The organism is Kluyvera genomosp. 2, assembly GCF_036759865.1.
GTDB classification, from domain to species: Bacteria; Pseudomonadota; Gammaproteobacteria; order Enterobacterales; family Enterobacteriaceae; genus Kluyvera; species Kluyvera ascorbata_B.
The window spans coordinates 1-57,671 of the sequence record NZ_JAPKIA010000005.1 but is presented as its reverse complement, the minus strand read 5'-3'; the positions used below and the strand labels follow the sequence as shown (position 1 = coordinate 57,671).

Here is a 57,671-nt window from a genome sequence, read left to right as displayed (position 1 = left end):
TTGATGTCGGTCAGCCAGCGCTTGAACCTCAGGTAGCGCATGCCGCCGCCCTCAAAGCGGTCAGGCTTGAATCGGGCAAACCCATGCGCGATGCGACCGTCGTTGGAGCGCAATGCCCAGCCGGTGATGGTTCCCAGATCGATAGCCAATACGCGTGCTTTAGCCATGGCGAGGACCTCGCTGAAACTGAGCCTTCTGGGCAGCAACAGGGCAGCCCCGCATTGCGCCAACCGCCACTTGGACCACCCCCATGCAGACCACCGGACGACGTCCGAGAACGAGGTGGACACCCCGACCGTAGTCGGGGGTGTCCACCTCTCCCGTAGGGAGAGGGGAGTTTTCGCCAACTGAAAAACCCGGAGAAACCCAGTAACCATGCGGGTTTGCGTCAGTTGGCAAGTTGGCAGCGTTGCCAACTTGCCAACTTGCCAACTTGAGCTCAAGTGGTTGATTTACAAAGGAATGAAGTTGGCAAGGGTCTGCCAACTGAATCCAGTTGGCAAAAAGTGGGTTCCAGTTGGCAGAAATTTTGCCAACTTGACGATGCGTATTCATGCAGGCTCCTGGGTATCGTTGAGATCGTCTTGGTACACCCACACCTCGGGGTTCTCGACCGGCATGGCGGCCCCCGATTGCGGGCATTTGTAGTGGGTGGGCAGGACGAGATGTGTCTGCATCACGACCTCCCCGGTGTCCGGATCAGGCGGTCCGATGGCCATCTGCAACGCCATGCCTTCCACACACAGGTAGCCGAACTTGGTGCGCCCGCAGGACGGCAAACCGTAGTCAGCGGCGTTGCGGAAATACTTGATGTAGCCCTGGGTCGCCAGGGCCGATAGCCGCTCGCGGATGGTGCGCTCGCCACCCAGCCCAGCCTTGCCTTCAAAGCCTTCGGCAAACTGATTGGCGGTGTAGCAGCGTCCATTGGCAGCTTCCTGAAACAGAATCTCCAGGATCGCGTCGCGCTTACGCCGTCGCTCCGCATCCAGCCGCTCGCCGTATTCCTTCATCACCAGCCGCTCGTTGGCGTCGACCTCGCGCCACTCACCCTGAACCTTGTCGATGTGCTTGAGCGGAATGCCGGCACCGTTGCGCAACTCATAGATCAGCTGACGGGTCGTGCGCGTCTCATCCGGCCGGAACAGCAACATCCCGGTCGAGTAGTAGCCACGCAGGCTTCCCGCGCCGGCCAGAGCCTGAAACGGGTCCTCCTCAAACTGCTTCTTGCCGAGCTTTTTGGTGTGGTGTGCGAGGATGACGCCAGCGTCCGGATTGACCGCCTGGCGAATCCGCTCTACCCGTTGCGACAGGAAGAACAGCATGGCGCCGTTGTCGTTCTCGCCACCGGCATCGCCGCCGTCGAACACATTGCGGATCGGATCAATGGCGATGATGTCGGGAGGCTCACCGCCAAAGGCGTTCATGATCGCCGGGATCACCTGCGCCATTCCCGCGTCATCGAGCACCAGCCGCAACTGCGGTGTGGCCACGAAGTTGGCGCGGGCGTCCAGCAGCCGATGCGACGGCAGGCGGACATCCTTCACGCGCTCGCGCAGGTAGTGGTACTGGACCTCGGCCTGCAGGTAAAACACACGCAGTGGTCTGGGTGGCTGCATGCCCAGAAACGCAGCGCCAGCGGCCATGTGCGCCAGCCACGACAAAAGGAAGTCACTCTTACCGACCTTGGGCGCGCCACCGAACACCAACATGCCTGCCGGCGTCAACACGCGCGGAGAGATCAGATCGGGTGGCACAGGTGAGTTGTCGTCGAGCAGTTCGCCGAGCGTGAAGGTGGGCAGAGAAGGAGCCGCCACTTTGACCACGCGGCGTTCGCCCTGGGCGATGAATGTCGCGCAGTCGAAACCTTCGTCGACAGCGTCTGCGGCATCCCACTTGGCTGGCTTGTCGGTGGGCGGCACCAGGATGGCCACGGAGGTGCTGCCCGCAGCCACGCAAGCACGCGCGGCACTTTCGGCATAGTCCCAGCCAGGTGCGTCCCGGTCCGGCCAGATGACCACCGATTTCCCCGCCAACGGATGCCAGTCGGTTTTGTCGACAGGGGCCTTGGCGCCGTTCATGGCGGTGGTGGCCGCAATGCCGCAAGCGATCAATGCAGCCGCACACTTCTCGCCTTCGACTAGGACGACCTCTCGCGTCTTAAAGATGACCGGGAGGTTGTAGAGCGGCCTGGGGTCGGGTGCGCGCCACATGCGGGCGCGAACATCCCAGGGGCGGTATTCCTTGCCGGTCGGCGGGTCGTAGCGGTAAACGCAGGCGATAAGTTCGCCCTCGGGTGACAGATAGTCCCACTTGGCGGTGTAAGCGCCGAGGTCGTCCATCGGCACGCTGCGAACATCGCGGCGCATCGGCGTGATGTTCGGCGTAGGAAGACCCAGCCACTGCCGGATCTCGCCAGCAATGCGGGGAAAGTCGCTGCGGGCGGAGCGACCCTGCGAGCGCGCCCACAGATCGATGACATCGCCGCCTTCGTCGGTGGAGAAGTCCTTCCACAGGCCGCGCCGTGGAGCGTCCAGCTCAACCACCAGACTTCTGCCGGGGTTGCCATCCACATCGCCTACATAGAATTTGCCGGCCCGGATGCGCCCCTGCGGAAACAGGTAGTGGAGAACGGCCTCGAGCCGGTCCAGCAACCCCGCACGCAGCGCATCGGTGTCCGTGGCCAGTTCGTCGCGCTGCTCGGGGGCGTCATTGAAGTCGAGCCAGATGATGTTGTCGGCCATCATGTCGAACCCCAACAGCGGTCCTGCCAGGGGCAGAACTTGCACTCGACATGCGTCGGTGTAGTCGCATGGCGCGGCAACAGTTCCTGGCTGTCGGTCGCCGTGATGACCCGAACCGCGCGATCGGACATCCGCTGCGCCAGGCCGCCGTCGAACGGTACCAGCTCGAACCAGATCTCCTCGGAGTCCTTGTTGATCGCGGTAAACAACGCCGGGTTCGCGGAAATGCCCGGGATGCTAGCTTCCATGTAGGCCTGATAGATGGCCATCTGCGCGGCATAGACCGGTTTGGATTTGCTGACACCGTGCTTGACCGTATCCCGCCAGGACTTGTCGTTCATGGTCTTGCACTCCCACAGGGCCGGATAGCTCATTTCAAGCTCTGCAGGGCCGCCGTTCAGCACGCCATCGACATGCCCTTGAATCCGACCGCCCACGACGGAGAAGCCGAACTGGCCGCCGCCGGCCTTTTGGGTGTACAGATCGAATCCGGCCATGCGCAGCCAACGGATGGCCAACGCTTCGAGGACGTGGCCTACCTCGAAGACGCGCAGAACGCGACCCGGTATGTCTCGGCCAGGATCGACCGGTGTTTGCAGATACTCGTATTGCAGCGCGCGCTCGCAAGCAACGCCCAACCTCGACGCACCGAGATAGTTGCGCCGGGGTTGTTTGTAGCGTTCAGTGCTCAGCGAGGTATCGATGAGCACGCCGATCTGCTCATGGATCTTGGGGCGGTGATTGAAATCCAGCATCAGAAAGGCACCCCCGTCGAAGCCGGTTTGCCTTGGCGGACAAGTCGCTCTTCAAGAAAAGCGCGATCCTTCTCTGCCATCCGCTCGTGCTCGACGAGCATGTGTTCCTGGTAGGCGGTCACCACCACGTCGATCAGCATCAGCACTTCGTCTTTGCTGTAGTCCACCAGCGGGCGCTGCATGCCGATAGAGCCGACATACTCGCCAAGCGGCGCCAGGCAGGACGCCATGGCAGCCAGCTCCATCTCACTGGGATCGATCATTTGTCCCTCCGTTTTTGTCATGAGCTTGCAGAACGCGTTCTGGCAGCGCATGGAGCAGAACATCCAGCCTTCCGAGTAGCGCCCAGGGTCGCTGCGCGGCAGGCGTGGATTGAAGTAGCCGAAGCCCTTGGCCTTTCGTGAGCAGACTGCACATTTCACGCGGCCTCCCGGTGGGCATCGTTGGCGGCCACCACAAGGCGCTGAATCGACGACTTGTTGAACTGGAAGGACAGCAGCGCCGAGGCCTGATAGCGCGTCATGCCAAAGTCGGCGCGCAGCGCCTGCGGCAGATACTGGAGTTGCTTCGCCGTCGGCGGCTCGTTCAGCCAACGACGGGTCTTGTGCGCGGAGTCAGCCGACTCGCGGTCGTTTAGCCAGTCATCGGCTTTGGCCATGCAAACCGTGCGGTCGCCAACCGCCAGCAAGCGCGGCTGCAGATCCTTACCGCCGCCCACGGCGTGCCAGCGGCCGTTCAGGAAGAAGACGCCACCCCAGGCGTTGAAGCCAGTCGCCATCAGTGCGTCGTCGCAGCCGAACAGGTCGCACCAGCGGAAGTTGGAGCGCTTGAGCAGATCGATCTCGGTCATCACGAAATCGGCCAGCGCATCACCTTCCTCGGCGGTCTCGTTCTCCCAGACGAAGCCGCACAGCGGGCATTCGCGGCAGCCCAGCGGGACGGTGGCTTCACAGGAAGGGCAGTCCTTGGTGGGCGCTTCGCCGTGATGCTGGTGCCCGTCGAGATTGACCTCCTGTTCCAGAGATCCGTGCATCAAGGTCGCGGTGCCGAAGTCCAGGACCACGCAATCGGTCTTGATGACGCCCGGATGCTCCGCTGGGTCGATGGTGCGCAGGCCACGCCCGATCATCTGGGTCAGTGTTGATTTGTGCGAGCTGGGTCGCAACAGCACCACGCAGGAGGTGGGTGTGAAGTCGTACCCTTCAGTCAGCACAGCCACATTGACCACGACTTGCGCGCTGCCGGATTCGTACTCGGCCAGGCGTGCCTTTCGCTCAGCATCAGACAGCTCGCCGTGCACGATCACGGCAGACACCCCGGCATCCTGAAAGGCCTGGCGCACACATTCGGCATGGGCGACGGTCGAGCAGAACACGATCGTCTTGCGCTCGCCGGCCTTCTCCCGCCAATGACGGATCACGGCATCGGTGATCGGCGTCTTGTTGAGAATCGCCTCGACTTGCGTCATGTCGAAGTCGGTTGCGGTGCGCCGCACCCGCGTCAACTGCTCCTGGGCGCCGACATCGATGACAAAGGTGCGTGGCGGCACGAGGTGGCCGGAGGCGATCAATTCGCCAAGGGTGATTTGATCCGCGACGTTGCTGAAGACTTCCCGCAGTCCCTTCCCGTCACTGCGGGCAGGCGTTGCCGTCACCCCGAAGATCTGGGCGCGCGGGTTCTTGTCCAACACGCGGTCGATCACGCGGCGGTACGACGCCGACGCTGCGTGATGCGCTTCATCGATCACCAGCAGATCGAGGATTGGGATGGCAGTGAGATGGTTGTCACGCGACAGCGTTTGCACCATCGCGAACGTGGCGCGCCCGGACCAGGATTTGTCCTTGGCATCGAACACGGAGGTGCTGACGCCCGGATTCACCCGTGCAAACTTGGATAGGTTCTGGCCGGTCAGTTCATCGCGATGAGCGAGGATGCATGCCTTGGCATCTGGCTCGGCCAACAAGCTGCCGGCGACCGCCGAGAGCATGATGGTCTTGCCCGAGTTATGTGTGACCGTGAAGTCACCCAGCAGGTAGCGGTGATCACCGTCGACGGTGAAACCAACATAGTTGCCCTGACCGACCGGGTGCACGGTAAAGCCGGTGCGAAGCACGTTCTTGATCTGCCGACGCGGCGGCGCCTGTTTGTGCAGTACGCGGGTGGGGATCTGGTCGCATTCACCGCTCAGATGGACACGCCAGTAATCCACGCCGTTCACTACTTTCTTGCGCAACGTCGCCAGGAACCCCAGGCTGCGTGCGAGATAACAGACGTCCTGCGCGAGTTGCCGCGATCGGCTGGAGAACTCGAACATTGCGCCTCTCGACAGATGCCCATCGGTGTCGATTAAACCCGCCAGAATCGCCAAGCGCGAAGAACGGTCAGCACACTTGTAGCGGTCGGGTACGAACTTGTCTTGGGCACACCGATCACGCAGTCCCAGGGCCTTGATCTGCTCGATCAGCGGATTGCGCTCCGTGCGTGTGCTCACCAAGTAGTAGCTGTTGGCCTGGTTATTGGGGAGCTGTTCGATACGTACCGTCAGGCCCCAATGCCGAGCCTGGGCATGAACCGTTTCGACAATCTCAACATCTGGCGTGGTGATGTTGATGCTGTTCTTGAGGCTGCCGTCGCCCAGCAACACGCCGAGGAAATACGGATCGATGGGCAGATCCTGGCGCCCCGGGAGATCCACTGCCACGCGAAAGAGCTTGTGCAGGTGCCGGTACGTGGCGGACTGACTCAGATAGTCGAACAAGGCAATGTCGACGACCTCATGGGCACGGCCAAAATTCCCGTCGTTGGTGCGTACCAGCGTCAGGATGTGGCCTGCATTGACGATGAACGGATCACCCTTCATAGGGCGGATCTCGAACATCTCATCCTGACCACGGTGAAGTTCCAGCACACGGCGTGGCCTACTGTCAGGGCCCATCAACAGTTCGCCCACCGAAATGGTTTCGACTGCCTTGATGGAGCCGTCGAACATCAAAATGGGGGTGCCGGGCGCGTGGCATCCGGTGGGGCCGACAGACAGGGTGTTACCGTGCTGGGCAAGCGCCGCCAAAGAGCGCTCGACCAACAGGGCTTGGCGGGGACGAAGCATCATGGCGGCGTCCCCCCTTACTGTGCCCAGCTTGGACGACCCGGCACGGAGGCACGGCCAGTGGCCTGGGCATACGCGTTCGACCCGTTTGCGGGTGCAGGCGCCTTCGCTGCTCCCTGCGCGCCACCCATGAGGGCGGCGTAGTCCTTGTGGTCGGGCGTGATCGCGGCCTTGATGACGCTCTTGTCCTGGCCGTTCTGGTCTTTGTCCCAGTCGACCTTGCCGAGAAACTCGATGCCATCGAGATCGGCAAACCCGCTGATGCGGCGCGCGTTCTGCGCGGCAGGACTGTTGTCGCCAGGATGAACGCTGCGCGCTGAGTTGAGGATCGCCTTGACGAAAGTGCGGCCCATGTTGGCCCACTCAGGGCCTTTCGGGCTGTGCAGGCCGATCAGCGACCACATCTTGCGACGGGCGAACTCACCCTCCATCACGACGAACTCGCAGTTCAGGTACACCGAACCGGTGTTGTCGTTGCGGGTGGCGTAGCCGCCGGTCCATCCCTGCGACGGATCATCGAAGCCGCCCGGGCGGATCGTCATGCGCACACGCACCAGCGTGCCCTTGGGGATCAGGTCGAAAGAGGTCTGTTCGGAAGCGGAATTGAAATCGAAGTAGGTCATGATCAGGACTCCTGAGTCGAGGTGGATTCGGTGTTAGGGACAGTTGCGACAGCGGGCGCGGGGCGCGCGAAATCGAGCCGTTCGTTAGCGGGCCGGGCCGGGCCGGCGATCTTTTCCATGAGGCGGCCGAGGTGCGGCTCCTCGATCGGATCAAGGCGTCCGGAGCGGTCTTTGGCGGGGTAACCCCATGCGTTCAGCGTGTGGCAGACGAAGGCGCGGTAACTGGCACCGTCGTCGGCCTTCAGCTCGGCCAAGGTGATGACCTCATCGACGATGCCCGGCAGCTCAAGTCCGGTTTTGGTGCCGTCGATCTGCAGGGAGAACACGCGGCGATTGAAGTCATCCAGCCGCTCGTCGAGGATGCCGACGAACCACACGTTCTTGCCGCGTGTGTGCTGCAGGTGGGTCAGCCAGCCAATCATTTCCTGGCCCATCAGCCCGTATGCACCCCGGCTGTCTGGCTTGCCGGTCTTCTCGGAGTAGGCTTGAGGCTGGCCTTTGCACCATTGCAGACACAGGCGTCCGGCCACGGTGATGGAGTCGACGAACACGGTGTCGTACTTGTCCAGCACGGCCGGATCGCCGAAGCGCGCACACACGGCATCGAAGTGGGCCTGGCTGAACGGCTGGTCGTCGCGCAGCGCCGGGTTCGGTCCGCCGATGTACACCGCGAAGTCACGGCACTCCTGCCAGGTGCGCGGACGGATCGTGTCGCCGGCCCAGCCCTCGACCGCGAGATCACCAGCCTCAAGATCAAAGAACAGCGTGGCCGTGGGTTTCAGCGTCCAGAGTTGTGAGGTTTTTCCGATGCCGCTTTTGCCGACGAGCACACCCTTTACGCCACGGCGCTCGGCCAGGCGCTGGTCTGCAGTAATGATGGGGAGGCTCATTTCTCGGCCTCCTCGGTGCTGATGTTGGCGAACGCGTCCGCGACGGAGGTCACGCCGAGTGCGCCACGCTTGCGGGCCATTTCGTACAGGTCGCGCAGACCACCCAGGCGCCGATGGATGACGCGGGTTTCGGACTCGAGGGCCTGGATTGCGAATGCCACGTCATCGAGGGTGGCATCCTCCAGCCGACGCACGACTTCGTCTGGGCGGCTGCCGTCCAGCGCCGGGATGCGGATGGTTTCCGGCAGATCGCGAAGGTACATTTCCGGCTTCTTGCGCAGCAGTTCGAGCAGCGTAGGTTTGGTTTTCATGGCGATTACTCCTGAAGCAGAGCGAGACGAAAGCCCGGCTTGCCGGTCTTGAGGGTGCGTGCCGGGGCGAAGGCGCTCTTGAGCGACTCGGGCCACGCGTTGAACTTGGTTTCCGAGATCCGGTAGCTGATCTCCACGTACTCGGACGGGTCGTCGCCGTTGACTGCAATGCGACGAGTGATATCGGCGAGCCGCGTCTGATCCCAGTCGACTTTTTTGGGCAGATCGGCGGTGATGCGGACGTGCCCGTCGTCGAAATGGACGACGCCGGTGTCCTTGCCGGCTGCCAGGCGGAGCTGGTGCGCGCGGTCGGCGTACTTGAGATCCAGTGCGCGATCGACGTGCTCGACGATCGCCTTGGCTGCAGCCAGAAGATCAGCGGCGTCGTTCTTGAGCTGGAACAGCGATTCGCTGGCAAGCTCAGCGAGCTCGCCGGCCGGGGTGGCCAATGCCTGATCGGGAGAGAGACGGTTCATACCCCACCTCCTTCGCGATAGGCTTGGTCGGTGCTCTGGCGCAGCGAACTGCGCTCGAACGCCTCGACGTCCTCGATGCGATAGACGACCTTGCCGGGCAGGCGGATGTAGACAGGGCCGATGCCCAGTACACGCCAGCGCTCAAGGGTTTTCGGTGAAAGCCCCCAGCGTTCGGCAAGTGCCTGCTGGCAGAGCCGGGTTTTGGTGGCAGGATCGGTGCCGGAGGGAATGGCCGGCAGGGTTTCACCCGTTCTCGGGTGGGTGGCCGTTGGATTTGGCATTGCAGCGCTCCATGGGGTTGTTGAGGAACACTGCGCATCCTCCGGATATGACTTCAGACGCTCATCCGGTAAAACTTAGACGCTCATTAGACCGTGAGGCCGGCCCAGAAATGCAAACGGGCTGCACAAGGCAGCCCGCATGGGTGGTGGAGAAAACGAGTTAGACGAGCAGCTTCCAGGCGCCTCGCTTGCCCTCAGCCTGGCCGATGTAGATGTCGGCGATCTGTTCCTTCCAGTTGCGGAAAGCCTGGCTTGGGCTGGCGGCACCCAGGCCATCCATCAGATCTTTGGTCACCACCGCCGGATTGCCCGAGCGGTAAGCATCCACCAGTCGCTGAACCAACTTGATCTGCTTTTCCCCCACCACGGTCAGAACAGGCTTGCCGGGAATGAACAGCGACCCTGACCGGTTGTGCTCGACAATGAAGTCCACCGTCTGGCCACCCCGGGCCAGTACCTTGCCCTGACCGTAGACGCTCTTGAGACGCATGAGATCAACGATGGGCTCAACAGCATTGGCCACCAGCAGCGTGGCCAATGGCACCACGACATGGCACCCCAGGAAAGCAGGTGCCGTTTCGGAGCATGACAGCACCACCCCGATACCGGCATTCTGGTGCGCACGCAACTGGATATCGTAGTCTCGAATGACACGCTGGTCGGACAGCTGACGTGCCAGGTAGGCAGGGATGGATTCGCCATCAAGATCGAGCACGCCGAGGAAGATCAGGCCTTGCTCCTGCAGCATCTGCCCGACGGGCTTGAGTGACGATTTGAGACCCTTGATGATGCGCTCCTCGATCCACTCCCGTTTGATCTCGAAGAAATCCAGCGATTGGGCAGGCAGCTCCACCCACTGGCGCGAAATCGGGCATTCGTAGCGGACATGCCCGAGGGTCGGCGAGGACTGGACGGTGACCAGTTGGGTCTCGCCGTTTTCCAGCTCGACTTCGATGCTGCTCTGACGCCCACGGCGCACGAGAAAGCCGCCCTCGAGCAAGGGGTCGAGTGCGATACCGCGCGTATCCAGATGACGTCGCGTCACGGTTTCGGCGTGTTCATCGAACAGGCGCAACAACGCAGGAAACACCGCACATTCTTCTGCCGCGTCCAGCGGCCGAACCTGTTGCATGAGCCCCCAGTGTTCCAGCAGCTTGAAGCCGAAATCGCGCTGCTTGGGATCGCGGTTACTGCGCAGGTTGCAGCGATTGGGATCGCTCAGGGTGATGTTCAGCGTCTTGCTCTTGGCTTCGCCATCGGCGGCGTAGCGCACAGCAATCACGATACGGCTGACCAACGCCGCGCGTTTGAAGATGTTGTTCGGCCCGAACAAGTCGGTCGCCACGGTCTCGATGTCATCGCCGATGGCTACGCGCAGGGACGCACGATGTTTGAAATTCTGTGGCCGCACCTCAGCCTCAACCACGGTGACCGATTCGATGTCGAAACCGGCAACGGTGGGCGCATCCAGCCGCAGCGATGTCAAAAACCGGCTCAGGTTGTATTGGCGCAGCGTCAGTGGCCGATCCGACAGATTGTGTTTCAAGCCCACCTCGGCAAAGGCTGAGGCCACGACCGGTCGCACCCCGGGACTGGCCGCAAAGACCTCAACCACGGCGTCTTCAGGAGAAAACAGCAGCGTGGCCTCAATGGCAGGCCGGTAGTACATCGGCTTCTTGCGACCATCTTTCATAGCCGCCACGCTGGACAGCGGACCGGCATGGCGGATGATCAACAGATGGGATGCCACCTCGGTGCCATCGTCGCGCTTGGTGGCCACCCGAATGTGATCGATCTTGCAGTTCTCCGGTAATTCCAGTGCCTGCTGCAGCTTGGCCTCCAAGGCTGCCTTGACGGTATCGTCCCACTGGAAATCCAGTCCGCCATTGGCGTCGACCTCAAAAGCTTCGTACATCCGGCCGAGGTTGCGATAGTGGTCGGCATAGAACAGGTTCTCAGCATCATCGAACAGTTCGCCTTCGCGCACGTAAAGGTAGATAGCTCGACCGTAGTCATCCCGCTGCTGCGCAAATGCACCGGTGTTGGCCGAATCAAAGATCCGGTCAGCCACCTTGGCAACTGCCTCCACGCCACGCCCCTCGGCCAGATTGAGGATGCGAGACGCATGCTGCTCAAGGGGAACAGCCGCATCAGGCTGCAAGGAGGCCGCCACTTCCAGTACGGCCTGCCGGCAGGCTTCGACGACGTCGTCAGTCGCGTCCGCCTCTGGCCACTCCACGTCACCAAAACAGGCGGCGTAGTCTTGTTCGTCAACCTGGAGCAGCAGATCACGGACCGACTCGAGGGGCGCCGACTCCAGCAAGCGATGCAGAGACGGAATGTTCTTGAATGTTTTGGCCATCGGCTCCCCTTTTCGGTTGTTTTTGTCAGGGAAGCAGATTCGGGAGCCGGCCGACCGTGCTGCCAATCTCTCCTGGGCTTCGCTGAGCGGCGGTTAGGAAAAATGCAAAACTCGTCCCATAGATGAGGACATTTGCGCAATTTTCAAGCGGTTGCCACTCATTTGGCGTAAGCCGGAAATTTCATCGCTGACGCACGTTGTTGCGCAGGCTTACCCATCTGCCAGCAATTTCGGGATGCCAGCCGCAGGGCTAATTTTCATAATCCGGCATAGATAAACCGTTGGAAATGATGAGAGAGCCTACCAATGCTGCAGATCAACACCCTCCCACCCGAACGAATGACGGCAGAGCAGCGCTGTGCTGAGCTCGCCGGCCTCCTGGCTGTCGGGCTTTGCCGCCTGCGCCAGCCCGATTTCGCGAAGTCCGCAAATTCGCCACAAGAGACGCCGTTTGTACTTGGCTTTCCGGTCGAACAGAGCGTTCATTCAGACATCGACAACAACCCATCGATGGAGCCCTGAATGAAACCTCGAATCACCATTGCCCCCACGCCCGACACGGTCGTGGCGCAAATCTCCAACCTGCCCAAGCTGGGCATGGCGGAGATCAAGTCGCTCTGGCGGCGCCTGTTCGGCGGCGACACCCCAACGCACAACCGGCAGTTTCTCGAGCGCCGGATCGCCTACAAACTGCAGATCATCGAATGCCGCAAGACCGACCGCAACCTGCTTGAGCGCAATCAGCGTCGTATCGATAACCTGCTGGAGCTCGGCCAGCAGAAATCACAGACCCGGTCGGCCGATTACGCACTGACCCCGGGCACGGTGCTCTGCCGCCATTACCAGGGCGTTGACCACGAAGTGGTAGTCCAGGCCGACGGGACTTTCCTGCACGCTGGCCAACCCTACACCAGCCTGTCGCAACTGGCGCGTGAGATCACCGGCACCCGGTGGTCGGGGCCGGTGTTCTTTGGCCTGAAGACCAACGTCCGGCCCAAGAAATCAGCACGCAAGGGAGGTCATCGATGAGCGAGGTTCTCAAGCGCCGGATGCGCTGCGCGGTCTACACACGCAAATCCACTGACGAGGGACTCGATCAGGAATACAACTCCATCGACGCGCAGCGTGACGCCGGCCATGCCTATATTGCCAGCCAGCGGGCTGAGGGCTGGATTCCGGTGGCCGATGACTATGACGATCCGGCGTTTTCCGGCGGGAACATGGAGCGGCCAGCCCTGAAGCGGCTCATGGCCGACATCGAGGCTGGGCTGATTGATGTGGTGGTGATTTACAAAATCGACCGGCTGACGCGCAGCCTTACCGACTTTTCCAAGATGGTCGATGTGTTCGAACGGCATGGGGTGTCTTTTGTGTCTGTGACCCAGCAGTTCAACACGACCACGTCGATGGGCCGCTTGATGCTGAACATCCTACTGTCCTTTGCCCAGTTCGAACGGGAGGTCACCGGCGAGCGCATCCGTGACAAGATCGCAGCCAGCAAGCGAAAGGGCATGTGGATGGGCGGCATTCCCCCGTTGGGCTATGACGTCGAGAACCGGCGCCTGGTGCCCAACAAGGCAGAAGCCAAGGTGGTCCAGCACATTTTCCGGCGATTTGTGGAATTGGGATCGAGCACCCTCCTGGTCAAGGAGCTGCGGCTGGACGGGGTGACCTCGAAATCATGGACCACGCAGGACGGTCGGGTGCGCGAGGGAAAGCTGATCGACAAGACACTCGTGTACGCGCTGCTCCACAACCGGACCTACCTCGGCGAGCTACGCCACAAGGACCAGTGGTACCCGGCGGAGCACCTTCCGATTGTGGAGCAGGCGTGGTGGGACAAAGCGCATGCAATCCTGTCGACCAACAGCCGCGTGCGTGGCAACAACACTCGCTCGAAGGTGCCGTTCCTGCTCAAGGGCATGGTCTTCGGCAACGATGGGCGGGCCTTGTCACCGTGGCACACGGTCAAGAAAAGCAACGGCCGGCGGTATCGTTACTACATTCCCCAACGCGATGCCAAGGAGCATGCCGGTGCCTCGGGGTTGCCACGCCTGCCAGCTGCCGAGCTGGAAGCCGCTGTATTTGATCAGGTGCGATCGATCTTGCGATCGCCGGACTTGCTGGCCGACATCCTACCGCGCGCAGCGAAGCTGGACCCGTCACTGGACGAGGCCAAGGTGACGGTCGCCATGACGCGCATCGATGCGATCTGGGATCAACTGTTCCCCGCTGAGCAAACCCGGATCTTCAAATTGCTGATCGAGAAGGTGATCGTCTCGCCCACCGATCTCGAGGTCCGGCTGCGACCGAACGGCATCGAGCGGCTGGTGCTCGAGTTGCGGCCCGAGCCGGCCAAGGAAGCAGCGGAGGTGACAGCATGAAGGAGGTGCGCATCGAAAAGACTGGCCAGCAGGATGTGGTCAGCACCAGCGATGGTCGGCTGACCCTGTCCGTGCCGATCCAGATCAAGCGGCGTGGCGGTCGCAAGGTGGTGAGACTTCCCGACGGCAATACCTTGAAGCCCAGGCCCATCAACGACAAACCGACGCCCATTCAAATGGCGCTGGCGCGTGGCCACCGCTGGTTGGCGATGCTGGAGTCCGGGGAAGCAGAAAACCTGACGGAGGTTGCCGAGCGCGAGGGTATGGATCGGGCGTACGTGAGCCGGATGGTCAACCTCACGACGCTGGCACCGGACATAGTGGCCGCCATTCTCGATGAAACGCTGCCGTCAGAAGTGACGCTGTTTGACCTCGCGTCGGGCACGCCGCTCCTGTGGGATGAGCAGCGGGCGCAGATTTGGTCAGTGCAGGAAGATCCTGCCCGTACGCTCTGAAACGCATCTGTGGCGCTGGATCAGAGCGCCACGTTACCCTCAATATCTGCAAGAAGGTCCACAGACTCCATCGATTTGTCTAGCATGGCTTGTGCGAGGCTGTCGGACAGGCTCGACAGGTGCCGTCCTGTCTGAATATCAGTCTCCAACAAGGCAAGAAAACCTTGAATGGCAGGGTCGTCGACCTGCAAACCGCCGACATCGACACCGGTGGGATTGATCAAATCAGCGCTCATTAATGGCTGCTTCCAAGGCGCGAAGGCGATCGACGATGGCGTCAAAAGTTGGCGGCTCACCGATGAACATGCCGGCGCCAATCATGCGCTGAAAGTCATCACGCAGGGCGGCAAGCACAGCATCTTCCGGGATAAGCCTGAGCTGACCGGTCAAGCAGGCATCGTAGTTGGCGTAGCTCGCGTTGTAGAAGACCTTCTTGTGTTTCACCACGTCTGCCAGCAGGGCGCGATCCTCTATGGCGACCTGGCCATGATCATGTTCGGCCAACATGGCCAAGTCATACCAGTGGCGTGACAGGCGCTCGGCACTGGCGCGGAACTCGTTGCGCTGACATTCGACGTGCATCAACGTCGCTTTTTCCCAGAATGTGCGGGCCGGGGACAAGACGCTCACTGTTGAGCGCGGAAATGCCAGGCTGGTTACGTGCGGCGTGATATCCGGCTCGACGATGTGTTCGGCATTCGGCTCGGTGATGTTGCGGCCACCAAACTCGATCAAGACGCTGTTGCCCACATAGTCCCCCGGCGTTTCCAGCACACTGGGGTAATGCAGGCGCATCTGCTCGCCGTTCTCGCTGAGTTCGAGCCGGAACGCAGCGGCGTTGCTATCAAACTCAGCTGAAAGAATCTTCTGGATGTGCGGCGCCACAACATCGAAGGCATGGTCGCGCACGAAAGACTTGAGGTCGTCGCTGAATTTCTTCAGCCTCGTCTTGGACACACCCTCGGCAAATGGGTCGAAAGAGCCGTCAAGACCCCGGTAGTCGAGCGTGATATCAACATCCTCGGAAAAACGGGCAATGGCGCCGAATACCTTGGACAGGGAAGTGCCGCCTTTGAAGGCCATGGGCAGCCGACCGGGCATGGTGAACAGGGCCTGCAGCACCCAGCAGACCCACACATCCTTTTCCAGTACCACTGGCGAGCGCGCCATTTGCGGTGCCAGCGCCCGATAGATCTGGGACTGCTCTTGAGCGTTGAGGTGCAGGAAGGCTTCAGGCATGAGCTGCCGTCCGTTCGTTTTGGAAAATGGCATCGCTCATCCACGCCGGCATTGAGGAAGTCGCCGACTTCAGAACCTCGAATTCGCTCGTGCCCAGCTTGCGCCGAATCTTTTCGACAAGGGCAGGTGTCACTTCCGTTTTGCCGAGGTACCACATAGCTGAAAGAGCAAGGCCTGCCGGGCGGCCAGCCAGGGCAAGCTTGCGTTGGCAGACGTGCTGCAGACGAATCTCCATATTACCCACGCGGATTCGCTTTGACGGACCAGAGGTCACGAAGACTGACTGCGTTGGAACCTGTGTGGTCAGTTCAAGCCGACGGGCGGCTTCAGCGCCGTGAACCTGAATGACCGCGCCAGTTGTTTTAGCAACGGTCTCGGCCACCTTCAGTGGCTCGGGCATCACCTTGCCGACAAAACGACTGACCTCGGGGCGCACGAAGACACCGCGCGTCACACGTTCGATCGTCCCCGCCTTGACCAGGCGCGACAGATTCTGATCAACGGATGCACGGGTACCGCACTCCAGAAGCACCGTCGGGGTAAAAGGCTCCCCGACCGGCATCTCCTCAATGCGCTGACGAATCAGCTCGGCAGTATTGCGGGTCGTTTTCATGTACGAAAATATAGTCGAGTTTCTGACAAACTGCAAGCACTGCTACCCGCCAAGGACGATTCATATCGCCTTCGCTTACCGATGCCAAAAAACAACCGCTTGATCAATCAACGCGCAAGCCATTGATTTACATAGGCCGCAGGTGTGACGCCTGCGGACTTCGGGCGGTTTTGAGGCGGACAGAAAAGAGAGAGGAATGGCCCGGAGAGAGCGCCAGGTGGCCAGAGGTGGGCAGCAGGCCTGACTGTCGAAGTCCGCAAACCTACTCAGCGTTCCGCGCATGTTCGCGGGGTCTGGCGGGAGCACATAAGAAAAAACCCCAACCGATAGTGGTTGGGGTTTGAATATTGGTGGAGCTGGCGGGAGTTGAACCCGCGTCCGAAATTCCTACATCCTCGGCACTACATGCTTAGTCAGTCTTTACATTCGCCTGGCACCTGCGGACAGACACGCCACTACCAGACTAGCCTGATTAGTTTTAACGCTTCAACCCCAGGCAGGGCCTCCACGCGATCTCTTTTGGGTTTGACCTCTCTTTGATCCCCGTCTTAAGAGCGGAAGCTAGGGAGAGAGGGCTCAGAGCAGGTTATTAAGCTGCTAAAGCGTAGTTTTCGTCGTTTGCGACTATTTTTTGCGGCTTTTTACGAGGCCAACCGCCCCTCGGCATGCACCTTGGGTTTCGCAAATCCCGTCGAATCCAGAATCAGCCCCAATGTGTACAGCAAGTATAACAGAGTCAGGCGTGCCGTTGCCAGTGAAAAACGTGGCGTAACAGGCCGTTGAGCGTACATTTATCGTTCACGTAGCGCCTCCTTTGCTCGGTTGAACGGTTTCATCAGGTATTCAAAGATGGTTTTTTCACCGGTTTTGATATCGACGCTGGCGACCATTCCTGGGGTAATGGAGAAATGGCGTCCGGCTTTGTTGGTCAGGTAATCCTGATGAGTGCGGATAAACACGCGGTAATAGGTGATTTCAGGCTTAATTTTGTCCTGAATGGTGTCCGGCGAGATAGTCTCAACTTCTCCGTCTAGCCCGCCGTAGATGGCGTAATCGTAGGCGGTAAGCTTAACCAGCGCCCGCTGTCCGGGGTGGATAAAGGCAATATCGCGCGGCGACAGGCGGGCTTCAATCAGCAGCCGATCGTCAATAGGGACTATTTCCATCAGGTCACCGTTCGGTGGGATGACGCCGCCGAGCGTGGTTACCTGCACGTTTTTCACAATCCCGCGCACCGGGGAGCGCACCGTCAGACGGGTGACCGAATCTTCACGACCGCGAATGATCGCCTGCAGCATGTCGACTTCAGCGTTGGCCTTGGAAAGTGCCTCGCGCGCCTGTACGTAGTACTGCGATCGCAGGTCGGTAAGCCTTAGCCCGAGATCGCTTTTCTGGCGCTGGAGGCGCAGCACTTCCACGTGGCTGGCGGCACCGCTCTTCTCAAGGCGTTGGGTGATGGCCAGCTCTTTATCCACCGACACCATCGCATCCTTCAGCTCAGCCTCAGAATCTGACAGCTGCGCGCGGCGGGTACGATAGAGGCGCGTTTCGCTGGCGATAAGGTCCGGCCAGGCTTTCAGTTCTTTTGGGAAGATCGGCGGACTGTCGTTTACTTCCGCATACAGGCGGGCGCTGGAGGCCAGCGACGCGCGGTAGCGCGCGGTGCTTTCGCCCATGTTGGATTCCGAACGTGTAGGGTCGAGACGGGCGACAATCTGCCCGGCGTGCACCTTATCGCCCTCGCGGACGTTCAGTTCTGCCAGAATGCCGCCGTCCAGTGATTGCAGCACCTGCTCGTGTGAGCTGGGAATCACCTTGCCGGTGCCGGTGGCCACTTCGTCGAGCGTACCGAACCACGACCAGACGCCGAGCGCAATAAACATCAGCGTGCTCAGCAGGACAATGCGGCTGGCGCCGGAAAAGGCCACGTCGCGGCCGATGTCCAGGTCCTCCATCGCGCTATCATGTTGGCTGGTTTTCATGTTTCCACTCCTTCCCGCTTACAGCCTGCGCGCTGGCGCGACCCTGGTTTAACACCTGTGATTTTGGCGCATCCATGGCGATATATCCGTCATTAAGCACCACGACCCGATCGACCAGATCCAGCACCGGCACGCGGTGGGTGGCGACGATCAGCGTACGATTGCCCAGCCATTGATTCAGCCGCTGGATAAATTCGCGCTCGGTATGATCGTCAAGCGAGGCGGTTGGTTCGTCGAGCAGCACGATATTCGGGGATCGCAGCAGCATGCGCGCCAGCAGAATTGACTGGCGCTGGCCGCCGGAAAGACCGTTGCCGCCCTCCATAATCAGGTGATCCAGACCCTTAGGCAGCCGTTGGACGAACTGGCTGGTACCGGCGATGTCCAGCGCATCAAAAATGTCCTGGTCGCTGGCGTGCGGCGCACCCATCGTCAGGTTTTCGCGCAGGGTGCCGTAGAACAGCCGCGCATTCTGGCTCAGGAGGCCAATGTTGCGTCGTAGGTCGGCGACGTCGATCTGCGCGAGGCTGAGATCGTCGAGCCGCGCCTCGCCGCTGACTAAATCAATACCGCCCGCCAGCGCGTGCAGCAGGGTCGATTTTCCCGCGCCGTTGCGGCCAAGCAGCGCCACTCGCTCGCCCTGACGGATTTCCAGACGCGCAATTTTCAGCGGGATGCGCTGATCTTCACTGTGGTAGCGGAACTGGGCCTCTTCCAGCAGATAATGACCGTGGAAAATCTCCCGGTGCACGACGCTGCCGCTGCGCTGGGTCTCCGTCGGTAGCTGCATAATGCTGTCCAGCCCCGCTTTGGCGATTTTTACCTGCTGCCAGCGGGTCAGCACGCTGCACAGGTTGGCCATTGGCGCAATCATTCTTGACGCCAGCATTGAGGCGGCGACCACCGAGCCGGTCGTCAGCTCGCCTTCAATCACCATCGGCGCGCCGAACAGAATGACGGCGCTATAGACCAGACTTTGTACGGTGATGCCCCAGCTAATCAGTCCCTGGCTCAGCTCGCGGGTACGCAGCGCCGATTCCGAGGTAATGCGAATGTAGCTGTTCCACTGCTGTAAAAAGCGGTTTTCCGCCTGCATCAGCTTGATGTCTTCAAGTCCCTGCACGCTCTCAACCAGCACCGCGTTGCGCAGGGTTGATTCATGGGCGCTCTGGTTGGCCAGCTTCGCCAGCCGTTTTTGCATCAGGATACCGGGCAGCACCATGACGATGGCGGCGACCGGGGCAATCCACGCCAGCGGCGGCGAGATAATGCCGAGGACCACCACGAAGAGGAAGAAGAAGGGCAGATCGACGATCGTCGACAGCGTCGATGAAGTGATGGTTTCACGGATCTGCTCAAGCTCGCGCAGCTGAGAGATAAAGCTGCCGGTAGAACGCGGGATAGCGCTGTTACGCAGGCGTAATGCGTGGCTGAAGATGCGGTCGGAAATGCGTAGGTCCGCCCGCTTGCCGAGCACATCCATGATGTGGCTACGGGCGACGCGCAGGATAAAGCCGAAGATCACCGACAGCAGCACCCCAAAAGCCAGCACGTAGAGCGTCGGGTAGGACTGCGCGGGGATCACCCGGTCATACACCTGCATTGAAAAGATGATCCCGCCGAGCGACAGCACATTGACGAGAAAGGCGGCCAGCATGACCGGGCCGTAGGGGCGCAGATCCTTCAGGACCAGTACCTTAAGCCAGTCGGGGCTGAAGCGGGATACGTAGTTGTCCACCCGGCTGTCGCGCAGGGCGGAAAGCGGGCGCAGCGCCACAACATATTCAATACGCGGCATCAGGTCGGCGAGAGGCAGCCGGTTACGCTGGTGCTCATCATCAATAAAACAGACGTCAACGGTGCTTTCGCCGTCAAAGCGCTCGACGATGGCCAACTGCCCATCGTCGAGCGTCGCCACAACCGGCAGGCGCCAGCTGCCGAGGGTGGTGGAATTGGCCTCCAGCAGCTGTACCGAAAGCCCGGCCTGGCGGGCGAGCTGGGTGAGGGCGGGCAGCAGGCTTTTGTCCTTAAACCACGGGGCGTTGGCCTGAAGCATGCCCGGCGAGCAGGCGATGCGATAGTGCGCGGCGACATAGCTCATCGCCCGCGCCCAGTGGCTTAACGTTTTCTCGTTAAGATAGCTTTCGCTGATGTCGGCGCGATTCATGGCTGGATCTCCACGGACTGGATGCTGTGATGTTCTAACCCGAACGCCTGGCGAAACCGTCCCGTGTTATACAGGCAGTTAAGCTGCAGCTGGTGCAGCTGGTTTTCGGTTTGCAGTTCGGCAAAGCGCGACTGAAACACCTCCTGCTCGGCGTTAAGTACGTCGAGCAGCGGGCGGGAGCCGAGGTCAAGATACTGCTGCTGGTAAAGCTCGCGGGTGCGGGTGCTCAGGGCCTGCTGGCGGTACTGCACCTGCAGCGAACTCATCAGGCTCATCGACTGGCTGCGCGATTCGAGCAGCTTTTGCCGGACCTCCAGCCGAACGCGCTGGACGGTCGCCTGCGCCGACTGTAGCGCATAGTTGGCGGCGTCGCGCCGCGCCGTCAGCCCGCCGCCCTGATAGATAGGCATTTCGACTTTCACCCAGGTGGAGTACTGCGTGCGGTCAAGCACCTCGTGGCTGGGGTATTTGTCGTTCAGGTAGTGCTGCACCTGCGGTTCAAGCGAGATCGTGGGCGTCATCTGCGCGTTAGCGTAGTCGACGTTAGCCTGTGCAGCGGTGGCCTGTGCCCAGGCCGCCAGCACCGCGGGCACCAGCCGGTCATCCGTCCGGGCCACTTCACAGCTGTTGCCCAGTTTGGCGGGGAAGTCATTGCTGATCCCATTCAGGTTCTGCCATCCCAGCCAGCTCATCAGCGTGGCCTGCGCGCTGTCGAGCGTCGCCTGGTATTGTAAGAGCTGGGCGCGCGCGGCTTCGATGCGTGCGTTGGTTTGTACGACGTCGGACTGCGATGTCGCGCCTTCGTCGCTGCGCTGTTGGGTGAGTTTTCCTATCGCCACGAGCGCGTCGAGCTGCTCTTTGGCGACGTCGACCATCTGTTGCCAGGTTTGCACCTGCACCATTGCGCTGGCGGTGCTGTGCCCGGCGGTATCAATCGCCAGCAGGACGTTAGCCTGCTGCTGCGCGACGCCTGCGCTTTCGGCGCGGACCTGGCTTGCCACCTTGCCGAAGTCGTAGAGCATCTGGGAAAGCGACAGCACCAGCGAAGGGCTGAAGCCGTGATCAAGATAGGTGTTGGTGTAGCCGTTGTTCATCCCCGCGCTGACCTGCGGATAGTATTTCGATTTGGCGACATCGACCTGCGCGTTCTGGCTGGCTAGCTTACCGATGGCTTCGCTGATGGAAGGGTGCCAACTGACGGCTCGGCTTACCGCGTCGTTCAGCGTGAGGACGCCGGGAATGGCATCGTTTAGCGGCAGCGCGCGTGCGCCGTCGAGCGCGGGGAGTTCTTGCTGGTCTTGCAGTCCTTGCGGGGAAATCGGCAATGCGGCGTTTTGCGCCAAAAGCGGAGCGGAATATAAGGCACAGAGTAGACCCCAACTGACGGGTATTTTAATGCTCATTATGGATCCTTATAAAAACGGCACAGTTCCCTATTGTTTAACGCCGGGCGTGGCCGCGCCCGGCGTTTGCCGATGACTTATCCGACAACAATATGGTTCTGTTCGACGAGATCGCTAAGCTTGATATTGTGTACATCGTCAAGAACCAGCAAATCTGTAGAAGAATATTTCGTTCCGCTGGCGCCATCTCTGTCAATTGAGATCACCGTCCCTTTTCCTGTGTCGGTTACCGTCAGGAAATTGCCTAATGATGACGACTGGCCGTCCCAGCCAACCAGCAGGCTGTGAATGTCAATTTTGTCCCCCTGAGCGAGCGAGAAGTTGCTCCAGTGATCCACGCCGTTACCACCGGTAGCATCGGTGCTGTTCAGCAGGTTATAAATCAGCGTATCGCCGTAAGCAGAGCCGATAATCACGTCCGACTGGTTAGTGCTGGTGAACAGCGGATTCATGTTAATGGTTAAGGTGGCGGTATCGGTGTGGCCGTTTTGATCGTTCAGCGTATAGGTGAACACCTCTTTATTGACGATGTCGGACGGGTGCACGTTACTGTTCAGGGTATAGGAGTACGACCCGTCAATATTGACGGTCAGCGTACCGTAATGCCCGGTAATGGTCGCGCTGGTCAGGCTGCTGAGCGGGTTAGTGGTGGTGGCGTTGAGCAGCGGCGTCAGGGTGGCGACGCTACCGTTGAAGCCGCTAATGGTTAATGTGGTGTGCGAGCCGGAGAGCTGGTCCATCGCCCCAGCGGCGTCGCTGCCGTCGTAAATATTCCCCGTCACGTTGTGGCTGCCGGTGATCAGGAAGTTGTCCAGATCGTACGAGGTGCCGACGAACGACGGCGTGATGGTAATGGCGCCCAGTTGTGGAATGCCCATATCGGCAATCAGGTGTAGGGTATAGGTATGGCCAGCGCTCAGTTCCAACCCGCTTAGGCTCAGCGTATTCACATTATTGAACAGCGTTAACGCCCCTTTCGCGACGCTGTTAGTGGCGACCTGGACGCCATCTTCATACAGCACCCATTTCAGCGCCAGGCTGCTGATAGCGACGCTTGAGGCAACGCTGAAGCTGATGGACACCGCCTTCAGCGCCGTTCCGGCGGCCACCGTAAAGGTGGTATCGGTTTCCAGGTGCGACGTCGATTTTGCCAGCGTGGTGGCCGCGCCGATGAGGCTGGCCCCGGCGGTCGTGACCTGCGTGGTGCTGAGCGACATGGCGCTGCTGACGTCATCTACCGCATCAAGCGCGTGTGCGCTAGGTTGAATATTCAGCGTCGCGGAGGCCTGTGTCCCGTTTTGCGCGGTGATGGTGTAGATAAAGCTGTCCGGCGAGGTAATGCTGCCTGCGCTGACCCCGCTTTTCAGCGTGTAGGTATAGTTACCGTTGGCATCAATCACCAGCGTACCGAATTTTCCGACGATCGATGTCGTCCCGCTGCCGGCAACGGTGACGCCGTTGACCTGGGTGACGTGGGCGCCGGTGGCGGCGATGCCGGCATCGTTGCTCAGAACGTTGCCGCTGGCGGCCGCGCTAAGGCTATCGACGCGATAGGTGTAGTCCGCCAGATAAGTGATGGTGTAGCCGCCCAGCAGGTTCAGCCCCTGCGCGGAGTTCATCACAATCAGGTACTCGCCTCCCGGCAGCGTCAGGGTGGTGGCGTCCGATTTTCCCCCCAGCAGCGGCACGATGAGCCAGTTGGTTTTTGACTGGAACAGCTCGTACTGCTGCGTGACCACGTTCAGGCGGTAAACATAGAGGTCAAAGGTCGCGCCGATCATCACGCCGCCCGCAGAGCTTTGCAGAGTGATGACGCGGTCGGTACCTTCGGCCACGCTCAGCAGCGTGGGGTTACGCATATCTTTCAGCAGGCCGACGGAGATGACGTCTCCCAGACCCAGGCTGACGATCGTATAGCTCGTCTGGCTGGCAGGCAGCGTAGCCGCCGTTGCCGCGTTGACCTGGGTGTTGTAAATCATGCTGACGCTGTCATCCACCGCGGTGAGCGCGCTGGTACTGCCAGCACCCAGGGTAATCACCAGGTTGGCGGAGCTGCTGACGCCCCCCTGCACGATGGTGTAGGTAAAGCTGTCGGAATGCCCGAGGGCCGTCGCCGTGGTGGTGGGATAAAGGGTATAGGTGTAGTCGCCGCTGGCGTTAATCACCAGCTTACCGTACTTCCCGTTAATGGTCGTTCCGGCCGGGTCGGCGGTGACAGGGGTGGATACGCCGTTGAGGGTAATCGCCGAGACGACGGTACCAATTGGCGCGACGTCGTTGCCTTCGGTAAGCAGATTGCCCTGATGCGGCGTCGTTTCCGTCAGTACTCCCGGGGTGGTTTCGGTCAGCGTGACGTTAATGCCGGTATAGGCGCCAACGGCCAGAATGCTGGTGTTGTAGCTCAGTACCCGGTAGTTACCCGCCGCCAGCCCGTCCATTTGCAGAGATATACCGCTGGCGCCGAGGGTCAGCAGATTGGCGAACTGTGCCTGGGAGGAGTCGACAATGGTTGTCCACGCCTGAAGATTGGTATCAAACACCTGCACCACAATCAGCTGCGAGCTGAGCAGTGAAAGGACGGTGCCGGTCGCAATAGCATTGATGGTGGCGCTGCCGGTGTTATTGGCGTCGACGGTGAATTCTGCCTTCGCCACTTTATCCGCCAGCACGGTAATGGTGTTGCCGAGCGCGTTAATCAGCTGCGCGCCGTAGCCGCTGGCCTGTTTGACGGTGACAACGGCATTGGTGGTAATGTCGGTCAGGTTGATGATGTCATCGTTAGCGGCGATCGGCAGCGTGGGGGCGTGGATCGTGGTATTCGCTGATTTATTCCCCGCCGCGTCGGTGGCGCTGACGATAAGGGTTTCGCCGCTCACCAGCCGTGAAGGCAGCAGGGTGGACCAGTTGCCGCTGGCATCGGCCGTCACCGTCAGTTTGCTCCCGTTAGGCAGCGTGATGGTGATGGTCGCATTGGCTTCCGTATGGGTGCCCGTTGGGTTACTGATGCTATAGCCGTCGGCGCTGACCTGCGCATCCGGTGCTGCGGGGGCGGTGGTATCGACGATGATGGTTATTGCAGCAGATGCCAGACCGGTGCCGGTGCTGTTGGTCGCCGTGGCGGTAAAGATATGGGGGCCTTCTACCAGCGCGGTGGTGGTCTGATACTGCCAGACGCCGTTGTTGTCTGCGGTAACGGTGGCGAGCAGTTTCCCGTTGTCATAGATGTTGACGCTGGCGCGCGCCTGGGCGGTGCCGTTGAGGGTCGGTAGGGTATCGTCGGTTGTTTTACCGTTGCCGATACTGCCCTGAATGCTGCCAAAATCATCGATGATGGCGCTAATCACCGGCGCGCCCGGTAGGGTGCTGAACTGCGCATAGACGTCGGTCGGCAACCCTTGGTTACCCGCCGCATCGGTCGCGTAGGCGCTCAGTTTTTCTCCGTTAGATTGCGTCGGAGAGAGCGTGATGTTGAATTTGCCCGTGGCGTCGGCGGTGCCGGTGCCTAATACGACGCCGGTGGCGCTCACCACGGTGACTTTACTGCCAGCTTCGGCGCTTCCTGAAAGGATGTTGCCTGCCAGGTTGACGCTGAGATCTTTTGGCGCATCCGGCGCGATCAAATCGACGGTTAGCGTACGGCTGGAAGAGCTGCCGCTCACGTTGCCAGCCGCATCGGTGGCTTTCGCCGTTAACACGTGAGTACCGGTGAGCAGCGGCACGAGCGGCGTAAATGTCCAGTTACCGGAGCCGTCGGCGGTGGTTGTGCCAATACTTTTGCCGTTGTCGAAAATCTCAACGAGCGTATTTTTTTCCGCTGTACCGGAGATCACCGGAATGACGTCGTTGGTGGCCCCCTGATCCGCTACGTTACCGACCTGCGGCAGCGTATCGTCCAGAATGGTCGTGATGATCGGCGCGTTGGGGGCCGCGGTATCGACCACGACGGTGAACGAGTTAGAGGCTAATCCCGTGTTGCCTGCGGCATCGGTCGCTTTGGCGGTTAAGGTGTGGGAGCCATCTGCCAGCGCGGTGGTTGGCGTAAAGGACCACACGCCGGTTAAGGCGTCCGCTTTCACCTGACCAATCGATTTATTGCCGTCATAAATGGTGACGGTTGCCCCCGGCTCTGCCGTACCGGTAAGCGTCGGACGATTATCGTCGGTGACCTGATTTTGCGTCAGGTCGTTTTGCAGTGTGCCGACATCATCATGCACGGTGATAATAATCGGAGCCTGCGGTGGCTGGGTATCGACGATCACGGTGAAAGGTGACGAATCAATACTGGTGTTGCCTGCGGCGTCCGTTGCCGTCGCGGTCAGCGTGTGGGTGTTGTCAGACAGCCCCGTCAAGGAGACGCTCCAGCTGTTGTCGGCGTTGACTGTGGTTGTCGCTATGGCGGAGTGGGTCACGCTGTCGTAGATGATAATTTTGGCGCCAGCCTCACCGGTACCGCTGAGCGTCAGATTGGGTTTATTGGTTGGGATGCCGACGATAGGCGTGCTGCCGTCGCTGGCCTGCAGAATAATCGGTGCGGACGGCGCAACGGTATCGATGGTTAGGGTGAATGAGCCGGACGCTACGCTGGTTACCCCGATAGCGTTAGTGACCGTGGCGGTGAAGCTGTGCGGACCATCTTTCAGCGGGGTGGCCGGCTGCCAGGACCAGGTACCGAGTACCGTGGTGGTTACATTCGTGACAAAGACACCGTTGTCGTAAATGGCGATCGTGGCATTGCTTTCGAAGCTTGTGCCGTGCAGCAGAGGGCGACTATCGTCGGTAGCGCTGCCGTTATAGAGCACATTCTGGAGGGTTCCGACGTCGTCATCTGCGGTCAAAATTGTCGGCGCTAGCGGCTGAACCGTGAAGACTGTATAGGCGATCGGCAGCGATGTACTGGTATTGCCTGCGGCATCCGTGGCGGTGACGTACACGCTGTGGAACAACCCGGCGGCGTAGGTGCTATCAGGCGTAAATGACCAGTTTCCGTTGCTGTCGGCGGTAACGCGGCCCAGTTCGAGGAGGTTGTCATAGATGATAACCTGCGCGCCGGCCTCCGTCTTACCGCTGATGGTGGGGTGTGTTTCATCGGTGACGGTACCGTTAAGAATCGGCCCTTTCAGGACACCGGTGTTGTCGGTGATCACTAACGTTGAAACCGCCGGCGGCGTGATATCGATGGTGGTGTGGAAGAGAGGACTTGGGTCGACAAAGTCCGGCTCAGTGACGTAAAAGGTGTGTGCACCTTCGCTCAGCGAGAGCTCGTAGCTCCACTGGCCGTCGAGACCGACTAACACCGAGTCAACTACCTTGCCGTCGACGTAGATGGTGACGTACTGCCCCGCAGTGCCGAGGCCGGTCAGGAGCGGGGTCGTGTCGTTCGTCACCTGATTATCACCCAGGCTGCCGATATTGAGGGGCGTATCGTCGATAATTGCCACGATGACCGGCCCGGTGGCGGTCGGGCTCTGGACATACAGGTTAAACGGCCCGGCGGCGTTGCTGATGTTGCCCGCAGCATCGGTAGCGGTAGCGGTCAGCGTATGGGAACCCGCGCTCAGCGTCGGGCTAAATGACCATATGAGACTGCTATCCACGTTAATCGTGCCAATTTTGTTACCGTTGTCATAGATATCGACCGTCGAACCCGCCTCCGCGATACCGTTGAGCGTCGGGGTCGTATCTTTGGTCACCTGGCCCGTAATCAGCGGCAGGCCAATACCACTTGAATCATCCGTCACCGTGAACAAAGGCGCGGTTGGCGCAATCGTATCGACGTTCAGCGTAAAGTCTGCGGAGGTGGTGCTGACATTACCGGCCGCATCGACGGCGAAGACGCTGAGGGTATGGTCACCGTTAGTGAGCGGTACGTCTAAGGTAAAACTCCAGGTGTGGGTTGTGCTATCAACCGTTGCGCTGCCGAGATAGCGGGAACCCTCATAGATACTGACGCTGACGGCACCTTTTTCGGCGGTGCCGTTCAGCGTGGGTTTGGTATCATCGGTGATGGGCTTCAGCGGATTAATCGTTCCCTGATACAGCCCGACATCGTCGGTGACGCTGGTGATGACCGGCGCTGCTGGCGGCGTGTTATCGAAGGTAAAGGTAAAACTGTTGGAGATACCGCTGGTGTTGCCAGCCGCATCGGTTGCCGTCGCCGTTACAACGTAAGTTTTATCGCTTTGCATGGCGCTGAGGGTATATGACCAGACGCCGTTTTGATCGACCAGTGCGGTACCCACCTCGGTTCCATTCAGCGAGATATGTACGGTGGAGCCGCTTTCGCCGCTGCCGGTGAGCTTCGCGGCCGGATCGTTGGTTGCTCCGTTATTGAGTACGGCGCCAACGGCCGGGGAAACCGCGTCGTTGAGCTGAATGATCGCCGGCGTTGTCGGCGGGATCGTGTCGATAACGACGCTCACCGGGGCCGAAGGTATACTGAGATTGCCCGCGCCATCGACGGCGACGGCGGTGAATACATGGCCGCCATTGGGCAGATTGCCGTTCGCCGTGAAGCTCCAGTGGCCCTGACCATCTGCTTGGGTATAGCCGAGGTAGGTGTTGGTATTATCGTAGATTTTGACCGTCGCATGGGCTTCGGCGGTACCGGTCAGTTTTGGCCTGGCGTCATTGGTTAATTTATCAATCAGCGCCTCGGCATCGTTAACCAGCGCGGTAATGACGGGTTGAGCTGGCGGAGTGATGTCCGGCGCGGCGATCGTTGCCGGCAGGCTCTGGTTGTGCGAGGCGTCGGTGGCGGTGACGCTCAGCAGCTCGCCGTTAATTTGCTGCGGCTGCAGTGCGATGCTGAAATGACCTGATTCATCCGCGTAGCCGCGGCCGATTTCGTAGGTATCTGGCCCGGTGATAATCACCAGGCTACCGGCCTCCGCATGGCCGCTGAGCGTGGCGCCGTTGTCGGCAATCTGGAGTTGGTCCGGTGCGGTCGGCGGGGTTAAGTCGGTGGACAGGATCGTTGACGGCAGGCTGGTATTATTGGCCGCGTCTTTGGCAACAGCGGTCAATAAATCACCAGCGAGCTGTGCCGGATTCAGATCGATCGTAAAGCTGCCGTCGTTAGACGTGACCTTCACAGAACCAATGGGCGTGCCGTGACCGTCGGTGACGGTAACCGTGCTGCCGATTTCGGCCTGGCCATAAAGGTGCGTTCCGTCAACGGAGAGGCTGTACAGAACAGGCGCGTCCGGCGGCGTGGTGTCCGGAGCCACGATAATCCCGGGAAGGCTGGTGTTGCCTGCTTTATCGGTCGCGTAAGCGTCCAGCGTTTCGCCGTTCAGCTGTTTGCTGCTCAGATCGACGGTAAACGCCCCGCCGCTGTCGGTAACGACGACGGTACCGAGCACTTTGCCGGAGTCTGATGTGATGGTAATGGTGCTGCCCACTTCGCCAATGCCGCTGAGATGCAGGCCGTCGGCAGAGATTTGCAGGTTGTGCGGGGCGTCCGGCGCGCTCATATCCAGCACCAGTACAAAGGTGCCGGATTCTTTACTTTCCTGGCCGAGCACCGATGCGGTGGCGGTGATTTGGTATTGCCCGTCTTTAAAGGTTCCGTCTGCCGGACGATAGGACCAGTTACCGTTGGCGTCGGCGGTAGTGCTGCCGATAGCCGTACCGTTGCTGTAAATAATGATTTTGGCATTTGCAACGGAGGTACCGTTAATTTGCAGGTGGCTATCGTTAGTTGCGACACCGCTGGTGACCATCGGCGTCGTTGGCTTGTTGCTCTCGGTTACGCTGACAATAGCCGGAGCCGCTGGCGGGGTGCCGGTGTTATTCAGGCTATTATCATTACCACCACTATTATTACTGGTGCCGCCATTATCGCCAGCGCCATTATTATTGTTACTGGTACCGCCGTTGTTGCCGTTGCTATTGGTCGACGAGCCGGTACTTGCACCGCTTGAGTTACCGCCACCGCCACCGCCACCACCGCCACCGCCACCGGCAGCCAGCCCGATACCGGCTGCCGCACCCAGACCGCCCAGCACCCACGGCCAAACGGCGGCCCCTTCATGTTGAGTTCCTGAAAGGGCTAACAGTGCATCAATGTTATCAAGGTGCTCGAAATGAACGGCTCCATTCGTATCCTGCACCCACCATAGCGCCCCCTGGCCATCTTCAAGCACCAGTTGGTTTGCATCGGCGCCAGTGGTCGCGTAGAAATTTTTAATGGTGATCGTTTCGCCAGAGTGTCGGGTAATCACCAGATCGTGGTTTACCTGCTTCATGGAGGCGATATCGGACCTATCCAGATGTAGCTTCACGATGGAAGGCGAAGTGAGGGTGATAACGTTGCCATCAACGTTGCTGGCGACAGCGGTCAATTTTGAAATGACGGATACGGTGCCCATAGGTTCACTCCATTCAGTGAGGTATCAACTGATAGTGCCTGTCGTTTTTAAAATCACTTTTTGGTTAATGCATAAATGCTTTCTGGCTTTTAGACAAAAATATCCCGCCCCGCTTGCAGAACGGGTTTTTAAGATAATTCTCAAATTGAAATTTGATTTAGGTTGCCGTTGTTTTTATAACGACGATTGCTGTGCGTTCGTCCATGGTTTTTAAATTATCCGTTGATTACGGTATAGCTTAAAAATAACGCATATCACAAATTAAGCATGCCTTAACAGTGATTAACGCCTGGTGAATTGCACTTTTTTTTCAGTGAATACAGCAAGGTTAAACGATGCTTGCGAAAGCGTTGAAGGTAATCAATCTCTTGATTCACGCTGCTTTTATATTAAATCATGCGCTAATGGCATGCGACAGTACTTGCTGAATCATTGTGGATATTGATGTTTTAATTGCTGTCTTAGGAAATGTCTGAATTGCTTTTTAATGAAGAAATGGCCTGGTTGGGTAATGTTTATATAAGCCATTTGAAATATGATATATGCTATATCATGATTATTTAAATATTCAGCAAGCTACGGGTTAAAGATATTATTCATTATTGATGATATGAATAATAAACAGAGGTTATTTTTATTTTTCAAATAAGGGTAAACATCGGTCAGTGAGAAAATAACTGGCGGTTTCCCCCCACGGCAAGAACCGATAACCCGATACTCTCTGTTGCTGCTGGAGAATATCGGGGTTATAGAAATGGCCTATGGCCTAGCGCCCGGCATGTTTCATAATGCGAGCTTTATCCAGCTGCCATTCACGATCCTTCAGATCGGAACGCTTGTCGTGCTGTTTCTTCCCTTTCGCCACGCCGATTTTGACTTTACACCAGGCGTTCTTCCAGTACAGGGAGAGGGCGACGACGGTATAGCCTTCACGGTTGATGCGGCCGTACAGGTTATCCAGCTCACGTTGGTTAAGCAGCAGTTTACGGGTACGCGTGGGATCGCAGACGTAGTGGGTGGAGGCCACGGCCATCGGCGTGAAGTTGGCACCGAACAGGAAAGCTTCGCCATCTTTCAGAATGACGTAGCTGTCGCCGATGTTGGCTTTACCTGCGCGCAGAGATTTAACTTCCCAACCCTGGAGGGCGAGACCCGCCTCAATTTCTTCTTCGATAAAGTATTCGTGGCGGGCGCGTTTATTCAGCGCAATGGTGGCCGATCCAGGTTTGTGTGCTTTTTTCTTTGTCATAATATCCTGAAGTTATCGCTAATCTGATAAACATAGCCTCAAGCTCCCGCGAGGCGCAATACGCTATCTTAGCACGATATAGCCCGCGTCCGTTTTTTTTAACCGGAGATAAATGATACTATTTACGCCGTGTTTGATCATGGAAATTGCTATGCCTCAGATTAGCCGTACTGCGCTGGTGCCCTACAGCGCAGAGCAAATGTATCAACTGGTGAATGATGTGAATGCCTACCCGGATTTCCTGCCTGGTTGTACCGGCAGCCGCGTTCTGGAGTCTGGTCCTACGCAGATGACGGCGGCGGTCGATGTCTCAAAGGCTGGCATCAGTAAGACCTTTACCACGCGCAATACGTTAACCGATAACCAAAGCATCCTGATGCATCTGGTCGATGGGCCGTTTAAGACGTTGATCGGCGGCTGGAAGTTTACGCCGTTAAGTGCTGACGCCTGCAAGATTGAGTTTCAGCTCGATTTTGAGTTCACCAACAAACTGATTGAGCTGGCGTTTGGTCGCATCTTTAAAGAGCTGGCGCTGAACATGGTGCAAGCGTTTACGATGCGCGCGAGAGAGGTTTACCGTGTCGGGTAAAATAGCCGTTGAAGTGGCCTATGCGCTACCGCAAAAGCAGTATCTGCAGCGCGTGACGCTCGATGAAGGGGCGACGGTAGAACACGCTATTCAAGCCAGCGGGCTGCTGGCGCTGCGTGATGATATCGACCTGAGCAAAAATAAGGTGGGTATTTATAGTCGCCCGGTGAAGCTGCAGGACGAAGTTCATGACGGCGACCGGGTTGAGATTTATCGCCCGCTGATTGCCGACCCGAAAGAGCTGCGTCGCCAGCGTGCCGAGAAATCAGCACAGAAAAAGGGATAGCCGCCGCTAACGAATGGACAATAAAAAAGCGCTCAGTGAGCGCTTTTTTGTCATTACAGGCTAGCTTATTTGGTCAGCGCTGGCTTGTTGTCGATATTGGTCAACACGCCGCTGCTGTTGAAGGTCAGCGTCAGCGTTTGCTGGGTCGCGGCTTCATGGCCTGGCTGCTGGCGGAACACGTAGAACCAAGTGTTGGTGCCGAACGGGTCGGTCATCATCGGGGTACCTAAGGTGTAGGCTACCTGTTGCTGGGTCATACCCGTATGGATTTTGGCTACATCGTTAGGTGCCAGGTAGTTCCCCTGACTAATATCAGGACGGTAAACCACTCGCTCCAGAGTGGAACAGCCTGCAGTCATCATCAGAAGAACCGCTGCGGCAGCAGTCAGCGTTTTACAGCGCATAGTGATTTGATTCCTTTTCGGGCCCGAGCAGTACGCGGCTCATATGTCATGTGCCGATGATAATAGACCTGAGGTAAGTTGGAAACCTTTGATATCAGGTCTGACGGCGTTTTTATTGTGAACTCAGACTGTAAGAAATCCAAAAAGTTTATGCGGCCAGCAACTCTTTCGCATTCGCCAGCGTATTCCGCGTGACTTCACTGCCGCCTAACAGGCGTGCCAGCTCTTGCAGGCGCGCGCGTTTGTCCAGCGGCTGCATGTGCGTTTCAGTCATGGCGCCGTCGGTTTCTTTGCTGACGTAGAAGTGGTGATGACCGCAGCCAGCCACCTGCGGCAGGTGGGTAACGCACATCACCTGCGTTGATTCACCCAACTGGCGCAGCAGTTTGCCCACAACCGCCGCCGTCGGGCCGCTGATGCCGACGTCCACTTCATCAAAAATCAGCGCCGGGGTTTCCATTTTACGCGCCGTGATGACCTGAATGGCTAGCGCAATGCGTGACAGTTCACCGCCGGACGCCACTTTCGCAATGGCCTGCAGCGGCTGGCCCGGGTTGGTCGTGACGCGAAACTCAATACGGTCAGCGCCTTCAGCCGTCAGGTGCTGTTCTTCAAAGCTAACGTCGATATCAAAGACGCCGTGCGGCATGGAGAGCATGTGCATGCTGTCGGTAATCAGCTGTGCCAGCTCCTGAGCGCTTGCCTGTCGCTGATCGTGCAGCTGACGTGCGGTTTCCAGCGCCAGATCGTGATAGCGCGAGACCGCGAGTTTCAGCGTCTCCAGCGAGTCGCTTTGATCGTCCAGCTGTTGCTGCTCATCAAGTAATGACTGGTAGTATTCCGGCAAGGCTTCCGGCGCGATTTGATGTTTCCGCGCAAGCGAAATCTGCTTAGACAGCCGCTGCTCAAGCTCAAACAGGCGATTAGGGTCGAGATCCAGACGGTCGCAGTAATGACGCAGTTCATCGCTGGCCTCGCTCAGCTGAATTGCGGCTTCTTCCAGCATGGACAGCACGCCAGACAGTTTACCGTCCATGCTGGCGAGCTCTCCGGCTAACTGACGCGCGGTATAAAGCTGGCTTTGCAGATTGACCTCTTCGCCGTCGGCCAGAATAGCCAGCGCGTGCTGGCTGGTTGCGATAAGTTGCCCGCTGTTGGCAAGGCGTTTGTATTCTTCATCGATCTGTTCGTATTCACCCGGCTGCGGATTGAACTCGATAAGCTCTTTCAACTGGTACTGCAGCAGCTCTGCGCGGGCGGTTCGTTCCTGACTTTGCTGCTGATGGGTGGCAAGGTCACGGCAGCTTTGGTTCCACTGACGGTAGTGCTCCGCCATTTGGCGAGCCAGTTCGGACTCGCCGGCGTAGGCGTCGAGCAGATGCTTTTGATGTTCGGGTTTGACCAACTGCTGGTGCGCATGCTGACCGTGGATTTGAATCAACAGCTGGCCCAGCTCCCGTAGCTGCGAGAGCGGCACCGCGGTACCGTTAATAAAGCCGCGCGAGCGACCGTCGCTGCTGATGACGCGGCGGAGCAGGCACTCGCGGCCGTCTTCCAGCTGGTTTTCTTCTAACCAGCGCAGGGCGGCAGGCGTATCTTTTAGGGCGAAGCGTGCGCATAGGTCGGCACGGCTGGCACCGGCGCGTACCATATCGGCCTCTGCGCGGCCGCCCAGGCACAGGCCGAGGGCATCAATTGCAATAGATTTACCGGCACCGGTTTCCCCGGTGATGGCCGTCATGCCGCTGTTGAAGTCGATTTCAAGTTCACGAACGATTGCAAAATTGCTGATGGTCAGTTGTGCCAACATAGCCGCTTTCCTGTATGAAAACCCATAACTGTGTTTTCATACAGTATAGACTGGTTTTTTATCCAGTAAAGAGGTGGCGGTAAAATTAGAACAATTTTTTTGACCAGCCGAGCTTGGTGCTTAATGTGTTGAAATAGCTATAGTCTTTGGGGTGAATCAGATTCAAGTGATAATCGCAGCGGCGAATCAGCACATCTTCACCTTCCTGGATAGGCAGGGCTATCTGGCTGTCACAGCTGATCTCCAGATCGCTACGGCGGTGCGAGAAGCGCAGGCGAATGGTACTGTCGCCGTTGATCACCAGCGGGCGTGCCGAGAGCGTGTGTGGGAACATGGGGACCAGCGTGATGGCGTCCAGCGACGGCGTGAGAATCGGGCCTCCGGCGGAGAGCGAATAAGCGGTAGAACCGGTCGGCGTGGAGATTATCAGGCCATCGGAGCGCTGTGAGAAAGCGAAAGTCTCATCAATGTAGACTTCAAATTCAATCATGTGCGCCACTTTGCCCGGGTGCAGCACCACTTCATTAATGGCGGTACTGATGCGTTTCTGGCAATTTTGCTGGCAGACCTGCGCCTCCAGCAGAAAGCGTTTTTCGGCGATGTAGTTGCCGTCCAGCACGTCGGCAAGCTGCTGATGGGCATTGTCCGGATCGAGGTCGGTAAGAAAACCGAGGTTGCCACGGTTAATGCCGATAACGCTGATGTCGTAGCGGGCCAGCGTACGCGCTGCGCCGAGCATGTTGCCGTCGCCGCCCACCACCACCGCCAGGTCCGCTTTCTGACCAATTTCCGCCAGCGTGCCGGTTTTCACATTGTCCAGCTTGAGCTCCTGGGCAATCTGGCGTTCGACAATCACATCGAGGCCTTTGGTACTCAGCCAGCGATAGAGCATTTCATGTGTCGTCAGGGCCGTCGGGTGACGGGGGTGTCCTACAATACCGATACACTTGAAATGATTGTTCATTTTCTGAATGTCCTTGTGCCGAAGATTGGTGACAATGTGAGAGCTTCCCTTGAAACCCGGAATCAGATCCCCATAATAATCCAGGTTAGCGAGATGATTGCGAAAAAACGCGGAGAAATTCATGAGTAGTAAAGAACAGAAAACGCCTGAGGGGCAATCCCCGGAAGAAATTATCATGGAACAGCACGAAGAAGTTGAGGCGGTTGAACCAAACGCTTCTGCTGAACAGGTGGATCCGCGCGATGAAAAAATTGCGAACCTTGAATCGCAGTTAGCGGAAGCTGAAACCCGCGAGCGTGAAAGCGTGCTGCGCGTGAAGGCTGAGATGGAAAACCTGCGTCGTCGTACTGAGATTGACGTTGAGAAGGCGCATAAGTTTGCGCTGGAAAAATTCGTCAACGAACTGTTGCCGGTGCTGGATAGCCTGGACCGCGCGCTGGAAGTGGCGAACAAAGACAACGAAACCATGGCGGCAATGGTCGAAGGGATCGAACTGACCCGTAAGTCGATGCTGGATGTGGTGGCGAAGTTTGGCGTGCAGGTGGTTGCGGATATCGATGTGCCGATGGACCCGAACGTACACCAGGCCATTGCGATGGTTGAGTCCGATGACGTTGCCGCTGGCAACGTGCTGATGGTGATGCAGAAGGGGTATACCCTGAACGGCCGAACCATTCGTGCGGCGATGGTGTCCGTCGCGAAGGCGAAGGCCTGACGTTGTTTTAACCCTCTCCCCGCCAGGGGAGAGGGTGCGTCTTACTCCGCGACGCTGTCGCGCAGCGGTCTTATCGGGTTCACCTGAACCTGCTTAATCACGTTATCCTGCACGTCGAGAATATCAATATCATAGTGGGCGATACGCACCCGCGTGCCTGCCGCCGGGATCTCTTCCAGCGCTTCGACAATCATTCCGTTCATCGTACGCGCTTCGTCTTCCGGCAGATGCCAGTTGAAGGCTTTATTGAGTTCGCGTACGTTGGCGCCGCCATCGATAATCACCGAGCCGTCGTTTTGCGGGTTAACCTCTTCGGCGAGCGAAGGAGACATCGAGGTGGTAAAGTCGCCAACGATCTCCTCCAGAATATCCTCAACCGTCACCAGCCCCTGAATATCGCCATATTCGTCGACCACCAGGCCCACTTTCTTTTTATTACGCTGGAATTTAACCAACTGAGTACTCAGCGGGGTACCCTCCGGGACGAAGTAAATCTCATCGGCGGCGCGCAGCATCACCTCTTTGGTGAACTCTTTTTTCTCGGTCATCAGCCGGTAGGCTTCGCGCACGCGCAGCATGCTGATGGCATCATCCAGCGAGTCGCGATACAACACAATGCGGCCGTGCGGCGAATGCGTCAGCTGGCGCACAATGGATTTCCAGTCGTCGTTGATGTTGATGCCGACGATCTCATTGCGCGGCACCATGATGTCGTCGACGCTGACTTTTTCCAGGTCCAGCACCGACAGCAGCATGTCCTGATTGCGGCGGGAGATCTGCGAGCGCGACTCGTTCACGATGGTGCGCAGCTCGTCTTTGCTGAGCGAACTGCTGATGGTGATATCGGTTTTGATGCCCATCATGCGCATCAGGATGCGGGTGATCAGATTCAGCAGCCAGACCAGCGGCATCATCAGTATCTGAAGCGGTGCCAGCAGGAAGCTGCTGGGGTAGGCGACTTTCTCAGGGTAGAGTGCGGCAATAGTTTTCGGCAGCACTTCGGCAAACACCAGCACCACAAAGGTCAGCACCCCGGTGGCGATAGCGACGCCCAGGTCGCCGTACAGGCGCATCCCGACGATGGTGCCGAGCGCAGAGGCCAGGATATTGACGAGGTTGTTGCCAATCAGCACGAGGCTGATTAAACGATCGGGCTTTTGCAGCAGCTTCTCAACGCGCTTTGCGGGTTTGTTTCCCTGTTTGGCAAGGTGGCGCAGCCGATAGCGGTTTAGCGTCATCATGCCGGTTTCAGAGCCGGAGAAATAGGCGGAGATGACCACCATGATGATCAGCGTCACGATCAGCGTGGTGGTAGAAATATGTTCCAAGAGAATTCCTTAGTACTTAGCTCACGAATTGTTGAATGACGCGGCTACCAAAGTAGGCGAGCGTCAGAATGCCTGCGCCCGCGACGTTAAACCAGACTACCCGGCGGCCTCGCCACCCTTCATGATAGTGGCCCCATAACAACACGATATAGACGAACCAGGCGATGATGGAAAGGACGGCCTTGTCGATATTTTCCATGCTGAACAGGTTATGCATGTAAAACAGACCGGTACAAAGCGTCAGGGTGAGCAGGACGACGCCCACCTGAGTGATGTGAAACATTTTGCGTTCAATGACCATCAACGGCGGCATTTCATGACTGAATGCCAGCTTTTTGTTTTTGAGCTGGTAGTCAATCCACGCCAGCTGTAGCGCGTACAGGGCGGCGATGATCAGCGTGGCATAGGAGAACAGCGAGAGCCCAATATGCACCATCATGCCCGGCGTGGCTTCCAGGTGGGTAATAAACTCGTTGGGCATAAAGGTCGCGAAGGCGAGGTTGATGAGCGCAAACGCGTAGACAATAGGCAACAGCAGCCAGCCGCGGTTACGCGAGGCGACGATCGTCATCACCGTGCAGATCATCAGGCTCACCAACGAGCCGACGTTTAACAGGCTGAGGTTTTGCCCGCTTTCACCGCCCGGCAGAATGCGGGCTTCCAGCGCGAAGGCGTGGCATACCAGCGCGACGGTGGCGGAGAGAATCGCCATACGCCGCCAGCCGCTGTTTTTTTGCAGCAGACCGGGAATAATCAGCGCCAGGCTGACGGAGTAGGCAACAAGCGCGAGCAGGGCAAAAACAGGCATAAAGAGTCGGCAGTCGTCAAAAAGAAGAAAGAGAAGCAGTATATACGCAAAATCCATCGAGTTGTATCAAGGCGCACAGGCTATGTGAAGGCGGCGATGTCACGTTACGCGATATCAGCGCCCACCGTGGCCTCACAACTCGCTCGGTGTCGTGTTATACTCCCGCAAATTTCCGTTTTTTGGTCGCGCAAGCGACTCACCGTTTCCACCCCAGGCGAGAGACAATGTTTGATAATTTAACCGATCGTTTGTCGCGCACGCTGCGCAATATCAGTGGCCGTGGACGCCTTACTGAAGACAACGTAAAAGAGACGCTGCGCGAAGTGCGCATGGCGCTGCTGGAGGCTGACGTTGCGCTGCCGGTAGTGCGTGATTTTATCAATCGCGTAAAAGAGAAAGCGGTTGGTCATGAAGTTAACAAAAGCCTGACCCCGGGTCAGGAGTTCGTCAAAATCGTCCGTAGCGAACTGGTTTCGGCGATGGGCGAAGAGAACCAGACGCTCAACCTGGCCGCGCAGCCGCCGGCCGTGGTGCTGATGGCGGGCCTGCAGGGTGCGGGTAAAACCACCAGCGTCGGTAAGCTGGGTAAATTCCTGCGTGAAAAGCACAAGAAGAAAGTGCTGGTGGTCTCTGCCGACGTCTATCGCCCGGCGGCGATTAAACAGCTGGAAACCCTGGCCGAGCAGGTGGGCGTGGACTTCTTCCCGTCCGACGTTGGCCAGAAGCCTATCGACATCGTTAACGCGGCGCTGAAAGAAGCGAAGCTGAAATTCTACGACGTGCTGCTGGTGGATACCGCCGGTCGTCTGCACGTTGATGAAGCGATGATGGACGAAATCAAACAGGTTCACGCGGCCATTAAGCCAGTAGAAACCCTGTTTGTCGTTGACGCCATGACCGGCCAGGATGCGGCGAATACCGCTAAAGCCTTTAACGAAGCGCTGCCGCTGACCGGCGTGGTGCTGACCAAGGTCGACGGTGATGCACGCGGCGGGGCGGCGTTGTCTATTCGCCACATTACCGGTAAGCCAATCAAGTTCCTCGGCGTAGGTGAAAAAACCGAAGCGCTGGAGCCGTTCCACCCGGATCGTATCGCGTCCCGTATTCTCGGCATGGGCGACGTACTGTCGCTGATTGAAGATATCGAGAGCAAGGTTGACCGCGCGCAGGCTGAGAAGCTGGCGACCAAGCTGAAGAAAGGCGACGGTTTCGACCTGAATGACTTCCTGGAACAGCTCAAGCAGATGAAAAACATGGGCGGCATGGCGAGCCTGATGGGCAAGTTGCCGGGCATGGGTCAGATTCCTGACAACGTCAAATCGCAGATGGATGACAAAGTGCTGGTGCGTATGGAAGCGATCATCAACTCGATGACGCTGAAAGAGCGCGCGAAGCCGGAAATCATCAAGGGTTCCCGCAAGCGTCGTATCGCTCAGGGCTGTGGCCTGCAGGTGCAGGACGTGAACCGTCTATTGAAGCAGTTCGATGACATGCAGCGCATGATGAAGAAGATGAAGTCGAAAGGCGGCATGATGAAAATGATGCGCGGAATGAAGGGTATGATGCCCCCGGGATTCCCTGGCAGATAATACGGATTGCATTTTGCCCAAAAATGAGTAAAATTTTCGGGCTTTTAATATGACACCGGGCCCCTTCCCTCGATGGGGCCCGGTTGTTCTATTCACACAAGAGGATGTTATGGTAACTATTCGTTTAGCTCGTCACGGCGCTAAAAAGCGTCCGTTCTACCAGGTTGTTGTTACTGACAGCCGTAACGCACGTAACGGTCGCTTCATTGAGCGCGTTGGTTTCTTCAACCCGATCGCTTCTGGTTCGGAAGAAGGCACCCGCCTGGATCTGGATCGTATCGCACACTGGGTTGGCCAGGGCGCAACTATCTCTGATCGCGTATCTGCGCTGATCAAAGAAGCTAAAAAAGCAGCTTAATCTGTCACGGTGGTCATGATGAGCAAGCAACACACCGCACAAGCACCTGTTGATCCGATCGTATTGGGGAAAATGGGTTCTTCCTACGGTATCCGTGGTTGGCTCAGAGTGTTTTCCTCCACCGAAGACGCCGAAAGCATTTTTGACTATCAGCCCTGGTTAATCCAGAAGGCGGGTCAGTGGCAGACCGTTGAGCTGGAAAGCTGGCGCTACCACAATCAGGATATCGTCATTAAGCTGAAAGGCGTTGACGATCGCGATGCCGCGAATCTGCTGACGAACTGCGAAATTATCGTGGATTCCTCGCAGCTGCCGGCGCTGGAAGATGGAAGCTATTACTGGAAAGACCTGATGGGCTGCCAGGTAGTGACTACGGAAGGCTACGGTCTCGGTAAAGTCATCGATATGATGGAAACCGGGTCGAATGACGTTCTCGTCATTAAGGCAAACCTGAAAGATGCATTTGGTATCAAGGAGCGGTTGGTTCCGTTCCTCGATGGGCAGGTTATCAAGAAAGTCGATCTCGCTACTCGTACTATCGAAGTAGATTGGGATCCTGGTTTTTAAACCACCGGATAAACGGTAAAAGACGGCGCTATGTGGATTGGCATAATTAGCCTGTTTCCTGAAATGTTCCGCGCAATTACCGATTACGGGGTAACTGGCCGGGCAGTAAAAAATGGCCTGCTGAGCATCCAGAGCTGGAGTCCTCGTGACTTCACGCATGACCGGCACCGTACCGTGGACGATCGTCCTTACGGCGGCGGACCGGGGATGTTAATGATGGTGCAACCTTTACGGGACGCCATTCATGCAGCAAAAGCCGCGGCAGGTGAAGGCGCAAAGGTGATTTATCTGTCACCTCAGGGACGCAAGCTTGATCAAGCGGGCGTCAGTGAACTGGCCACGAATCAAAAGCTGATTCTGGTATGCGGTCGCTACGAAGGTATCGATGAGCGCGTGATTCAGACCGAGATTGACGAAGAATGGTCTATCGGCGATTACGTTCTCAGCGGTGGAGAGTTACCGGCAATGACGCTGATCGACTCCGTTTCCCGGTTTATTCCGGGTGTACTGGGTCATGAAGCTTCAGCATTCGAAGATTCGTTTGCCGATGGGTTGCTGGACTGTCCGCACTACACTCGCCCTGAAGTGTTGGAAGGGATGGAAGTACCGCCGGTTCTGCTGTCGGGAAACCATGCTGAGATACGTCGCTGGCGTTTGAAGCAGTCGCTGGGCCGCTCCTGGCTTAGAAGACCTGAACTTCTGGAAAACCTGGCTCTGACTGAAGAGCAAGCAAGGTTGCTGGCGGAGTTCAAACAGGAACACGCACAACAGCAACATAAACATGATGGGCTGGTCTGAGACCCCCAAATATCAGTTTACCCAGGATAAGAGATTAAATTATGAGCAACATTATTAAGCAACTTGAACAAGAACAGATGAAGCAGGACGTACCTTCCTTCCGTCCGGGTGATACCGTGGAAGTGAAAGTATGGGTTGTTGAAGGTTCCAAAAAACGTCTGCAGGCATTTGAGGGCGTGGTTATCGCTATTCGTAGCCGCGGTCTGCACTCTGCATTCACTGTTCGTAAAATTTCCAACGGCGAAGGCGTTGAGCGTGTCTTCCAGACTCACTCTCCGGTAGTTGACAGCATTGCTGTTAAACGTCGTGGTGCTGTACGTAAAGCTAAACTGTACTACCTGCGTGAGCGCACTGGTAAGTCTGCTCGTATCAAAGAGCGTCTTAACTAATATTCGCGCAAGCGACATCCTGTTAAAAAGGGCTGGCCGAAAGGCTGGCCCTTTTTTTATCTTCATGCGCACCTTGCGTTAACATTTGGTTGCTAAATCATTTACAATACCCTTGTTCTCTGGAGGGTAGCGTGAACGGCAAAATCACCCATATCATCGCATTTAAACGGCGGGCCGCCTGGCTTGCGCTGTTTGCTATGGCGCTGATTGTTTTTGCACCGCTGGTTTCCATATCGCTCCAGCCAACGGCGATGAGCGCGATGCCGGGCATGCACCATGAAATGAGCATGCCTATGCCGGCACACCACTCCGTGCCGCAAAACATGCCCGTTGACCATGGCGAGGCCTGCGGCTACTGCGTTTTGTTGACCCACGTGCCGGGGATGATACTGGCGTTGTGCGTGCTGTTATGCGCGCTACTGCTGCGCGTTAACGTTGTTCCCTTCCTGCCAACGATAAGCCACTGGCATTTCTTCCCCTGGCTCTTTCCCGATACCCGCGCGCCGCCGCGAGGGTCTGCTTTACCTGCTTAATAACGATAAATGACGCTTCAGCGTCACGCTTCATTTCGCATGAACAAAGGAAAAGTATGACAACCTGCACCTCGCGGGCGGCATGGGTGCACCTGCTGCGCCGCCTGCATTTTTTTATCGGCCTGTTTGTCGGGCCCTTTATCTTCGTTGCGGCCCTGACCGGCACGCTGTATGTGGCTACGCCTCAGCTCGAAAACGTGCTGTATCACCAGGCGCTGCACGGCAGCACCGAGGGTGAGCCTCAGCCTATTGCAGCACAAATTGCCGTCGCGGAACGCGCGCTGGATACACCGCTGCGTCTGAGCGCGGTTCGACCGGCTTTGGACGCGGGCACAACGACGCGTGTGATGTTCGCTGACCCTGTGCTACAGCCATCAGAAAACCGTGCGATTTTTATCGACCCGGTCACGCTGGCGGTGAAAGGGGACATGACGGTCTACGGCACCAGCGGCATTCTGCCGCTACGTCAGTGGATAGACTACGCGCATCGTTCGCTGCTGTTGGGCGATGTCGGACGCCTTTATAGCGAACTGGCTGCCTCATGGATGTGGGTCGCGGCACTGGGAGGTGTGGTGCTGTGGGCTTTTACCCGGCCAAAACGGCGAATAAAAAACCGCCTGCAAAATACCCGCCGCGTTCATGTTACCCTTGGCTGGTGCCTGCTGGCGGGAATGCTGCTGTTTTCAGCCACCGGGCTAACCTGGTCACAGTGGGCGGGCGGCAACGTCGATAAGCTGCGGGCGTCGTTAGGTTGGTTAACGCCACAGGTTAATACCCAACTGCACGGCGCCAGCCTGATGCCGATGGATCCACATACGGAGCACCGCGGGCATCATGGCGAGAAGGCTGCTCATGAGTCGACGATCGGTTGGGACAGTATTGATACTGTCCTCAATGTGGCCCAACGAGGCGGCATCAACGCAAGGTCTCTGGAGATCCGTCCGCCGCGCAGTGACGATCGCGCCTGGACGGTCACCGAGATCGATCGGCGCTGGCCAACGCAGGTTGATGCGGTCGCCATCGATCCGCAGTCGCTGGCGATAATCGATAGCACACAGTTTGCTGACTTCCCGCTGATGGCTAAGTTGACGCGTTGGGGCGTGGATTTTCACATGGGGATCTTGTTCGGCTTGCCGAACCAGCTGCTGCTGATCGCCTTTGGCCTAGCGTTGTGCGCGGCTATTGTGATGGGCTATCGCCTGTGGTGGATCAAACGCCCGTCTCAGGCGGAGACAAACCCACTGCTGACGCTAACGCACAGCTGGCGGGCGCTGTCGCTACCGGCCCGCTGTGGCACATTACTACTCGCCGTAGCATGCGGGTTTGCGCTTCCGGTTATGGGCATCAGTCTGGCGCTGTTTATGCTGTTTGACTGGCTACGCTGGCGAGCGGCTGTGCGGATGCCGCTCGTCGAATCGTCCGTCGAGTAACCTTACGGCGCGCTGATCACCACCGCCACACGGCGGTTTTCAGCGCGCCCTTGCGAGGTGCTGTTGCTGGCGACAGGGTATTTTTTGCCTAAGCCGCGCGTGGTGAGATTGCTGCGCGGAATATGAGCGCCTTTTGCCCAGGCATCGGCGACGACATTCGCGCGTTTCAGCGACAGGACTTCGTTATAGCGGTCTTCGCCGTAATTGTCTGTGTGCCCGTCCATTCGGGCGTGGTTTAAACCGGTTGCCGCGAGGCGTGACGCCATGGCCTGGATCTGTGTTTCACTTTCAGGTCGCAGCCCGGCTTCGTTTTTATCGAACAGAATCTTATCCGAGAGGCCCAGCGACCAGTCGCCATTTAATTCGTTAAAGCCATAAGATTGCATCGCTGCGACCTGTTCAGGGGTGAATTTGCCCTGCGGTGTCTGACAACCGGTCAGCAGCAGTGATGCCAGTAAGCATGGAGCAAGATATCGCTTTAACATATCGTTTTCCTTTCTAATATAGTGTCTTAGACCGCTGATTTTTGGCTTGATACATATTGCGGTCTGCCTTTTCCAGTAGTACCTCCAGCGAGGTACTTTCCCACGCTAGCGCAAAGCCGATGCTGAGAGACATCGATGTATTTTGGCCGTTATGCAGATCGAACGGACGGGTAAACTGCTGTGCCAGCGCGTGACAAATCCGTTGAACGTCGTGTTCTGAATGGACGCCGGAGAGCACCATGGCAAACTCATCGCCGCCAAGGCGGTACGATTGATGACGCTGACCGCCGAACGCAATCATTCGACTGGCAATTTCTGTCAGTACGAAGTCGCCTGCGTTGTGCCCCCAGGTATCGTTAATGTGTTTAAAGTTGTCCCCATCGAGAAAAAGCAGGGCTGAGTGTGTTTTAGCAACGTCATCATTCATTAACGCCGCTATGCGGTTGCCGAACGCCGCGCGGTTCGCCAGACCCGTAAGGGGATCGTGCATGGCGGAACGCAGCAACTGAGCATTGGTTTCCTGTAGCTTCAGCTGCCACTCTTCCATTTCAGCCAGCAGGCTGTTGAAGTCTTCGCCGAAACGGTGAAACTCTTCGATTCGACCCTGCTTGACGCGGCGGGAGAAGTTGCGATTGGTGCGCGCATCATGTACGACATCGGTGATATTTTGCATTTCCTCAACCATCCCGTGGTGCAGGGAGCGGGTAACCGTGAGCGCGATGCCTGAAGCGAAAAGTATGCAACCGGTGAGGACGGCAAAGGACATCCAGATAAAGTGACCAATCAGGCTGTCGCGTGCGGTCAGATAAATTTCGCCGATTGGTTTGCCGTTATGCATGATGGGCTGAGCGATAGGTTCCGGAAACAGCCAGCGACTGACCAGCGCGCCCAATGTATCGGTATTGTCTTCAGGGTTCCACGACCAGTGAGCAAAGCGCTTTTTATGCACATCTTAGACCTCCGCCATCGCAAACTGCCCCTGTTTCCCGAGCGTTTCCAGGGTGTCATTTGCCGCCTGCGGATCGTTGAAAACCAGCGATGCTTCAAGGGTATGGCTCATTGTCGCACCGGTCAGCTCGAGGTTCTTTTGCGCGTATTGCTTTAATGTCACCACCGACGCGAGGCACAGCAAAAGCCATATAAAGGTCATGGTTATGATGACGCTTATTATGTTAATCCGGCGCAGCGTTCTTTTAAACGTAGGTCGCGGAGTGAAGGTGAAATCCTTATTCATGCTTTTTATTCCGGGCAAGCATTAATACATCCGGATTCACTCTTACGCCGCTGCGAGACAGTGCATCCAGATTAACGGAAAACCGGACCTCATCGTCCTCTATTATTAAACAAAACGCGCTGCCAATAGCACATTCAGGGTTATGTTCGGAGATTAATAGTAACGGTCGGTTGCGATATTGGTTGATTAATTCAAGCTGTTGTTCAGGCGACTCGGTGCCAAAGTAAATACCATCGCATTTTGCGGCGACGGCCTGCTGAGCGTTACCGACCCGCTCAGCCGTATAAGGCAGACCACCGGACATACTGAGGGCGTCGACATATCGGGAAGAGGTCAGGATACAGAGTCGGGGAGGCGCGGAAAGTGACGGCCATCGCGTGTAGCTGACGATGCCGGAGACAATCGAGCGCACCGATTTATCGGTTTCAGTCAGCGGAGCGGCGCTTACCGAGGCCAACGATAGTGTCAGCATCAGCAGTAGAATCAGTCGGGACAAAGCTATCAAGAATGAATTTCTCACGAGAATCCGCCATACCGCTCTGGAGCGTGTTACCCGGGGGAGTTGTAGGCAGAAGATCATTGTTTATTAAAACCATCATTATGTCAGAAATTCGATTGATGAAATTTAGGTTAAATCCCACAGTTGTATTTATTTCAGCATGTCAAAAGGCAATAAATTACGGCTGGTGGCGATGTTGATCTCCTCGGCTTCCGGCGCAGCGTAGTGAGTGAGCCGCAAAGGGAAAAGGTTCGCCCGCTAATTCTTTGCGATGGATAAATGTCGGGTTATCCATTTCCTGTGGGCCATCGATCTCACTATAGGCTTATTTATAAGGGATGGTTGGCCGTATTGTTAAATTTATCGGCTAACTTCAGGTTTTCTTTAAGTCGAATGTCATCGTAGGCGTTTTGGCCTGCGAGGGGGAGCGGATATCTATCGGGCAACCGTCGGGAGTTAAACGCGGTGGGAGCCATTTTTTACGGAGGATAACGATCCTATAGCAATGAGGTGTAACAATTAGTTTACTATTTTATGGGCTGTTTTCGGCAATAAATTTGCAAGTGTAAATATAAGTGTACGTATTTTGGATTGAAATCTTTACTTTCTGTGGTATTGTAGGTTCTACCTCATTGAGGCAACAACTATCGCAAACGAGTCATAACAGGTAATGCCATCATGCAAAAAGACGCGCTGAATAACGTAAATATCGCCGATGAAGAAGTTTTGATCACGCCGGATCAGCTGAAAGCTGAATTCCCGCTCTCCGTTGAGCAGGAAGCGCAAATCGCCCAGTCACGTAAAACGATTACTGACATTATTGCCGGCCGCGATCCGCGCCTGCTGGTGGTATGCGGGCCTTGCTCCATTCACGATCCGGAAGCTGCGATTGAATATGCGCGTCGATTTAAAACACTGGCGGAAGAGGTCAGCGATAGCCTCTACCTGGTGATGCGCGTCTACTTTGAAAAGCCGCGTACCACCGTCGGCTGGAAAGGGCTTATCAACGATCCGCATATGGATGGCTCGTTTGATGTGGAAGGCGGTCTGAAAATCGCTCGTCGTCTTTTGGTTGAACTGGTGAGCATGGGGCTGCCGTTGGCCACCGAGGCGCTGGATCCGAACAGCCCGCAGTACCTTGGCGATCTGTTCAGCTGGTCGGCGATTGGTGCACGTACGACGGAGTCGCAGACTCACCGTGAAATGGCTTCAGGCCTGTCGATGCCGGTTGGCTTTAAAAATGGCACAGATGGCTCGCTGGCGACGGCGATCAACGCGATGCGCGCGGCGGCAATGCCGCACCGTTTTGTGGGCATCAACCAGGCCGGTCAGGTCTGCCTGCTGCGTACCCATGGTAACCCGGATGGCCATGTGATTCTGCGTGGCGGTAAAAAACCGAACTACGGCCCGGAAGATGTGGCGCAGTGCGAAAAAGAGATGGAACAGGCGGGACTGCGTGCATCGCTAATGGTAGATTGCAGCCATGGTAATTCCAATAAAGACTACCGCCGTCAGCCAGCGGTGGCGGAATCCGTTGTCGCGCAGATTAAGGACGGTAATCGTTCTATCATTGGTCTGATGATTGAAAGTAATATTCACGAAGGCAGTCAGTCTTCCGAGCAGCCGCGCAGTGAGATGCAATACGGCGTTTCGGTGACCGATGCTTGCATCAGTTGGGAAACCACCGATGCGCTGCTGCGTGAACTCGACAAGGATTTACGCGGCCATCTGGCAGCTCGTCTGGCGTAAGAGGATTGTATGGTTGCTGAACTGACCGCGTTACGCGATCAAATTGATGAAGTCGATAAGGCGTTGCTGAACCTGCTGGCGAAGCGTATGGCGCTGGTGGCCGAAGTTGGCGAAGTAAAAAGTCAGTATGGCCTGCCCATTTACGTACCGGAGCGTGAAGCCTCGATGCTGGCTTCGCGCCGCAAAGAGGCGGCGGCGATGGGCGTGCCGCCCGATTTGATTGAAGACGTGCTGCGTCGCGTCATGCGTGAGTCTTATTCCAGCGAAAACGACAAGGGGTTCAAAACGCTGCGTCCGTCGCTGCGCCCGGTGGTTATCGTTGGCGGCGGTGGCCAGATGGGGCGGCTGTTTGAAAAGATGCTGACCCTTTCCGGCTACCAGGTGCGGACGCTGGAAAAAGAAGACTGGCCGCGTGCGGCGGACATTGTGGCGGATGCCGGTATGGTGATTGTCAGCGTCCCTATTCACATTACCGAACAGGTGATTGCGAAGCTGCCGCCGCTGCCGGCGGACTGTATTCTGGTTGATTTGGCCTCGGTAAAAGCCGGGCCGTTGCAGGCGATGCTGTCGGCGCATTCGGGGCCCGTTGTCGGGCTGCATCCGATGTTTGGCCCGGACAGCGGCAGTCTGGCGAAGCAGGTAGTGGTCTATTGCGATGGCCGCCAGCCAGAGGCCTATCAGTGGTTCCTGGAGCAGATTCAGGTCTGGGGAGCGCGTCTGCACCGTATTAGCGCCGTTGAGCATGACCAGAATATGGCGTTTATCCAGGCGCTGCGTCACTTTGCTACCTTTGCGTACGGGCTGCATCTGGCGGAAGAAAACGTTCAGTTGGAGCAACTGCTGGCGCTCTCCTCGCCGATTTACCGCCTTGAACTGGCAATGGTCGGGCGACTGTTTGCTCAGGATCCGCAGCTGTATGCCGACATTATTATGTCGTCCGGCAACAACCTGGCGCTGATTAAACGCTACTACCAGCGCTTTGGTGAGGCGATTGGCCTGCTGGAGCAGGGCGATAAGCAGGCGTTTATTGATAGCTTCCGTAAGGTTGAACACTGGTTCGGCGACTACGCACAACGTTTCCAGAGTGAGAGCCGGGTCTTGTTACGCCAGGCGAATGACAGTCGGCAGTAAGTAAAAACTGTATATACTTGAAAGCCAGGGGAAATCCTCTGGCTTTTTTTATGGGATAAAGACAATGGCTGATGTAAACCTGCTGTTTGATTACACCGGACACCTGCCGGAATGCCCAACCTGGAGCGGTGCCGAACAGGCGCTCTACTGGGCGGATATCATGGAGTGTGAAATTCACCGCTATGTGCCCGCGACCGGCATGCATCAGGTCTTACAGTTTCCGGAAGAAGTTGGCTGCTTCGCGCTGCGGGAAAAAGGTGGCTTTATCGTCGCGCTGCGCAGCGCTATCTGGCTGGCCGACAGCCGCGGCCTGCTACAGCATAAAATCTGTGATAACCCGAGTAACCCCCAGCTTGCGCGGTTCAACGACGGTGGAACGGACAGAGACGGGCGCTTCTACGCAGGAACCTTTTGGGGGCCAGGCGACTATAACGGTGCGCTGCTGATGCGGATCGATAATCAACTCAAACCGAAGGTGATTCAGTGCGATATTCATGGCGCCAACGGTCTGGCATTCAGCGAGGATAAGCGCTGGATGTACACCTCAGATACGCCCAACGGCGTCATTTACCGTACGCCGCTGGATGCGGACGGTGAGCCCGGCGTACGAGACGTTTTTCGCGTGTTTAGCGAGGGTGAGGGGATCCCGGACGGGGCGGCGATGGATGAAGAAGGATGCTACTGGAGCGCCATGTTTGACGGCTGGCGTGTCGCGCGCTTTTCACCAACGGGAGAGCAGCTTGCTGAGTATCACCTACCGGTGCGTTGCCCAACTATGGTTTGTTTCGGCGGCGCGGATATGCGGACGCTGTTTATCACCACCACCCGTGAGAATATGTCGGCACAGGAGGTGGCAAAATATCCACTTTCCGGGGCTATCTTCACCCTGCCGGTTGCGGTGGCAGGCATGAAGAAGCGGCCGTTTATCGAACGTTAGACCGGATCGACCGGTACGACGTTTTCGCTGGGATAGCAGCCCAGCACTTTCATTGAGCGGGTAATGCCGGAAAGTTCCTTCAGCGCCTTTTGCATGGGCAGTGCGTCCAGGTTCGCCTGGACGTCGAGATAAAACATCTCTTCCCACGGGTTGCCGTGAATCGGACGCGATTCGAGCTTGGTCATGATCAGATTGTGGTTACGCAGCACCAGCAGTGCTTCAACCAGCGCACCGGCCTGCTGGCCGGTTGCAATCAGCAGCGTGGTTTTCGCCGGCACCTGGTCAGAGACGTTTACCGCTTTACGCGCCAGAACCAGGAAACGCGTAATGTTCTGCGTCTGGTTGGCCTGGCAATGTTCAAGCACCTGCAGACCATACAGCTTGCCACCGGCTTCGCTGCCCAGCGCCGCGACGGTCGGTGAGTTGGCCTGCGCGACTTTCTCCATCGCCGCCGAGGTGCTCTCGGTATATTCAATTTTCCACTGCGGATAGTGGCTCAGGAACTGGCTGCACTGCTGGAACGGCTGCGGATGGCTGTAGACCGTTTCAATGGTTTCCAGCGTGCTGCTGCCGTTGGTCAGGACGCAGTGGTCAATGGGTACCGTCATCTCGCCGACGATCGACAGACTGGTGTGCTGTAGTAGATCGTAGACGTCGTTGATGCCGCCGGAGCTGGTATTTTCAATTGGCACCACCGCATAGTCGGCCTGGCCGGTTTCGACCTGATTGAAGATATCGGCAAATTTCAGGCAGCCGCTTTCAATAAACTGCTCAAAATGGCGAGCGGCATACTGGCGGGCCGCAAGATGCGAGTAGGAGCCTTTCGGGCCAAGGAACGCGATACGTGCCGAGTGGGGGTTAATCTTGTTCAGATGCTGCTGAAGCAGCGTTTGTTGGGTAAGAACGGAATCTTCAATGATGAGCTGGAACAGCCGGGTAATATAATGCGCGTCGAGCTGGTGGGTTTTGCCGAGCATAATCAGGCGCTCAAGCAGATCGCGCTCGCGGTCAATGTCGCGCACCGGTCGGTGAGAGGCCAGCTTCGCTTTACCCACCTCGATAGCCAGACCGCGTCGCTCGGCCAGCAGGCTCACTAATTTTTCATCCAGCGCGCTGATTTTATCGCGTATCGCCAGTAACGGGTTTTCCGAAGTCATCATGTTTGCCTTTCTTGTTATCAATAAAAAAGGCCCCCCGGAGTGGGAGGCCTTGTTGTTCGTCTTCGCATTCTTTATCACACGACGAAACGCCTCCCAATCAGGGGAAGGTAAAAAAGAATGCGAAGAAAAACGGTAGACGTTTCACAGTTGGCTTAAATCCTTAGCGTGATGAGGTTTTACAGTACTCGTTCTGTTTTCGTTCTGTCAATAAAAAACGCGCCCGAAGGCGCGTTGGCGATACACATTAAAGTACAGTTTACTCTTCTTCAACTTCCACGAAGCTTGCGTCTTTCACCGATGTGGTGGCACGACGGGCTTCCCCTTTGTGTTGCACCTTATTGAGCTGCCGTTCCAGCTTGTTGATCAATTCGTTAATGGCGGTGTACATATCTTCATGTTTCGCACTGGCGACCAGATGCCCGTTCGGGGTATTCATCGTGGCGTCCGCTACAAATCCCTGTGGCTCTTTAGACAGAATGATATGTGGGTTGATTAAGTGGGTTTGCCATTTATCCAATTTTGCGAGACGGTCTGCGACATGCTGGCGAATAGCCGGAGTAATTTCCATTTGTTTACTGGTAATGTTCATTGTCATAAATTTTACCTCTTGTCTTTCCGTCTTGGTGATTCCAGCATACCTCGGATTTGGTTAAAATGTGTGATGAAGATCACATTATTTTGTCACTTTTTGTCAGTGCATTCTTTTTGTGAGTCAGAACAGGAAGACGTGATTTTTTACTTGTCGGCGCGGGAAAATACGGCCATATTTGATAGGATGGCTTGAGGCTAAAGCGCTTCAGCAAGTCATTAAAATGGATAAAAAAACGGCAGCCATCGGGCTGCCGTTTTACTTTTACAGATCCGAATCAGGACTGGGTGGTCTTGCTGTTGGCGGCGATGATTTTCGCCACTTTGTCCGCCTGCGCCGTCATCTGCATTTGGCGATAGGCATTTTCCATCTTCGGCAGGGCGTCACGCGTTGCCTGCGTATCTGGATAGTTACGCATCATGTTTTCGACGCGGTTTACTACCGCAACCCATGCACCACGCGCGGTGTAGTAATCAACAACGGAAAGTTCGTACTTCGCCAGGCGGTCTTTCAGGAAGATAAGACGTTTGTTGGCGTCGGTGACGTATTGACTGTTCGGGTAGCCGCGCACCAGCTTCGAGAAGTCGTTAAACGCGTCACGGGCATGCTGCGGATCGCGATCGGAGCGGTCAACGCCGAAAAAGCCCTGCAGCGCGCTATCGTCCAGCGCCATGTTGGTTAAGCCGCGCATGTACATGACGTAGTCGATGTTCGGGTGCGTCGGATTCAGACGAATGAAACGGTCAATCGCAGCCTGGGCCAGCGGCAGATCGGCATTTTTGTAGTATGCATAGATCAGATCCAGCTGTACCTGCTGAGAATATGGCCCGAACGGATAGCGGTTATCCAACGCTTCCAGTTGCGTTATTGCCTGTTTCCAGTTACCGTCCTGCAGCTTTTGCTGAGCAGTTGCGTAGATTTCATTAGGCGGATTATCAGGAACCTCTTCCTTTGAACCAGAGCACCCCGCCAAAGCCAGGCTCAACGTGGCCGCTGCCACCAGATATTTCATGCGCGTCATGACGTTTTGACTTTCCTCAAAATGTTTATACGGGATATTCACAGTTCCTGTTCCCGATTAAGACCAGCTACAATAGCACACTATATTAAACGGCGAAGCCGTAAAAACCCAACGTTAACGAAGAAGCTGTATATGGCACAACGAGTACAACTCACCGCAACGGTGTCCGAGTCACAACTCGGTCAACGCTTAGATCAGGCTTTGGCCGAAATGTTCCCTGATTATTCGCGATCGCGCATAAAAGAGTGGATCCTCGACCAGCGCGTTCAGGTCAACGGCAAAGTTTCAGACAAGCCGAAAGAAAAAGTCATGGGTGGCGAGTCCGTCGCTATCGATGCGGAAATCGATGAAGAGATCCGCTTTGAAGCGCAGGATATCCCACTCGATATTGTATATGAAGATGAAGATATTCTCGTCATCAACAAGCCGCGCGACCTGGTAGTTCACCCTGGCGCCGGTAACCCGGACGGTACGGTGCTGAATGCGCTGCTGCACTATTATCCGCCGATTGCCGATGTACCGCGTGCGGGCATCGTCCACCGTCTGGATAAAGACACGACCGGTTTAATGGTGGTGGCGAAAACCGTTCCGGCGCAAACGCGTCTGGTTGAGTCGCTGCAGCTGCGCGAAATCACCCGCGAGTATGAAGCGGTGGCGATTGGTCACATGACGGCTGGCGGTACCGTTGAGGAACCGATCAGCCGTCACCCGACCAAACGCACCCACATGGCGGTTCACCCTATGGGGAAACCGGCGGTGACGCACTATCGCATTATGGAACACTTCCGTGTGCACACGCGTCTGCGGCTGCGTCTGGAAACCGGGCGTACGCACCAGATCCGCGTGCACATGGCGCACATCACCCATCCGCTGGTGGGCGATCAGGTCTACGGTGGCCGTCCGCGTCCGCCGAAGGGCGCATCGGATGAGTTCATTTCGGTTCTGCGTAAGTTTGACCGCCAGGCGCTGCATGCGACCATGCTGCGTCTGTATCACCCGATCTCGGGCATTGAAATGGAATGGCATGCGCCTATCCCGCAGGATATGGTCGATTTGATCGCTGCGATGCGCGCTGACTTTGAAGAACATAAGGATGACGTAGACTGGTTATGACCAAAATCATTGTCCCGGAATGGCCGCTGCCGCAAGGCGTGGCCGCCTGTAGTTCAACGCGCGTCGGCGGCGTCAGCGAAGGCGCGTGGGACTCTCTGAATCTCGGCGCCCACTGTGGCGATAACCTCGAGCACGTTGAAGAGAACCGCAAGCGTATGTTTGCGGCGGGCAAACTGCCGTCGAAACCGGTATGGCTGGAGCAGGTCCACGGTAAAGACGTGCTGCACCTCACCGGTGAGCCTTATGCCTCAAAGCGTGCAGATGCCTCCTACAGCAATACGCCCGGGACAGTGTGTGCGGTGATGACGGCGGACTGCCTGCCCGTGCTGTTCTGCAACCGCGCGGGGACCGAAGTGGCAGCCGCGCATGCGGGTTGGCGCGGTCTGTGCGATGGCGTACTGGAAGAAACCGTCGCCTGCTTTAACGATAGTCCTGAAAACCTTCTTGCCTGGTTTGGCCCAGCAATTGGCCCACGGGCGTTTGAAGTCGGGCCGGAAGTGCGTGAGGCGTTTATGGCGAAAGATGCCAACGCGGAAAGCGCATTCTATCCCACAGGCGATAAATATTTCGCCGATATTTATCAGCTGGCGCGCCAGCGTCTGGGCAACGTCGGCGTGAATGCCGTGTTCGGCGGCGACCGTTGTACCTTCAGCGAAAAGGATGATTTTTTCTCTTATCGCCGCGACCGTATTACGGGTCGTATGGCAAGTTTCATCTGGCTGATATAACCTATAGAATCAAGACGATCCAGAAGGCAGACAGTTTTTTCTCATCGATTAGGTCATTTAACCTTGAATAATTGAGGGATGACCTCATTTAATCTCCTGTAGCAAAATTGACCTATTATGGGAGGAGTCATGCGTCTGGATCGTCTTACCAATAAATTCCAGCTTGCTCTTGCCGATGCCCAGTCGCTCGCGCTGGGGCACGACAACCAATTTATCGAACCTCTTCATTTAATGAGCGCCTTGCTGAATCAGGAAGGGGGCTCGGTACGTCCTTTGTTAACGTCCGCGGGCATCAACGCCGGCCAGCTACGCACGGCTATCGATCAGGCGCTGAGCCGTTTACCCCAGGTAGAAGGTACCGGGGGAGACGTACAGCCGTCGCAGGATCTGATGCGCGTGCTGAATCTTTGCGACAAGCTGGCGCAAAAACGCGGCGATAACTTTATTTCGTCGGAACTGTTCGTTCTGGCGGCGCTTGAGTCTCGTGGCACACTGACCGACCTGCTAAAAACGGCAGGCGCTACCACCGCCAATATCACTCAGGCAATTGAACAGATGCGCGGAGGTGAAAGCGTGAATGACCAGGGTGCCGAAGACCAACGTCAGGCATTGAAAAAATACACCGTCGATCTGACCGAGCGTGCTGAACAGGGCAAACTCGACCCGGTTATCGGCCGTGATGAAGAAATCCGCCGTACCATTCAGGTACTGCAGCGTCGTACCAAAAATAACCCGGTGTTAATCGGTGAACCGGGCGTCGGTAAAACGGCGATCGTCGAAGGGCTGGCGCAGCGAATCATTAATGGTGAAGTCCCGGAAGGTTTAAAAGGCCGTCGCGTACTGGCGCTGGATATGGGCGCGCTGGTGGCTGGGGCGAAATACCGCGGTGAGTTTGAAGAACGTCTGAAAGGCGTATTGAACGATCTGGCGAAACAGGAAGGCAACGTTATCCTGTTTATCGATGAGCTGCATACGATGGTAGGTGCGGGGAAAGCCGACGGCGCGATGGATGCCGGTAATATGCTGAAACCGGCGCTGGCTCGTGGTGAGCTGCACTGCGTCGGCGCCACTACGCTGGACGAATATCGCCAGTACATCGAGAAAGATGCGGCGCTGGAACGTCGTTTCCAGAAAGTGTTCGTTGCTGAGCCTTCGGTAGAAGACACCATCGCGATTCTGCGTGGTCTGAAAGAACGTTATGAACTGCACCACCACGTGCAGATTACTGACCCGGCAATCGTGGCGGCAGCAACGCTGTCTCACCGTTATATTGCCGACCGTCAGTTGCCGGACAAAGCCATCGACCTGATCGATGAAGCGGCCTCCAGCATTCGTATGCAGATTGACTCCAAGCCGGAGGAACTTGACAGACTCGACCGCCGTATTATCCAGCTCAAGCTGGAACAGCAGGCGCTGATGAAAGAGTCTGACGAGGCAAGTAAAAAACGTCTCGACATGCTTAATGACGAGCTGAATGATAAAGAGCGTCAGTATTCCGAGCTGGAAGAAGAGTGGAAGGCAGAGAAAGCCTCGCTTTCTGGCACTCAGACAATCAAAGCTGAACTGGAGCAGGCGAAAATTGCCATCGAGCAGGCGCGTCGCGTCGGTGACCTGGCGCGGATGTCCGAACTGCAGTACGGCAAAATTCCAGAGCTGGAGAAACAGCTGGAAGCGGCAACGCAGTCTGAAGGTAAAACCATGCGCCTGTTACGTAATAAAGTGACGGATGCCGAGATTGCCGAAGTACTGGCACGCTGGACCGGGATTCCGGTTGCCCGCATGCTGGAAGGCGAGCGTGAGAAACTGCTGCGTATGGAGCAGGATCTGCACAGCCGCGTGATTGGGCAGAACGAAGCGGTTGAAGCGGTATCGAACGCGATTCGCCGTAGCCGTGCCGGGCTGTCCGATCCTAACCGTCCGATCGGTTCATTCCTGTTCCTGGGGCCAACCGGGGTAGGTAAAACTGAGCTGTGTAAGGCGCTGGCTAACTTTATGTTCGACAGCGATGACGCGATGGTGCGTATCGACATGTCCGAGTTTATGGAGAAACACTCCGTGTCGCGTCTGGTGGGTGCACCTCCAGGATACGTCGGCTATGAAGAGGGCGGTTATCTGACAGAAGCGGTACGCCGTCGTCCTTATTCCGTCATCCTGCTGGATGAAGTGGAAAAAGCGCACCCGGATGTGTTCAACATTCTGCTGCAGGTATTGGACGATGGTCGCCTGACCGACGGGCAGGGGAGAACGGTCGATTTCCGCAATACGGTTGTCATCATGACCTCGAACCTGGGTTCGGATCTGATTCAGGAGCGTTTCGGCGAACTGGACTACGGGCATATGAAAGATCTGGTGCTGGGCGTTGTAAGCCACAGTTTCCGCCCAGAATTCATTAACCGTATCGATGAGGTTGTGGTATTCCATCCGTTGGGGGAAAAACACATCGCATCAATTGCCCAGATTCAGCTGCAGCGTCTGTACCAGCGCCTGGAAGAGCGTGGCTATGAAACGCAGATCTCCGATGAAGCTCTGCAGTTGCTGAGTAAAAATGGCTACGATCCGGTATATGGCGCACGTCCTCTGAAACGTGCTATCCAGCAGCAGATTGAAAACCCGCTGGCACAGCAAATCTTGTCTGGCGAGCTGTTGCCGGGGAAAACTATCCGCCTGGAAGTGAAAGACGACCAGATAGTGGCAGTACAGTAAGTCACAAAAAGAAGAAAACGAGCCCTTTAGGGCTCGTTTTTGTTTATAAACCAGGCGAAAATAAGATGATTGGATGAAAAGTAGACGAACGAAAAGTTTTTCCTATTTTATGCTTGCAGCTTCTCATTTTCTCCCTATAATGCGCCACCACTGACACGGAACAACGGCAAACAAGTCGCCGGGTCAGCGAAGTTCTTTCAAGAACTTCAGCGAAGTAAGCGAAAATAAAAACTTGACTTCGTGGCGGGATGGCGTAACATACACACCCCGCGCCGCTGAGAAAAAGCGAAGCGGCACTGCTCTTTAACAATTTATCAGACAATCTGTGTGGGCACTCGAAGATACGGA

Annotated in this window: 50 protein-coding genes, 1 other RNA gene, 3 pseudogenes and 1 other annotated feature (1 of these 55 running past the window's edge); of the genes and pseudogenes, 20 read left to right on the top strand and 34 right to left on the bottom strand. The window is 57.2% G+C overall.

Annotated features, from left to right (window positions below; genetic code table 11):
- From V6942_RS06500 to V6942_RS06445, 12 genes are all read right to left on the bottom strand, one after another.
- Window positions 1-167, bottom strand: the beginning of a protein-coding gene (locus V6942_RS06500) for a hypothetical protein (protein ID WP_333500976.1). Its footprint begins 301 nt before the window's first position; only the first 167 of its 468 coding nucleotides appear in the window; its start codon is at window positions 165-167; the stop codon falls past the left edge of the window.
- Window positions 160-555 (bottom strand): hypothetical protein, encoded by a 396-nt coding sequence (locus tag V6942_RS06495; RefSeq protein WP_333500975.1) that lies wholly within the window; start codon window positions 553-555, stop codon window positions 160-162. The genes V6942_RS06500 and V6942_RS06495 overlap by 8 nt, the downstream gene beginning before the upstream one ends.
- Complete coding sequence (locus V6942_RS06490) at window positions 552-2,744, bottom strand: AAA family ATPase (RefSeq protein ID WP_333500974.1); 2,193 nt, start codon at window positions 2,742-2,744, stop codon at window positions 552-554. The genes V6942_RS06495 and V6942_RS06490 overlap by 4 nt, the downstream gene beginning before the upstream one ends.
- Entirely contained in the window at window positions 2,741-3,496 is a 756-nt protein-coding gene (locus V6942_RS06485) for a hypothetical protein (RefSeq protein WP_333500973.1), read from the bottom strand. Before V6942_RS06485 ends, V6942_RS06490 begins: the two co-directional genes overlap by 4 nt.
- Window positions 3,496-3,918 (bottom strand): DUF6511 domain-containing protein, encoded by a 423-nt coding sequence (locus V6942_RS06480; protein WP_333500972.1) that lies wholly within the window; start codon window positions 3,916-3,918, stop codon window positions 3,496-3,498. Before V6942_RS06480 ends, V6942_RS06485 begins: the two co-directional genes overlap by 1 nt.
- Window positions 3,915-6,605: a Hint domain-containing homing endonuclease gene (locus V6942_RS06475; protein WP_333500971.1), complete on the bottom strand. Its 2,691-nt coding sequence runs from the start codon at window positions 6,603-6,605 to the stop codon at window positions 3,915-3,917. Before V6942_RS06475 ends, V6942_RS06480 begins: the two co-directional genes overlap by 4 nt.
- Before the next feature lie 14 nt (window positions 6,606-6,619).
- Window positions 6,620-7,225 carry a hypothetical protein gene (locus V6942_RS06470; protein WP_333500970.1) on the bottom strand — a complete coding sequence of 202 codons (606 nt, stop codon included), beginning with the start codon at window positions 7,223-7,225 and terminating at the stop codon, window positions 6,620-6,622.
- 2 nt (window positions 7,226-7,227) lie between these two features.
- Complete coding sequence (locus V6942_RS06465; RefSeq protein ID WP_333500969.1) at window positions 7,228-8,115, bottom strand: ATP-binding protein; 888 nt, start codon at window positions 8,113-8,115, stop codon at window positions 7,228-7,230.
- Window positions 8,112-8,426, bottom strand: a complete 315-nt coding sequence (locus V6942_RS06460) for a hypothetical protein (RefSeq protein ID WP_333500968.1) — start codon at window positions 8,424-8,426, stop codon at window positions 8,112-8,114. Before V6942_RS06460 ends, V6942_RS06465 begins: the two co-directional genes overlap by 4 nt.
- A 5-nt stretch (window positions 8,427-8,431) precedes the next feature.
- Window positions 8,432-8,902 carry a hypothetical protein gene (locus V6942_RS06455; protein ID WP_333500967.1) on the bottom strand — a complete coding sequence of 157 codons (471 nt, stop codon included), beginning with the start codon at window positions 8,900-8,902 and terminating at the stop codon, window positions 8,432-8,434.
- Window positions 8,899-9,183: a DNA-binding protein gene (locus V6942_RS06450; protein ID WP_333500966.1), complete on the bottom strand. Its 285-nt coding sequence runs from the start codon at window positions 9,181-9,183 to the stop codon at window positions 8,899-8,901. The genes V6942_RS06455 and V6942_RS06450 overlap by 4 nt, the downstream gene beginning before the upstream one ends.
- Window positions 9,184-9,343: 160 nt before the next feature.
- Window positions 9,344-11,545, bottom strand: a complete 2,202-nt coding sequence (locus V6942_RS06445; protein ID WP_333500965.1) for a hypothetical protein — start codon at window positions 11,543-11,545, stop codon at window positions 9,344-9,346.
- Between the two features lie 306 nt (window positions 11,546-11,851).
- Here V6942_RS06445 and V6942_RS06440 point away from each other — a divergent pair, with 306 nt between their 5' ends.
- Genes V6942_RS06440 through V6942_RS06425 form a run of 4 tightly spaced genes read left to right on the top strand, consistent with a single transcriptional unit; the run spans window position 11,852 to window position 14,384 of the window.
- A complete protein-coding gene (locus tag V6942_RS06440; RefSeq protein WP_333500964.1) occupies window positions 11,852-12,067 on the top strand; it encodes a hypothetical protein in 216 nt (71 codons plus the stop codon).
- On the top strand, window positions 12,068-12,574 hold the full coding sequence (locus V6942_RS06435) for a DUF2924 domain-containing protein (RefSeq protein WP_333500963.1): 507 nt from the start codon (window positions 12,068-12,070) through the stop codon (window positions 12,572-12,574).
- Window positions 12,571-13,929, top strand: coding sequence for a recombinase family protein (locus V6942_RS06430; RefSeq protein ID WP_333500962.1), 1,359 nt, complete (start codon window positions 12,571-12,573; stop codon window positions 13,927-13,929). Before V6942_RS06435 ends, V6942_RS06430 begins: the two co-directional genes overlap by 4 nt.
- Window positions 13,926-14,384 carry a hypothetical protein gene (locus tag V6942_RS06425; RefSeq protein ID WP_153429417.1) on the top strand — a complete coding sequence of 153 codons (459 nt, stop codon included), beginning with the start codon at window positions 13,926-13,928 and terminating at the stop codon, window positions 14,382-14,384. The genes V6942_RS06430 and V6942_RS06425 overlap by 4 nt, the downstream gene beginning before the upstream one ends.
- A gap of 20 nt (window positions 14,385-14,404) precedes the next feature.
- On the opposite strand, the gene V6942_RS06420 is transcribed toward V6942_RS06425, so the two are convergent.
- The 10 genes and pseudogenes from V6942_RS06420 to smpB all read right to left on the bottom strand — a co-directional run bounded on the left by V6942_RS06420 (window position 14,405) and on the right by smpB (window position 31,406).
- Window positions 14,405-14,620: a hypothetical protein gene (locus tag V6942_RS06420; protein WP_153429415.1), complete on the bottom strand. Its 216-nt coding sequence runs from the start codon at window positions 14,618-14,620 to the stop codon at window positions 14,405-14,407.
- Complete coding sequence (locus V6942_RS06415) at window positions 14,610-15,623, bottom strand: nucleotidyl transferase AbiEii/AbiGii toxin family protein (protein WP_181519329.1); 1,014 nt, start codon at window positions 15,621-15,623, stop codon at window positions 14,610-14,612. Before V6942_RS06415 ends, V6942_RS06420 begins: the two co-directional genes overlap by 11 nt.
- The gene (locus tag V6942_RS06410) at window positions 15,616-16,236 is read right to left on the bottom strand and encodes a DUF6088 family protein (protein ID WP_153429411.1); all 621 of its coding nucleotides are present in this window, start codon (window positions 16,234-16,236) and stop codon (window positions 15,616-15,618) included. Before V6942_RS06410 ends, V6942_RS06415 begins: the two co-directional genes overlap by 8 nt.
- Window positions 16,237-16,584: 348 nt before the next feature.
- Window positions 16,585-16,947: a transfer-messenger RNA gene (gene ssrA / locus V6942_RS06405) on the bottom strand.
- A gap of 80 nt (window positions 16,948-17,027) precedes the next feature.
- Window positions 17,028-18,191, bottom strand: coding sequence for an HlyD family type I secretion periplasmic adaptor subunit (locus V6942_RS06400; RefSeq protein WP_106928442.1), 1,164 nt, complete (start codon window positions 18,189-18,191; stop codon window positions 17,028-17,030).
- Window positions 18,192-18,198: 7 nt separating this feature from the next.
- On the bottom strand, window positions 18,199-20,385 hold the full coding sequence (locus tag V6942_RS06395) for a type I secretion system permease/ATPase (protein WP_333500961.1): 2,187 nt from the start codon (window positions 20,383-20,385) through the stop codon (window positions 18,199-18,201).
- Window positions 20,382-21,788, bottom strand: coding sequence for a TolC family outer membrane protein (locus tag V6942_RS06390; RefSeq protein ID WP_333500960.1), 1,407 nt, complete (start codon window positions 21,786-21,788; stop codon window positions 20,382-20,384). The genes V6942_RS06395 and V6942_RS06390 overlap by 4 nt, the downstream gene beginning before the upstream one ends.
- Before the next feature lie 77 nt (window positions 21,789-21,865).
- Window positions 21,866-23,614 (bottom strand): annotated as a pseudogene (locus V6942_RS23410) (BapA/Bap/LapF family large adhesin); the annotation flags it as partial.
- 255 nt (window positions 23,615-23,869) lie between these two features.
- Window positions 23,870-30,157: pseudogene (locus V6942_RS06385) on the bottom strand (Ig-like domain-containing protein); the annotation flags it as partial.
- Between the two features lie 766 nt (window positions 30,158-30,923).
- A complete protein-coding gene (gene smpB / locus V6942_RS06380; protein ID WP_106928390.1) occupies window positions 30,924-31,406 on the bottom strand; it encodes an SsrA-binding protein SmpB in 483 nt (160 codons plus the stop codon).
- 151 nt (window positions 31,407-31,557) lie between these two features.
- Here smpB and V6942_RS06375 point away from each other — a divergent pair, with 151 nt between their 5' ends.
- The gene (locus tag V6942_RS06375) at window positions 31,558-31,995 is read left to right on the top strand and encodes a type II toxin-antitoxin system RatA family toxin (RefSeq protein WP_197974850.1); all 438 of its coding nucleotides are present in this window, start codon (window positions 31,558-31,560) and stop codon (window positions 31,993-31,995) included.
- Window positions 31,985-32,281: an RnfH family protein gene (locus V6942_RS06370; RefSeq protein WP_182967240.1), complete on the top strand. Its 297-nt coding sequence runs from the start codon at window positions 31,985-31,987 to the stop codon at window positions 32,279-32,281. The genes V6942_RS06375 and V6942_RS06370 overlap by 11 nt, the downstream gene beginning before the upstream one ends.
- A gap of 65 nt (window positions 32,282-32,346) precedes the next feature.
- On the opposite strand, the gene bamE is transcribed toward V6942_RS06370, so the two are convergent.
- The 3 genes from bamE to nadK all read right to left on the bottom strand — a co-directional run bounded on the left by bamE (window position 32,347) and on the right by nadK (window position 35,459).
- The gene (bamE, locus tag V6942_RS06365; RefSeq protein ID WP_106928396.1) at window positions 32,347-32,685 is read right to left on the bottom strand and encodes an outer membrane protein assembly factor BamE; all 339 of its coding nucleotides are present in this window, start codon (window positions 32,683-32,685) and stop codon (window positions 32,347-32,349) included.
- A 148-nt stretch (window positions 32,686-32,833) separates the two neighbouring features.
- Window positions 32,834-34,495 carry a DNA repair protein RecN gene (gene recN, locus V6942_RS06360; protein WP_106928398.1) on the bottom strand — a complete coding sequence of 554 codons (1,662 nt, stop codon included), beginning with the start codon at window positions 34,493-34,495 and terminating at the stop codon, window positions 32,834-32,836.
- Between the two features lie 85 nt (window positions 34,496-34,580).
- Window positions 34,581-35,459, bottom strand: coding sequence for an NAD(+) kinase (gene nadK, locus V6942_RS06355; protein ID WP_106928400.1), 879 nt, complete (start codon window positions 35,457-35,459; stop codon window positions 34,581-34,583).
- A gap of 121 nt (window positions 35,460-35,580) precedes the next feature.
- Here nadK and grpE point away from each other — a divergent pair, with 121 nt between their 5' ends.
- On the top strand, window positions 35,581-36,174 hold the full coding sequence (gene grpE / locus V6942_RS06350) for a nucleotide exchange factor GrpE (protein ID WP_106928402.1): 594 nt from the start codon (window positions 35,581-35,583) through the stop codon (window positions 36,172-36,174).
- Between the two features lie 41 nt (window positions 36,175-36,215).
- Here the strand turns inward: grpE and V6942_RS06345 are convergent, their stop codons facing one another.
- Together V6942_RS06345 and V6942_RS06340 are read right to left on the bottom strand one after the other, a co-directional pair.
- On the bottom strand, window positions 36,216-37,502 hold the full coding sequence (locus V6942_RS06345; protein ID WP_106928404.1) for an HlyC/CorC family transporter: 1,287 nt from the start codon (window positions 37,500-37,502) through the stop codon (window positions 36,216-36,218).
- 16 nt (window positions 37,503-37,518) lie between these two features.
- Window positions 37,519-38,310 (bottom strand): cytochrome C assembly family protein, encoded by a 792-nt coding sequence (locus V6942_RS06340; protein WP_106928444.1) that lies wholly within the window; start codon window positions 38,308-38,310, stop codon window positions 37,519-37,521.
- Between the two features lie 224 nt (window positions 38,311-38,534).
- Between V6942_RS06340 and ffh the strand changes: the two genes are divergently transcribed.
- From ffh to V6942_RS06305, 7 genes are all read left to right on the top strand, one after another.
- Window positions 38,535-39,899, top strand: a complete 1,365-nt coding sequence (gene ffh / locus V6942_RS06335) for a signal recognition particle protein (protein WP_064543362.1) — start codon at window positions 38,535-38,537, stop codon at window positions 39,897-39,899.
- Between the two features lie 109 nt (window positions 39,900-40,008).
- Window positions 40,009-40,257 carry a 30S ribosomal protein S16 gene (gene rpsP, locus V6942_RS06330; protein WP_181358019.1) on the top strand — a complete coding sequence of 83 codons (249 nt, stop codon included), beginning with the start codon at window positions 40,009-40,011 and terminating at the stop codon, window positions 40,255-40,257.
- Between the two features lie 18 nt (window positions 40,258-40,275).
- Window positions 40,276-40,824, top strand: a complete 549-nt coding sequence (rimM, locus tag V6942_RS06325; protein ID WP_035894946.1) for a ribosome maturation factor RimM — start codon at window positions 40,276-40,278, stop codon at window positions 40,822-40,824.
- Window positions 40,825-40,854: 30 nt separating this feature from the next.
- Complete coding sequence (gene trmD / locus V6942_RS06320) at window positions 40,855-41,622, top strand: tRNA (guanosine(37)-N1)-methyltransferase TrmD (protein ID WP_106928408.1); 768 nt, start codon at window positions 40,855-40,857, stop codon at window positions 41,620-41,622.
- 41 nt (window positions 41,623-41,663) lie between these two features.
- On the top strand, window positions 41,664-42,011 hold the full coding sequence (rplS, locus tag V6942_RS06315) for a 50S ribosomal protein L19 (protein ID WP_006687325.1): 348 nt from the start codon (window positions 41,664-41,666) through the stop codon (window positions 42,009-42,011).
- Window positions 42,012-42,142: 131 nt separating this feature from the next.
- Complete coding sequence (locus V6942_RS06310; RefSeq protein ID WP_333500958.1) at window positions 42,143-42,544, top strand: DUF2946 domain-containing protein; 402 nt, start codon at window positions 42,143-42,145, stop codon at window positions 42,542-42,544.
- A gap of 56 nt (window positions 42,545-42,600) precedes the next feature.
- Window positions 42,601-43,974 (top strand): PepSY-associated TM helix domain-containing protein, encoded by a 1,374-nt coding sequence (locus V6942_RS06305; protein ID WP_333500957.1) that lies wholly within the window; start codon window positions 42,601-42,603, stop codon window positions 43,972-43,974.
- A gap of 2 nt (window positions 43,975-43,976) precedes the next feature.
- Here V6942_RS06305 and V6942_RS06300 read toward each other — a convergent pair whose 3' ends face one another.
- From V6942_RS06300 to V6942_RS06290, 3 genes and pseudogenes are all read right to left on the bottom strand, one after another.
- Window positions 43,977-44,459 carry an OmpA family protein gene (locus V6942_RS06300; protein WP_106928412.1) on the bottom strand — a complete coding sequence of 161 codons (483 nt, stop codon included), beginning with the start codon at window positions 44,457-44,459 and terminating at the stop codon, window positions 43,977-43,979.
- Between the two features lie 13 nt (window positions 44,460-44,472).
- Window positions 44,473-45,693 (bottom strand): annotated as a pseudogene (gene dgcN, locus V6942_RS06295) (diguanylate cyclase DgcN).
- Window positions 45,686-46,213: a YfiR family protein gene (locus V6942_RS06290; protein WP_333500956.1), complete on the bottom strand. Its 528-nt coding sequence runs from the start codon at window positions 46,211-46,213 to the stop codon at window positions 45,686-45,688. The pseudogene dgcN and the gene V6942_RS06290 overlap by 8 nt, the downstream one beginning before the upstream one ends.
- A gap of 657 nt (window positions 46,214-46,870) precedes the next feature.
- Between V6942_RS06290 and aroF the strand changes: the two genes are divergently transcribed.
- From aroF to V6942_RS06275, 3 genes are all read left to right on the top strand, one after another.
- Complete coding sequence (aroF, locus tag V6942_RS06285; RefSeq protein WP_106928418.1) at window positions 46,871-47,941, top strand: 3-deoxy-7-phosphoheptulonate synthase AroF; 1,071 nt, start codon at window positions 46,871-46,873, stop codon at window positions 47,939-47,941.
- A 9-nt stretch (window positions 47,942-47,950) separates the two neighbouring features.
- Window positions 47,951-49,072, top strand: a complete 1,122-nt coding sequence (gene tyrA, locus V6942_RS06280; protein ID WP_182967252.1) for a bifunctional chorismate mutase/prephenate dehydrogenase — start codon at window positions 47,951-47,953, stop codon at window positions 49,070-49,072.
- A 64-nt stretch (window positions 49,073-49,136) separates the two neighbouring features.
- Window positions 49,137-50,009 (top strand): SMP-30/gluconolactonase/LRE family protein, encoded by an 873-nt coding sequence (locus tag V6942_RS06275; RefSeq protein ID WP_106928422.1) that lies wholly within the window; start codon window positions 49,137-49,139, stop codon window positions 50,007-50,009.
- Here the strand turns inward: V6942_RS06275 and pheA are convergent.
- From pheA to bamD, 4 genes are all read right to left on the bottom strand, one after another.
- Window positions 50,006-51,166: a bifunctional chorismate mutase/prephenate dehydratase gene (gene pheA / locus V6942_RS06270; RefSeq protein WP_182930597.1), complete on the bottom strand. Its 1,161-nt coding sequence runs from the start codon at window positions 51,164-51,166 to the stop codon at window positions 50,006-50,008. The genes V6942_RS06275 and pheA overlap by 4 nt on opposite strands.
- Before the next feature lie 23 nt (window positions 51,167-51,189).
- Window positions 51,190-51,315, bottom strand: a sequence feature (Phe leader region).
- Window positions 51,267-51,314, bottom strand: a complete 48-nt coding sequence (gene pheL / locus V6942_RS06265; RefSeq protein WP_100279143.1) for a pheA operon leader peptide PheL — start codon at window positions 51,312-51,314, stop codon at window positions 51,267-51,269. (Overlaps the previous feature by 48 nt.)
- Window positions 51,316-51,425: 110 nt before the next feature.
- Window positions 51,426-51,764: a ribosome-associated translation inhibitor RaiA gene (raiA, locus tag V6942_RS06260; RefSeq protein ID WP_106928426.1), complete on the bottom strand. Its 339-nt coding sequence runs from the start codon at window positions 51,762-51,764 to the stop codon at window positions 51,426-51,428.
- 271 nt (window positions 51,765-52,035) lie between these two features.
- Window positions 52,036-52,779, bottom strand: a complete 744-nt coding sequence (gene bamD, locus V6942_RS06255; protein WP_106928448.1) for an outer membrane protein assembly factor BamD — start codon at window positions 52,777-52,779, stop codon at window positions 52,036-52,038.
- A gap of 132 nt (window positions 52,780-52,911) precedes the next feature.
- Between bamD and rluD the strand changes: the two genes are divergently transcribed.
- From rluD to clpB, 3 genes are all read left to right on the top strand, one after another.
- On the top strand, window positions 52,912-53,892 hold the full coding sequence (gene rluD / locus V6942_RS06250; protein WP_106928428.1) for a 23S rRNA pseudouridine(1911/1915/1917) synthase RluD: 981 nt from the start codon (window positions 52,912-52,914) through the stop codon (window positions 53,890-53,892).
- Window positions 53,889-54,620 (top strand): purine nucleoside phosphorylase YfiH, encoded by a 732-nt coding sequence (yfiH, locus tag V6942_RS06245; RefSeq protein ID WP_333500955.1) that lies wholly within the window; start codon window positions 53,889-53,891, stop codon window positions 54,618-54,620. Before rluD ends, yfiH begins: the two co-directional genes overlap by 4 nt.
- Window positions 54,621-54,749: 129 nt before the next feature.
- Complete coding sequence (clpB, locus tag V6942_RS06240) at window positions 54,750-57,323, top strand: ATP-dependent chaperone ClpB (protein ID WP_182930166.1); 2,574 nt, start codon at window positions 54,750-54,752, stop codon at window positions 57,321-57,323.
- Window positions 57,324-57,671 lie beyond the last annotated feature (348 nt).

Excerpts from the sequence above, each read along its gene's own strand:
- V6942_RS06495 (WP_333500975.1), bottom strand. The coding sequence starts at position 555 with ATGAATACGCATCGTCAAGTTGGCAAAATTTCTGCCAACTGGAACCCA.
- V6942_RS06490 (WP_333500974.1), bottom strand. The coding sequence starts at position 2,744 with ATGATGGCCGACAACATCATCTGGCTCGACTTCAATGACGCCCCCGAG.
- V6942_RS06485 (WP_333500973.1), bottom strand. The coding sequence starts at position 3,496 with ATGCTGGATTTCAATCACCGCCCCAAGATCCATGAGCAGATCGGCGTG.
- V6942_RS06475 (WP_333500971.1), bottom strand. The coding sequence starts at position 6,605 with ATGATGCTTCGTCCCCGCCAAGCCCTGTTGGTCGAGCGCTCTTTGGCG.
- V6942_RS06470 (WP_333500970.1), bottom strand. The coding sequence starts at position 7,225 with ATGACCTACTTCGATTTCAATTCCGCTTCCGAACAGACCTCTTTCGAC.
- V6942_RS06465 (WP_333500969.1), bottom strand. The coding sequence starts at position 8,115 with ATGAGCCTCCCCATCATTACTGCAGACCAGCGCCTGGCCGAGCGCCGT.
- V6942_RS06460 (WP_333500968.1), bottom strand. The coding sequence starts at position 8,426 with ATGAAAACCAAACCTACGCTGCTCGAACTGCTGCGCAAGAAGCCGGAA.
- V6942_RS06455 (WP_333500967.1), bottom strand. The coding sequence starts at position 8,902 with ATGAACCGTCTCTCTCCCGATCAGGCATTGGCCACCCCGGCCGGCGAG.
- V6942_RS06450 (WP_333500966.1), bottom strand. The coding sequence starts at position 9,183 with ATGCCAAATCCAACGGCCACCCACCCGAGAACGGGTGAAACCCTGCCG.
- V6942_RS06445 (WP_333500965.1), bottom strand. The coding sequence starts at position 11,545 with ATGGCCAAAACATTCAAGAACATTCCGTCTCTGCATCGCTTGCTGGAG.
- V6942_RS06440 (WP_333500964.1), top strand. The coding sequence starts at position 11,852 with ATGCTGCAGATCAACACCCTCCCACCCGAACGAATGACGGCAGAGCAG.
- V6942_RS06435 (WP_333500963.1), top strand. The coding sequence starts at position 12,068 with ATGAAACCTCGAATCACCATTGCCCCCACGCCCGACACGGTCGTGGCG.
- V6942_RS06430 (WP_333500962.1), top strand. The coding sequence starts at position 12,571 with ATGAGCGAGGTTCTCAAGCGCCGGATGCGCTGCGCGGTCTACACACGC.
- V6942_RS06425 (WP_153429417.1), top strand. The coding sequence starts at position 13,926 with ATGAAGGAGGTGCGCATCGAAAAGACTGGCCAGCAGGATGTGGTCAGC.
- V6942_RS06420 (WP_153429415.1), bottom strand. The coding sequence starts at position 14,620 with ATGAGCGCTGATTTGATCAATCCCACCGGTGTCGATGTCGGCGGTTTG.
- V6942_RS06415 (WP_181519329.1), bottom strand. The coding sequence starts at position 15,623 with ATGCCTGAAGCCTTCCTGCACCTCAACGCTCAAGAGCAGTCCCAGATC.
- V6942_RS06410 (WP_153429411.1), bottom strand. The coding sequence starts at position 16,236 with ATGAAAACGACCCGCAATACTGCCGAGCTGATTCGTCAGCGCATTGAG.
- V6942_RS06400 (WP_106928442.1), bottom strand. The coding sequence starts at position 18,191 with ATGGAGGACCTGGACATCGGCCGCGACGTGGCCTTTTCCGGCGCCAGC.
- V6942_RS06395 (WP_333500961.1), bottom strand. The coding sequence starts at position 20,385 with ATGAATCGCGCCGACATCAGCGAAAGCTATCTTAACGAGAAAACGTTA.
- V6942_RS06390 (WP_333500960.1), bottom strand. The coding sequence starts at position 21,788 with ATGAGCATTAAAATACCCGTCAGTTGGGGTCTACTCTGTGCCTTATAT.
- smpB (WP_106928390.1), bottom strand. The coding sequence starts at position 31,406 with ATGACAAAGAAAAAAGCACACAAACCTGGATCGGCCACCATTGCGCTG.
- V6942_RS06375 (WP_197974850.1), top strand. The coding sequence starts at position 31,558 with ATGCCTCAGATTAGCCGTACTGCGCTGGTGCCCTACAGCGCAGAGCAA.
- bamE (WP_106928396.1), bottom strand. The coding sequence starts at position 32,685 with ATGCGCTGTAAAACGCTGACTGCTGCCGCAGCGGTTCTTCTGATGATG.
- recN (WP_106928398.1), bottom strand. The coding sequence starts at position 34,495 with ATGTTGGCACAACTGACCATCAGCAATTTTGCAATCGTTCGTGAACTT.
- nadK (WP_106928400.1), bottom strand. The coding sequence starts at position 35,459 with ATGAACAATCATTTCAAGTGTATCGGTATTGTAGGACACCCCCGTCAC.
- grpE (WP_106928402.1), top strand. The coding sequence starts at position 35,581 with ATGAGTAGTAAAGAACAGAAAACGCCTGAGGGGCAATCCCCGGAAGAA.
- V6942_RS06340 (WP_106928444.1), bottom strand. The coding sequence starts at position 38,310 with ATGCCTGTTTTTGCCCTGCTCGCGCTTGTTGCCTACTCCGTCAGCCTG.
- ffh (WP_064543362.1), top strand. The coding sequence starts at position 38,535 with ATGTTTGATAATTTAACCGATCGTTTGTCGCGCACGCTGCGCAATATC.
- rpsP (WP_181358019.1), top strand. The coding sequence starts at position 40,009 with ATGGTAACTATTCGTTTAGCTCGTCACGGCGCTAAAAAGCGTCCGTTC.
- rimM (WP_035894946.1), top strand. The coding sequence starts at position 40,276 with ATGAGCAAGCAACACACCGCACAAGCACCTGTTGATCCGATCGTATTG.
- trmD (WP_106928408.1), top strand. The coding sequence starts at position 40,855 with ATGTGGATTGGCATAATTAGCCTGTTTCCTGAAATGTTCCGCGCAATT.
- rplS (WP_006687325.1), top strand. The coding sequence starts at position 41,664 with ATGAGCAACATTATTAAGCAACTTGAACAAGAACAGATGAAGCAGGAC.
- V6942_RS06305 (WP_333500957.1), top strand. The coding sequence starts at position 42,601 with ATGACAACCTGCACCTCGCGGGCGGCATGGGTGCACCTGCTGCGCCGC.
- V6942_RS06300 (WP_106928412.1), bottom strand. The coding sequence starts at position 44,459 with ATGTTAAAGCGATATCTTGCTCCATGCTTACTGGCATCACTGCTGCTG.
- aroF (WP_106928418.1), top strand. The coding sequence starts at position 46,871 with ATGCAAAAAGACGCGCTGAATAACGTAAATATCGCCGATGAAGAAGTT.
- tyrA (WP_182967252.1), top strand. The coding sequence starts at position 47,951 with ATGGTTGCTGAACTGACCGCGTTACGCGATCAAATTGATGAAGTCGAT.
- V6942_RS06275 (WP_106928422.1), top strand. The coding sequence starts at position 49,137 with ATGGCTGATGTAAACCTGCTGTTTGATTACACCGGACACCTGCCGGAA.
- pheA (WP_182930597.1), bottom strand. The coding sequence starts at position 51,166 with ATGACTTCGGAAAACCCGTTACTGGCGATACGCGATAAAATCAGCGCG.
- raiA (WP_106928426.1), bottom strand. The coding sequence starts at position 51,764 with ATGACAATGAACATTACCAGTAAACAAATGGAAATTACTCCGGCTATT.
- bamD (WP_106928448.1), bottom strand. The coding sequence starts at position 52,779 with ATGACGCGCATGAAATATCTGGTGGCAGCGGCCACGTTGAGCCTGGCT.
- rluD (WP_106928428.1), top strand. The coding sequence starts at position 52,912 with ATGGCACAACGAGTACAACTCACCGCAACGGTGTCCGAGTCACAACTC.
- yfiH (WP_333500955.1), top strand. The coding sequence starts at position 53,889 with ATGACCAAAATCATTGTCCCGGAATGGCCGCTGCCGCAAGGCGTGGCC.
- clpB (WP_182930166.1), top strand. The coding sequence starts at position 54,750 with ATGCGTCTGGATCGTCTTACCAATAAATTCCAGCTTGCTCTTGCCGAT.